The sequence below is a fragment of the Streptomyces sp. NPDC002403 genome (assembly GCF_053593015.1).
Window position 1 is genome coordinate 56,969 of the sequence record NZ_JBSFBQ010000018.1, and the last position, 56,548, is coordinate 113,516.

Genomic DNA, 56,548 nt, shown 5'->3' on the forward strand with positions numbered 1-56,548 from the left:
GGCCCTGGGTGACGCGGAGGGCAGCCCCTTCGCCGCCCCGGTCGCCCTCAACGTGGTGCCCTGGGCCGGGACCGAGGCCGGGGACGGCTGGTCGTCGGAGGAGCTGGCGATCCGCGAGGAGTGCCGCAAGGTCCTGGACCTGCCGGGCCTGCGGGTCGCGGCGACCTGCGTGTACGTACCCGTCGTCGCGACGCACTCGATGTCCGTGCACGCCCGGTTCGAGAACGAGATCGCGGTCGACCGGGCCCACGAGATCCTGGCGACGGCTCCGGGCGTGGTGCTGTACGACAGCCCGGCGGCCGGGGACTTCCCGACACCGTCCGACGTCGTCGGCACCGATCCGACCTGGGTCGGGCGAGTGCGCAGGTCACTGGACGATCCGCGGGCTCTGGAGCTGTTCGTCTGCGGCGACAACCTCCGCAAGGGCGCGGCGTTGAACGTGGCGCAGATCGCCGAGTCGGTGGCCGCGGAGTTTCCCCGGTCCTGATCGAACCTGTTTTGTACTGTCTGTGAATGCTCTGTGAGTAAGTTGAAGGTCTCAACCTCTTGAGCTGGGGTGTCGCGGTATCCGACGATGACTTTCGGCCTGCTGCAACCACTGGCCCGGGAGTGTGCGTCTATGCCGTCACCTCTGGCGCGGCGGGGCGCACAATCGGGGCATTTGGGGAAGAGCAGGTACGTATGAGGGCATGTCGCACAGCGGCGAACGCGGTGCCGCGCGCGTACAACCCTGACGGGGGGAAACGTGTCCAACTGGCGTGGCAGAGGTTCTCGATATCACAGTGGTGGGCCCCTTGCGCGGCGCTTCGGTGCGTCCGCTCCGACGGCCCCGCGCACCCGGCGGTATGCCGGTGATTGCGCCCATGCCCGCTGCGCGCCCCGCACGGCTGCCCTCGCAGCGCGAGGGCGCTGAGGAGAGCGTGGCTGCCGGAACCACCGTCGACCATCTCACCGAGACCTACCGGGCCCACTACCGTTCGCTGCTCGGTCTCGCGGCGCTGCTCCTGGACGACACGGCCTCCTGTGAGGACGTGGTGCAGGAGGCGTTCATCCGGGTGCACTCGGCCCGCAACCGGGTACGGGACCCGGAGAAGACACTCGCGTATCTGCGCCAGACCGTCGTCAACCTCTCGCGCTCCGCGCTGCGCCGCCGCATCCTCGGACTGAAGCTGCTCTCCAAGCCCATGCCGGACATGGCGAGCGCGGAGGAGGGTGCCTACGACCAGCTGGAGCGGGACGCGCTGATCAAGGCGATGCGGGGGCTGCAACGGCGCCAGCGGGAGGTACTGGTGCTGCGCTACTTCGCGGACATGACGGAGGTTCAGGTGGCCGAGACGCTGGGGATATCCCTGGGTTCGGTCAAGGCCTACGGCTCCCGCGGGATCGCGGCGCTGCGCGTCGTGATGGAGGCTCAGGCATGAGCCGGCGCGACCGCGACTACGAGAACGGCCCCGATGAACGCGGGCAGGGCCCCGGCGAGCGTGAGCACGGCTCCGATGAACGTGAGCACGGCTCTGAACGTGAGCAGCGACGTGAGCGTCGGATTGACCGGACTGGAAACGGAATTGTGAACCACGGGCCGGAGAACGCCTCGCGGGCGAACGCGGACGCGGAGGCCGCCGGCGCCGACGGGGCCGGGGCCGCTGGGGCCGCTGAATCCGCCGGGGCGGCCGAGACCGCCGAACTCGGCAGTCCGAGCAGTCTCTTCGGCCCGGATCCGGGCCCGCACGGCGGACCGGGAGCCGGTGACGGTGCGGACCTCGACGAGGTCGCGCTGCGCCGCATGCTGCGCGGTGCCGTCCAGCACATCGAGCCCGGCGACGGCACGCTCGACCATCTGCAGCGCGCGGTTCCCGTCCGGCGCGCCAAGCGGCGGCAGGCCGTCGTCGGCCTGGCGGCCGCGGCGCTGCTCATCGGCACCGCGGTGCCCGCCTTCGTCCATGTCGCGAACTCCGACGGTTCGAACGCCGCCAACCCCGCGATAGCCGGGCACGGCGAGCAGGCGCAGGGCGGCAACGGCACGGACAGCGGCGCGCAGGCCGGCGGCAGGAACAGCGGCGGCAACGCCGACGGGCAGACCGATGGCGACCGGAACCGGCCCACGAGCACGAGCAGCCCCTTCGACAGCCGTGGCCAGGGCGGGGACGGACAGCTGTCGGGCGGGGGCGGCGGTCCGACCGACCCCGCGATGGCCTCCATGCCGAGCTGCGACCCGCAGCAGCTAAGTGTCGCCTCGGCCGAGACCGGAGCGGCCGGTGCCGACGGCACGGTCTACGGAACCTTCCGGATCGCCAATGTCTCCGGCACGGAGTGCTCGGTGAGCAGCAGCGGCAGTGTGGGCTTCCAGGCGATAGGCGCGGCCGACCCGGCCAGGATCGCGGTTGTCCAGCACACCGCGGGTGACGCGGCGGCCGGGCTGCCCGACCCTTCGCAGGAGCAGAGGACGGTGCTGCTGAAGCCGTCGATGGCGTACGAGGTGAAGTTCGCCTGGGTGCCGAAGGACACCTGTCCGAGCGTCGGAGGTTCCCCGAGCCCGTCACCGACCGACGACGCGGGCGGTGCGAGCGGTGCCACGACCGCCGGTACCGGTTCGGGAAGCGGCGACGGGGCGACGGGGGCGGACGCGCAGTTCGGCAGCGAGGACGGCGGCGGGACGCAGGACGGCAGCGTCGCCGTGACGCACACGCCGGAGGCCGGGGCACCGGTCGCGGAGGCGAAGATCGCCAACGCCTGCTCGGGCACGATCTACCGGACCGGGGTGCTCGCTCCCGCGACGTGACGCCGTACGACGTGCGACGCGAGGGGCCCGCCGGATCGACGATCGATCGGCGGGCCCCTCGCGTGTGTCCGTGCCTGTGTCCGTGCTGTACCTGCGTCCGGGGCCGTGTGTCTCAGACGGCTCCGGAGCCCACGGCGTCCTTGCCGGCCCCGGCCCCGGAACCGGCTTCCGCTTCCTTTTCCGTTTCCTCTTCCTCGACCAGGCCCAGTTGCAGGTCGCGCGCCGCCTCGGCCTCGCGGCGGACCAGCCGGAACCACATGAAGAGCACGAACCCGGCGAAGACGAACCACTCGCCGGTGTAGCCGAGGTTCTGGAATGCCTTCAGGTCGAGCCCGGTGCCCTGTGCCTGGGCAGCCGGGACAGGACGCAGCGCGCCGGCAGCCTTGTCCCCGGCACCGGCGCCCGCGTCCTGGAGCGTGACCCATGCGTCGTAGACGTCGTACGGGACGAGGTTGATCAGGGACGCGGCGCTGATCATGCCCAGCTGGCCGTCGGGGAGCCCGCCCGTCGTGTCGACGCCCGTGGTGCCGGCGTTCTCGGACGCCTGGAGGTCGCCCGTCACCGTGACCTCGCCGGTCGGTGCGGGGGGCACGTCGGTGCTGCCGGGCTTGCCGGGCAGCCAGCCACGCACCACCGGAAGCGCCTTGCCGCTGTCCGTACGGAGCATGTTCAGGACGTAGAAGCCGCTCCTGTCGTCCAGCTTCCGTCCGGGCACCAGGAACTGGTCGGCGTACCGGCCGGTGGCGGTGGCGGGGCGGCCGGAGGTCACCGTGTCGACGGGCAGCAGCTCGTCGATCGGCTTGGCGGGCCTGGAACCCGGGGCGGGCTGCTTCTCGGCGGCGTCGTGCGTCTGCACGCGGTCCTCGAAGCGGCCGAGCTGCCAGGTGCCCATGAACACGCAGAACGGGATGGCCAGCACGACGAAGAGGTTGATCCCCCACCATCGCGGGGTCAGCAGGAACCGGTACACCCCTCCACGGTACGGTCCCCGCTCCGGCCGGCCGGAGCGGGGTGCCGACTGACGGCCGCGTCCCCGGCCCTGTGCCGCCGGGGACGGACGGCCCGCCCATCCGTTCGCTACGCGCCGGTCGTGCCCGGCTCCGGGGACAGGTGGCGCCGGGCGAAGTCCAGCTCCAGGCGGACCTGCTTGATCCGTTCCTCCACGACGAGCGAACCGTGTCCCGCGTCGTACCGGTACACCTCGTGCACCGCGTTCCGCTCCTTCAGCCGGTCGACGTAGTTCTCCACCTGGCGGATCGGGCAGCGCGGGTCGTTGACGCCCGCCGAGATGTAGACCGGCGCCCGGACCACGTCGACGTACGTCAGCGGGGACGACGCCTCGAAGCGCTCGGGAACCTCCTCCGGCGTGCCGCCCAGCAGCGTGCGGTCCATCGCCTTCAGGTCCTCCATCTCGTCGTGGTACGCCGTGACGTAGTCGGCGACCGGGACCGCCGCCAGGCCGAGGGCCCAGACGTCCGGCTGCGTACCGAGGCCGAGCAGGGTCAGATAGCCGCCCCAGGAACCGCCGGCCAGGACCAGCCGCTCCGGGTCCGCGAGGCCGGACTTCACCGCCCACTCCCGCACCGCGGCGATGTCCTCCAGCTCGATCAGGCCGACCCGTTGCTTCAGCGCGTCCGTCCAGGCGCGGCCGTATCCGGTGGAGCCGCGGTAGTTGACCCGGACGACCGCGTAGCCGTGGTCCACCCAGGCGGCGGGGCCGGAGGCGAAGGAGTCGCTGTCGTGCCAGGTCGGGCCGCCGTGGATCTCGAAGACCGTCGGGAACGGGCCCTCGGCCGGGGCGGCGGGCCGCTGCACCAGCGCATGGACACGGCCCCCGGGCCCGTCCACCCACACGTCCTCCACCGGCACGGACGCCGGGGCCTTCGCACCGGGCGGATCGAGCACCACCGCACCCGAGGTGGACCGGATGACGGGCGGCTGCGCCGCCGAGGACCACAGGTACTCCACCGTGCCGTCCGGCCGGGCCGTGGCACCCGACACCGAACCCGCGGGCGTCTCCACCCGGACAGGGGCGCCGCCCGCCCCCGGCTCGTACCGCCACAGGTCGCTGCGGGCCTCGAAGGCGTGCACGACCAGCAGCGCGGAGGCGTCCGGATGCCACTCGGCGACCACATCGCCGGGCAGACCGATCGCGAGGTCCGTCTCCTCGCCCGTCGTCGGATCCCAGATCATCGGCTCCCAGCGGCCGCGCCGCTGGTGCCCGACCAGGAGCCTCGTGTCCCCGGCGACGGGGGCGAAGCCCAGCACCGTCAGACCCAGCTCCTTCGTACCGCCCTCGGTGTCGTCCAGCTCGGCGACCGTCGTCCCGTCCGGGCGCACCACGCGCAGCGCGGAGTGCATCGCGTCGCCGTGCTCGGTGTGCTCCAGGGCGATCAGCGTCCCGTCATGGCTGAGGTCGCCGACGCCCGCCGACTCGCGGTGGCGGTAGATCTCCACGGGCTCCGCCCCGGGCCGTACGACATGGATCGTCGTCCCGTCCTCGTCGGTCGAGCGGCCGACCACCGCCGTGCCGTCCCGCCCGATCGCGAGCCCGGCCGGGTACGCGGGGCCGAGACCGGGCGTCGCCGGTTCGTCCACCGCGGTGCCCGGCTCCGCGTCCCCGCCGGCGGGGAACGGCCGGCGCATCCACACCCCGAACTCGTCGCCATCGGTGTCGTCGAACCACCAGACCGACTTCCCGTCGGGTGTCAGCGCCCCGTCCGTCGTGCCGTTCGGCCGGTCGGTCACCTGGCGCTGCTCCCCGGTGGCGCGGTCCCACGCGTACAGCTCGTACGTCCCCGTCGCGTTGGAGACGAACAGCGCGCGGTCGGGGGCGTCCTCCGCCCAGTCGGGCAACGACACCCGTGGCGCCCGGAAGCGCTGCTCCCACTCCGGCACGGAGGCGGGGGCCTGGTGGGAAGGGGTGGGCGTCGAGCCGGTGATCTCAGTCATGCCCCCCATTCTGCGTCGGAACGCCGACAATTCGTTCGCTTCGTCCGCAGCCTGTGGATAACCTCCCGGCATGCATCCACCGACCCCTGCCGACCGGCCCGCCGACTGGCACGAGGCAAACCGCGCGCACTGGGACGAGCGGGTCCCCATCCATGCCACGAGCGACTTCTACGACCTCGAATCCTTCCGCGCCGGCAAGGACGCCCTGCGCGACTTCGAGCTCGCCGAGGTCGGGGACGTCACGGGAAAGTCGCTGCTGCATCTGCAGTGCCACATAGGGGTCGACACCCTCTCCTGGGCCCGGCACGGCGCCGCGCAGGTCGTCGGTCTGGACTTCTCCGAACCGGCCGTCGAGACCGCGCGCGCCCTGGCCCGCGAGCTCGGGTTCGGCCAGGACCGGGCGGCGTTCGTCGCGGCCGACGTCCACGATGCCGCGGAGGCCGTCCCCGACTCGTCGTACGACATCGTCTACACCGGCATCGGCGCGCTGAACTGGCTGCCCGACACCCGCCGCTGGGCCGAGACCGCCGCATCGCTGGTGGCGCCCGGTGGCTTCCTCTACCTCGCGGAGTTCCACCCGATCACGGACTGCCTCGACGACTCCACCGGGACGAGGGTCGAGCACGACTACTTCAGCCGCGACGCCTGGGTGGACGAGACGCCCGGCACGTACGCGGACTTCGACGCGCCCACCGTCCACAACCGCAGCGTCGAATGGCAGCACCCGATCGGCGAGGTGGTGTCGGCGCTGGCCGCGGCCGGGCTGCGGATCGAGTTCCTGCACGAGCACGACATCTCGCTCTTCGCGCGCTTCTCGGATCTGGAACGGCAGGGCGACGGTTCCTACCGCTTCCCCGCCGGCCGGCCGCGCATCCCGCTGATGTACTCCATCAAGGCGTCGAGGGCGGCCGATTCCTGAACAAGGGCCGACTGTCAGTGGCGGGGTCCAGACTCGGAGCATGACGACGACTGCCGATCTGCGCGCCGTGGTGGAGACGTACTGGAGCGCGGCCGACGCCCGCGACTGGGACGCCTTCGCCGCGACGCTGACCGACGAGGTGTTGTACGACCTGCCGCAGACCCGCGAGCGCATCCGCGGCAAGGAGCGCTATCTGCGGTTCAACCGGGAGTACCCGGGGGACTGGTGCGTCCGCGTCGAGCGGGTGGTGGCCGACGGCCAGGGGCGGCAGGCCGCTGTCCGTACGCTCTTCACGGCCGGTGCCGAGGAGCTGCCCGCCGTTCATTTCTTCGTGTTCGACGCGACGGGGCGGATCAGCGGGATCACCGACTTCTGGCCCGAGCCGTACGGGCCCCCGGCGGGCCGGGAGCATCTCGCCGAGCGGTACTGACGTCCGACGCCCCTGCGATCTCCCGTCGACGCCGGCGCCGGCGCCGACGCGAGGTCCATGCCGATGCCACGCCGACGTCGATCCCGACACCGGTGCCCACGCCGATGCCGAAGTCGCCGTCAGTCGGCGGACGGGCCCGGCTTTCTGGGGCCCGAGCGGTCCCAGCCGGGGGAGCGGACATCGACCGTCAGCGTGTTCATCACGACTTCCTCGCCGCATGTGCGGCAGATCCACGCCGCATCGAGATCGTGCGCGTGCGCGGGTGCCTGGCCATGTGACCGGCCGGGTGTCCGGCCGTCCGCGTCCGAGGGCGGCTCATGGATCATGACCACCGGCCGGTCCTCCAGCACCCACCGGTCGCCCCAGTCCAGCAGCGCCCGGATGACCGGTGCGAGATCGCGTCCGGAATCGGTCAGGTGGTACTCGTAACGCGGCGGGCGTTCGTTGTAGGGCCGCCGCTCCACCACCCCCGCCTGCTCCAGTGAACGCAGCCGCGCCGCGAGACGGTCGCGGGGCGCGCCGGTGTTACGGGCGATCGCCTCGAAGCGGTGGTTGCCGAAGAAGATCTCGCGCACCGCGAGCAGCGCCCACTTCTCGCCCACCACGTGCAGTGCCGCAGCGGCCGAGCAGGGGCGGCCCGGCAGTGTGACCGTCGGGGCGGCAGGGGCATGGGGTTCCTGTGCAGCACTCATCACCACAAGGTTGCCATCTCAAACTCACTGGCGCTACCTTGCCGCCATGACAGTTGGAAAATCAAACTCACTGGCTTCGGCGGCCGGCCGGGAGACGGCCCGCCCCTCGCCCCCCGCTCCCTCCTCGCGAGCCACCGTCTGGATCGTCTCGGCCGGTGTCTTCGTCGTGAATCTCGACCTGTTCATCGTCAATGTCGCGGTCCCCGCACTCGGCGACGCCTTCGACGGCAGCTCCCTCGCCACGTTGTCCTGGGTGCTCAACGCGTACGCGATCGTCTTCGCCGCCCTGCTCGTCGTCGCGGGCCGGCTCGCCGACCGGTACGGTCACCGCCGCGGCTTCCTCCTCGGCCTCGCGGTCTTCACCGTCGCCTCCGCGCTCTGCGCGTTCGCCCCGGGAGTCGGCTGGCTGGTGGCCGCCCGCGCGCTGCAGGCGGCCGGGGCCGCCGCGCTCATGCCGACGTCGCTGGCCCTGCTGCTCGTCGACACCCCCGCGGAACGCCGTCCCCGGGCCATCCGGAGCTGGGCGGCGATCGGCGGCATCGCGGCCGGTCTGGGCCCGGTGGTCGGCGGTGTGCTCGTGGAGGCGGACTGGCGCTGGGTCTTTCTCATCAATGTGCCGGTCGGCGTGATCGGGCTGCTCGCGGGCGTACGGCTGCTGCCCGAGGCCCGCCCGCACCGCGAGGGCCCGTTCCCGGACCTCGTCGGGGCGGTGCTGCTCACCCTCGCGATCGGCGCCCTGGCGTTCGCCCTGGTCAAGGCCGATGACTGGGGCTGGAGTTCGCCCCGGGTCCTCGTTCCGCTGCTCGCGACGGTCATCCTCGCCGCGGGTTTCTGGGTGCGCTCCGCCCGTCATCCGGCCCCGGTCGTCGAACTGCCGATGCTGCGTTCCCGGGTCTTCGCGACGGCCACCCTCGGGGCTCTGCTCTTCACCGTCGCGTTCGCGGCGATGCTGCTGACGGCGGTGCTCTGGTGCCAGCAGGTGTGGGGGTACTCGGCGATCCGCACCGGACTGGCCATCGCGCCCGGGCCGTTGGTCGTGCCCGTGCTCGCCGTCCTCTCGGGGCCGGTCGTCCGCAGGCTCGGAGCGGGCCGCACCGCGGCGCTCGGCTGCCTGTTCTTCGCCTCGGGGCTGATCTGGTGGGCCCTGGCCCTCGATACGGCCCCGCATTACGCGAGCAGCTTCCTCCCCGGCATGGTGGTCACCGGCACAGGCGTCGGCCTCGCCCTCCCCACCCTGGTCGGTGTGGCCGCCGCGGCGCTCCCGCCCACCCGGTTCGCCACCGGATCGGCCGTCACCTCGATGGCCCGCCAGACGGGTTCGGTGCTGGGTGTGGCGCTGATGGTCACGCTGCTCGGAGCGCCGGCCGGGCCGGGCGAGGTGCTCGACGCGTTCCGCCACGGCTGGTGGGCGGCGGCGGCCACCGCCGTACTCGGCGCGGTCACCGCCCTGACGCTGCACCGGCCGGGCGCCGCGGCGGCCGCTCCCGCCGCCCGGCCGTGACAGCAGTGCGGCGGACCCCCGGGAGAACCCCCGGCGGCCCGCCGCGCCGCTGCACCTCCGTCGTCCGCGTCCTACGCGGCCGAGCGGAAGGCCGGAAGGTAACCACCGGACTGACCGGCGGCCTTGGGGTGGTACGAGTTGTAGACCGGGATCGACACGCTGTGGAGCCAGGCGTCACCGGAGCACAGCTCGTGCCCGGTGAACTCGTCGACCACGCTGGAGAACGTGAACCCGGCGTCGGCCGCCTGCTTGGCGATCACCCCGTTCAGCACGTCGGACGCGTTGTTTATGGCCGACCGCTCCTTCTCCGAGAGCCCGGCGATGCAGCTGCCGCTCAGCTGGTAGAAGCGCGGGTAGCCCAGCACCACCACATGGGCCTGCGGGGCCCGCGACCGGATGGAGCCGTAGAGCGAACTCAGCTTGGACGGAAGCGCGTTCTGGACCTGTGAGACGGCCGAGCCGACGCTGCTGAGACAGGCGGCCTCGCCGGAGAGCACGCAGTCCTGCATGACGTCGGCGAACCCGACGTCGTTGCCGCCCGCGGTGACGCTGACCAGGCCGGTGGACGAGTTCAACGCCCCCAGCTGGGTCCCGGCCACCGAAGTGGTCGTGGCACCGGAACAGGCCACGAAGGCGAAGGAGGAAGGCGAGTTGGCGGCTGCCCAGAGGTAGGGATAGGCGTTGGTGCTGCGGCGGCAGTCGCCGCTGTCGGACAGATAGCTCCCCGCACCGACGCCGGAGGAGTACGAGTCGCCGAGAGCGACGTACCCACCGGCGGCGGCCGTGGAGTTTGCCGAGGCCGGCTGGGCAACGCCCAGCGCGGCCACGGCGGCGAGGACCAGAGTGGATGCGGACGCCCAGAATCTCCGTACTGACATGGCTGTCAGCCCTCCGAAGTGTGGGGGGTGGGTGGGGGGTTGATTGAGCGCCACGTTTCTAGCAGCTATTGGTACCGGCCGGTAATAGCTGCGGAAGAACTGGTCTGATATGCCCGAATGATCGTTCGGGCGCCGTAGCTCCGCGCGTAGACAAACCTCCGGGAGCGCCCCGAATGGGTGGTGTACCGGCGGGAGTTCGTACGTCGGCCCGCGTCCGCCAGACGGGCACGCGGGCCTACGGGATCCGGCGGGCGGATCGGCTCGGCACCCCACCCCGGCATCCCGCCTCAGCGCCCCGCCCCGACCACCCCGGCACCCCACCCGGACCCCCTCGACGCCCCCTCGGCACCCCCCTCAGCGGGTATCCGCAGCACAAAAAAACCGCCCTCTGCGGCGGCTGGCCCCGAGACGGGGTGCCGCCGCAGAGGGCGGTTGTCCGGTTCTAAGAGGATCAGTTGTGGCCGAACCTCCGCTGCTTCCGGTGGGAGACCTGTTCTGAGATGGCGTGCACCGTCTCCTGGGCGGCCGTTGGCCGCGTCTGCTCCTTCGCTTCCGGAGCAGCGCTGCGTTCGTGGCCGCCGGTGCGGGCACCGCGGTTCTGCCGACTCTGCTTCTTGCCCACGATCGTGCCTCCTGTTGCGGATCTCGGACGATGGGCCATCACCAGACTCGCATGTAGGTGCGAAAGGTGCATTCCGGGTGGCGGGTGCCCGGTGCGACTCCCTCCGGGTTCCGGATGCGGCGGCGGGTCACTCGTGCCGGAGGCCGGCCGGCGCCGCCCGATGTGCCGAGCTCGGGGTGGCCGCCGTCGTGCCCGCCCTGTTGCTCGCCGCGGAGCGCACGGCCCCCGGCGGGCAGGACCTGCGGTGCCGCCGGATCGCGTCATGAGCACGGGAAATCCCCGTTCCGCAATTGCGGAACGGGGATTTCCCGACGTATATTGGGTGGTTCTGTGTGCCACGAAAAAAGGCCCCTCAACGGGACCCGACAAGAATCACCATATCCGGCAGGGAGCGATTTTGTCAACTCGCGAAAACGTCGAATTGCAGAAGGAGCAGGAATTCATCGACCGGCTCTACGACCGCGTCGACACGCTGCGCGGGGTCACCGCGCAGCACGTCGAGGAGGCGCTGACCCCAGTCGGGAACGGGTTGCAGGCCCGCCTCGAACGCGATGTGCTCGTCGCCGAACGTTCCGGCCTGCTGGCGGCCCTGAACGCCGTGGACGGCTCACTGTGCTTCGGCCGAATCGATCTCCACGACGGTGCGGCGCACCATATCGGCCGTATCGGAATTCGCGAGGACGACACCGAACACACCCCCCTTCTGATCGACTGGCGGGCACCGGTCGCCCGGCCCTTCTATCTCGCCACCGGACATATGCCCATGGGCCTGCGCAGGCGCAGGCACATCACCACCGACGGCCGCACGGTCACCGAGCTGCACGACGAGATCCTCGATCTCGGGGATCGTGAACGCAGCGGTTTCGAGGACCCGAGCGGCGACGCCGTGCTGCTCGCCGCGCTCGACTCCGCCCGTACCGGCCGCATGGGTGACATCGTGCGGACCATCCAGGCGGAGCAGGACCGCATCATCCGTGCCCCGCACCGCGGCGTCCTGGTCGTCGAGGGCGGGCCCGGCACGGGCAAGACGGCGGTCGCCCTGCACCGTGCGGCCTTCCTGCTGTACGAGCACCGTGAGCTGCTGGCCAAGCGCGCGGTCCTGGTCGTGGGCCCCAATCCGGCCTTCCTCCGCTACATCGGCGAGGTGCTGCCCGCTCTCGGCGAGACCGGGGTGCTGCTCGCCACGCAGGCCGAGCTCTTCCCCGGTGTCCACGCCCGCGGCACCGACACCCCCCGCGCGGCAGCCGTCAAGGGCGGTGCGGCAATGGCCGAGGCGCTCGCCCTCGCCGTACGCGACCGGCAGGGGCTGCCCGAGCCCGGCGTGCCGGTGGTCATCCCGCACGACGACGGGGATCTCGTCCTGGACCGGGAGATCGCCCACGAGGCCCGCCGGGCGGCCCGCGAGACCCGTCTGCCGCACAACCTCGCCCGCCCGTACTTCGCGTTCCACGTCATCGACGCCCTCACCGCCCAGCTCACCGAACGCATCGGCGCCGATCCGTACGGCGGCCCCAACTTCCTCGGCCCGGACGACATCGCCCAGCTCGGCAAGGGCGTCGCCGCGAGCGAGGAGGTGCACGCGGCCGTCGGGGCGCTGTGGCCGGCCCTCACCCCGGAGGACTTCCTCGCCGACTATCTGGCCGAGCCGGTGCACGTGCCGGAGGAGGACGCCGAGGCCATCCGGCGCGCTCCCGGGGACCGGGAGTGGACCCCGGCCGATGTGCCGCTCCTCGACGAGGCGGCCGAACTGCTCGGCTCGGACGACAGCGCCGAGCGGGCCGCCGCCGAGGCCGAGCGCCTGCAGAGGGTCGCCTTCGCGCAGGGAGTGCTGGATCTGTCCCGGGGTTCGGAGACATACGAGTTCGAGGACGAGGAGTCCGAGGTCCTGGCCGCCCACGATGTCATCGACGCCGAACGGATGGCGGAGCGGCACGAGGAGGCCGACCACCGGAGCGCGGCGGAGCGGGCCGCCGCCGACCGGACGTGGGCGTTCGGGCACATCATCGTCGACGAGGCACAGGAACTGTCGCCGATGGCCTGGCGGTTGCTGATGCGCCGGTCACCGACGCGCTCGATGACCCTGGTCGGCGATCCGGCGCAGACCTCCGAGGAAGCGGGCGTCGGCTCGTGGGAAGGGATCCTGGAGCCGTACGTCGGCGACCGCTTCGAGCACGTCAGGCTGGGGGTCAACTACCGTACGCCCGCGGAGATCATGGAGCTGGCAGCCGGCGTCGTACGGGCCGAGGACCCGTCGTTCGAACCGCCCGGGTCCGTACGGTCCACCGGCCGGACGCCGTGGACGCGGGACGCCGGGGCGGATCTGGCGGGCGCGGTGGCGAGGGCCGTCGCGGAGATGACGCCCGAGGAGGGGCGCCTCGCGGTGATCGCGCCGCGCGCCCTGCACGAGGAGATCGCGTCCGCGCTCGACGGAGTCACGGCCGGCGCCGAACCCGACCTCACCCGTTCCGTGGTGCTGCTCGGCCCGCGTGAGGCCAAGGGGCTCGAATTCGACCATGTCCTGGTCGTGGAGCCGGGCCGGTTCGGGACCAGCGACCTGTACGTGGCGCTCACCCGGGCGACGCAGCGCCTGGGCATCGTCCACAGGGAAGAACTGCCCGAGTCACTGCGCTGACCCCGCAGGGCGGGCCGCGGCCGAGGGACGCGGCCCGCCCCGCAGGTCACGGGCGTTCGCGGCGCCGGTCCCCGGCGGACCTGCCGCGATCGGCACGAGCAGGGGCCGAGGGCCGCCGACGCGCGGCCTTGAGCGGCTGCCGTCGCGGCCGGCCTCCCCGGCCCGGGAGGGCCCGGTCCCGGTCAGCCGGCGAATCCCGGCACCACCAGACCCGACTCGTACGCGATCACCACCGCGTGGGTCCGGTTCTGCGCACCGAGCTTGGTCAGCACGTTCCCGACATGGGTCTTGACGGTCTCCGGGCTCACCGTGAGTGCCCGGGCGATCTCCGGGTTGGACCGGCCGGTGGCCATCAGCCGCAGCACCGCCTCCTCGCGCCCCGTCAGCGCCGCCCTCGGCAACGCCTCGGCGGAGTTCTGCGGGCGGGCGGTGACCATCTGGCGCAGGGCCGCCGGGAAGAGGATCGCCTCGCCCGCCGCCACCACCCGTACCGCCTCCGCGATCCGCCGGACCGGGAGCCGCTTGAGCACGAATCCGCTGGCCCCCGCGCTGAGCGCGGCGGTGATGTGGTCGTCGTTCTCGAAGGTGGTGATCACCACGACCTTCGGCGGGTCGGGCGATTCGGCGAGGAGCGTCCGGGTGGCCTCGATGCCGTTGCGGCGCGGCATGCGCACATCCATCAGGACCACGTCCGGCCGCAAGCGCCGGGCCTGCTCGACCACCTCGACCCCGTCGCAGGCCTCCCCGACCACCGTGATCTGCGGCTGTGCCGCGAGGAGTGTGCGCAGACCGCTGCGAGTCACCTCGTCGTCGTCCGCGATCAGGAGGGTGACAGCGGTGGTGGCGGGGCCGGGCGTCGTGGCGGCAGCCGTGTCGGGGCCCGTCATGCCGACACCCGTATCGGCAGGCGGACCGCCAGGCGCCAGTGCCCCGCCCCGTCGGGGCCCGCCTCGAACTCGCCGTGCAGCAGCCGCACGCGCTCGGCGAGGCCGGGCAGGCCGTGTCCGGACGTCGGGAAGGCACCCCGGCCCGTACCCGCGCCCGTACTCGTCCCCGGCCCGGTCCGGTTGACCACACGGAGCTCCAGTTCGTCCCGCGCGGTCACCACCCCGACCTGGATCGGGCCGCCCGTTCCGTGCCGCAGGGCGTTCGTCAGCCCCTCCTGCAGGATCCGGTAGGCCGCCCGGGAGAGCGTCCCCTGCACCTGCGCCGGATCACCCGTCAGCTCCGGCTCGACCGTCGCGCCCGCGTGCCGCAACCGGTCGATCAGCTCGGGCAGATCGGCCAGGGTCCGGGTCGGCGCCGTCTCCGCCTTCTCCTCGCGCAGCACGCCCAGCACGTAGTCCAGGTCCTCCAGCGCGGCCCGGGTCGAATCCTCGATGCTGCGCAGGGCGGCCCGCGCCGCCACCGGGTCGGCGGCGAGCACCTCACCCGCCACCGCCGCCTGGATCGTGGCCGCGGTCAGCGTGTGCCCGATCGAGTCGTGCAACTCGTGGGCCAGCCGGTTGCGTTCGGCCAGCTGCCGCTCCCGCTCGGCCGCCAGCGCCAGCCGCTCGGCCGACGACGGCCCCAACAGCCGTGGCGCCAGCCACCGCAGCGCGTTCGACACCGCGACGCACACAGCCGCCGCCAGCAGTACGCAGCCGAGCGCCACCGCCCAGCTGCCCCAGCCACCCGTCACCCGCACCGACTTGCCGAACAGGCTCAGTCCCGCCTCGGCGTCGAGCCAGTTCCCCGGCAGTGTCAGTCCCGCGAGGACCAGCACCCCGCTCACCAGCGCCCCCGCCCACCCCAGTGCCATGTGCAGCAGCAGCCAGAGAGGAGTCCGCCAACGGCCGGAGCCGGACGGGTCCGCGCCCCCGCGTACGGGCACCGGATCCGGAAGCCGCACCTTCAGCAGGCGGCGGGCGGACCCGGTCAGCACCCGCCGCGTGGTGCGGGCGAGGCCGGCCGCGGCGACCAGTGCCGCCCAGACCAGCAGGGTCAGAGCGGCCTGCACCCCGTACGGCGCCGAGCTCCACGCCAGCGCCGGAAGCGCGGCCAGAGGCAGCAGCGGAGCGCTCGCCATCGCGCCGAGAAAGGCGAACAGCACGCCCGAATAAGTGGAGCCGCGCAGGAACGGCCGTATTCCCCTGGTCATAGTCGGCCAGTATGGCCGCTCGGCTCACGGCCTTCCTCCCTCGTTCGGGGGAGGACCTTTTCCCGCCTTCTCGCGATGTGCGGCCATGCCTCCGGAATCAATGATCGTGTCCTGCCCAGTCGAAACGGGAGGAACGACGGATGAACACGCAAGGAATGGCGGCGCCGACGCCGCATCACATGGCGCCGTCCGGAAAACCCGGCCACGGCACGCGGCCCCCGGCCGGCGAGGCGGGCAGGGGCGGCACGGCCACGGCAGCCATGGTGCTGGGTGTCATCGGCCTGTTCACCTCGGTCTTCTTCGTGGGTGGACTGCTCGGCGTCATCGGCACGGTCCTGGGCATCGCCGGCCTGAGGACGGCCGGGCGGACCGGCGTCGGCCGGGGCCGGGCCATCACCGGAGTGGTGACGTCGGTCCTCGCGATCGCACTGTCCATTCTGTTCGCCCTCTTCATGGCCTGGTACGCGAACAAGACGCAGGAGTGCTACCGGCCCGACAGCTTCCAGGAATACACGCGGTGCGTCAGCCGGAACCTCACCGGAAACTGACCGGCGACTTGCTTCCCGGTCGGTACGGCGTACGACAAATGCTGTTCGGCAGCCGCGATTTCGCCCCCGACCGCTCTTCTCTCTTCACCCATCACCCGACAAGGACGAGCATCACGGTGCGAAAAACACGCATAGCCTCTCTTCTGGCCGTTGGCGCCGCGTCGACTCTGATGACGACGCTGACACCCGCCACGACCCTTGCCGCATCGCGGCCCCCCGCGGCCCAGGACCCCGTCCGGCAGTACACGCAGCAGATGCTCCACTGGCAGCGCTGCGACGCGAAGACGCCCGCCGCCTTTCAGTGCGCGACTCTCGAGGTGCCACTGGATTACGGCGATCCCGGTGGCAGAAGGCTCGACATCGCGGTGAACCGGCTGAAGGCAAGCAGTACGAAGGAACGCCGCGGCGTGCTGCTGTTCAACCCCGGCGGCCCCGGCGCGTCGGGCCTGAGCATGCCGGCCGACATGGAGGCGTACCTCCCCCAGGAGGTGAAGCGGCGGTACGACCTGATCGGGTTCGACCCGAGAGGCATCGGGCAGAGCTCCCCCCTCGGCTGCGGCCTGACCCCCGACGAGCTGAACCCCGACCGCCCCTACCACGCCGAGACCTTCGCGAAGGACGTGCGATGGGCCCGCACGGTGGCCGACAAGTGCCAGGCCAAGGAGGGTGACAAGCTGCGGCACATCACCACCCGCAACACCGCGCGCGACATGGACGTCATCCGTGCCGCCCTGGGGGAGAAGAAGATCTCCTACTTCGGGGGCTCGTACGGCACCTATCTCGGCGCCGTCTACATGCAGATGTTCCCCCGGCGATCCGACCGCTTCGTGCTGGACAGCGCGACCGACCCCGCGCGGTTCGGGCGGGGCACCTTCCAGCAGATGGCGGAGGGAACCGAGCCCGCTTTCGTGAGGTGGAGCCGGTGGACCGCCCGGCGGCACGCGCCGTACCGACTGGGCAGGACCCCGGCGGAGGTCCGCAAGACCTTCTGGGACATCGTCGCCCGGGCCGACCGCAAGCCCATCGACACCGACGAGGGGCCCCTCACCGGTGACGACATCCGCGCCATGCGCCACATGTTCTTCCGGGCGCAGAAGGCCGCCGACTGGATCACCGGCCTGAAGAAGGCCGCCGAGGAGGCCGGTCCCGCCACGCCGGCGCCCGACCCCGAGCTCCCGCCGGAGAACCAGATCGCGAGCCTCTGGGCGGTCATGTGCGGCGACACCGCCCGCTCGTGGCCGCGCGACCCCGAGCAGTACCGGCGCGACGCCGTCCGCGACAAGGCCCGGTATCCGCTGTACGGCGATTTCGCGTCCACCATCAAGCCGTGCGCCTTCTGGAAGCCGGGCACCGAGGCCCCGACCGAGGTGGACAACGAGGTCGAGGCACTGATCCTGCAGAACGAGTGGGACTCCCAGACCCCCCTGGCGGCCGCCGAGGGCATGCACCGGGCCCTGCACGGCTCCCGGATGATCACGGTCGCGGGAGGAGAGGGGCACGGCGTCTACGGCAACGAGTCCTGCGCGGACGGGCCCGCCACGGTCTACCTGACCACGGGCAGGCTCCCGTCCGAGGACCTGACCTGCCATGCGCCGGCCGGGTGATGAACAGCCGCCTCCCCGGATGCCGCAGGGCATCTCTTACGATCCCCTGACGCGCCGCACCGGAACCGGCCGTGCGATGCGCCCGCGGCCTAGCGTGGGAGCCATGCGCGTACTGGTTACCGGTGGAGCCGGATTCATCGGGTCGGAGATCGTCCGTACCCTCACGTCGGCGGGGCATCAGGCAGTCGTGTTCGACGCACTGCTGCCTTCGGTGCACGGTGCGGCAGCGGACCCCGCGGACGGTGATGCCGAGCGGATCGTCGCGGACGTCCGCGATCGGGAGGCGGTGGACAGGGCGCTACGGGGCATCGACGCGGTGTGCCATCAGGCAGCGATGGTCGGCCTGGGAAACGACTTCGCGGACGCGCCCGAGTACGTCGGGTGCAACGATCTCGGGACGGCGGTGCTGCTGGCGGCGATGGCCGGGGCGGGCGTGCGAAGCCTGGTCCTGGCCGGTTCGATGGTGGTCTACGGCGAGGGGCGTTACGACTGTCCCCGCCACGGCACGGTCCGGCCGGGACCGAGGGCGGTGGCCGACCTGGACGCGGGCCGGTTCGAGCCGCACTGCCCGTCCTGTGGTGCGGAGTTGGCGCCCGGCCTGGTCACCGAGGAAGCGCCCACGGACCCGCGCAATGTGTACGCGGCCACCAAGCTCGCCCAGGAACATCTCACCGCGGCCTGGGCGCGCGCGACGGGCGGGTCCGCGGTGTCGCTGCGTTACCACAACGTGTACGGACCGGGGATGCCGCGCGACACACCGTACGCTGGTGTCGCCTCCTTCTTCCGGTCGGCCCTGGCCCGCGGGGAGGCCCCCCAGGTCTTCGAGGACGGCTGCCAGCGGAGGGATTTCGTCCATGTGCGGGATGTGGCCGCCGCGAACGCGTTGGCGCTGGAAGCCGTCGAAGGACACGGGCCGGGCGGTTTCGTCGTCTACAACACCGGGAGCGGTGATCCCCGCACCATCGGCGAGATGGCCTCGGCACTGGCCCAGGCCCATGGCGGGCCTGCTCCGGAGGTCACCGGCGCATACCGGCTCGGTGATGTACGCCATGTCACCGCGGACTCGCGGCGGCTGAGGGACGAGCTGGGCTGGAAACCGCGGGAAGGGTTCGCCAAGGGAATGGCGGAGTTCGCGACGGCCCCGTTGCGGGGCGGGGACCCGGACGCCGGACGGGCCTGAACGCTTCGCACCGATGGGGTCCCGCCCGGATGCCGAAGGGGACGGATCATGCGCATGGCAGGGGGAGCGTGATCTCGAAGCAGCAGCCGCCGGCCACGTTGCGAACGCCCGCGTGACCCCGGTGCGCCTCGACGATGCCGCGCACGATGGCGAGCCCGAGGCCCGCACCGGCCGGGGGTGTCCGGGCATGGCTGCCGCGCCAACCGGTGTCGAAGACCCTGGGCAGGTCCTCCTCGGGGATCCCGCCGCAGCCGTCGGTCACCGAGAGGACCACGGTGTCGTCACCGCGTCGCGCCGTCACCGCGACCGTCCCGTCGGCGGGGGTGCGGCGGATCGCGTTGATCAGGAGGTTGTCCAGGACCCGGCTCATCTCCTTGCTGTCGACCTCCACCGGAACGGCGTCGATGCGGTTCCCGACCAGCCGTACACCGTGCTCGACGGCCAGCGGATCAGCGCCCGCGAGGGCGTCACCGACCAGGTCGTGGACCGAGGTGCGGGTGGGCGACAGGGTGAGCGACCCGGCATGGATCCTGGAGAGCTCGAAGAGATCGCCGACCATGTCGTTCATGCGCTCCACCTCTGCGCGGATCTGCCGCAGGTACCGCCGGGAGTCGGTGGCCATGCCGTCCTCCAGCGCCTCGGACATGGCCCGCAACCCGGCGAGCGGCGTCCGCAGGTCGTGCGAGATCCAGGCAACGAGCTCACGCCGTGATGCCTCCAGTGCGCGCTCCCGGTCGCGGGAACTGTCGAGCTTGGCACTGGTGGCAGCCAACTCCCTGGCCAGGGAGGCGAGTTCGGCAGTCGCCTGCTCCGTGGGAGGGGCGAACGTCCCGCCGTCACCGAACGAGCGGGCCGCGAGCGTCAGGTCGCGGCTCCTGGCGGCGACCCAGCGGCCCAGCAGCACCGCGGTGGCGAGGGACACCGCGGCGGCCATGGCGACCACAGTGGTGACAACGGTCAGATCGTGCGGCGACAGGAACATCGCCCAGGCGACCGCGAGCGTCCCGGCGAGCATCGCGGTCACGGCGACAGCGGCGACGACGGAGACCGACACCACGAGCGAGCGATGCCGGAAGAACCGCAGGGCGAGCGCGCCGAGCAGTCCGGCCACCGCGGCACCCAGGAACGCGAAGAGCGCGATGAGGAGGATGTCGGTCATGACGGGCCCGCACCGGGATGTGGGTCCGGTGCCGGGTCCAGGCGGTAGCCCACACCCCACACCGTCTGGATCAGCCGTGGACGGGCCGGGTCCGTCTCGACCTTCCCGCGCAGCCGCCGCACGTGGACCGTCACCGTCGACAGGTCGCCGAAGTCCCAGCCCCAGACCTCCCGCATCAGTTCCTCCCGGGTGAAGACCTGGGAAGGGTGACGCAGAAAGAAGGAGAGCAGGTCGAACTCCCGCAGGGTGAGGGCCAGTTCGCGGCCCTCGCGGGTGGCGCGGCGGGCCACGGGGTCGAGGTGGAGTCCGGCACCCCGCAACGGGGCCGGGGGCGAGGCGGCGGTGGGCGCCGCGGCGCGGGCCCGGCGCAGCACCGAGTCGACGCGCAGCACCAGTTCGCGCGGGCTGAACGGCTTGGTGACGTAGTCGTCCGCGCCCGTCTCCAGGCCGAGGACGCGGTCGTCCTCGTCCCCGCGCGCCGTGAGCATGATGACCGGCACGTAACCGTGGGCCCGCATCCGGCGGCAGACCTCGAATCCGTCCATGCCGGGCAGCATCAGATCGAGGACGACCAGGTCCGGCCTGCGGCCGGTGAAGCACCCCAGGGCCGTCGGGCCGTCGTCCGCCCGCTCGACGTCGTACCCCGCCCGGACCAGGTAGCTGACGACGACCTCGGCGACCGTCGGATCGTCGTCGACGACCAGGACGTGACCGCGCCCGGTTCCGGGGCAGGGGCGATCGCCTGGGCCTGAACCGGCCGGGATGTTCTCCATCCCGCCACCCTGGCACGCAGGTGCGGCACGCACGGGCCCGGTCCGCTGCCATCGGGCCGACGTCCATTTTTCGTAAGAAAATGGAGCCCGGAATGTCGGATTCTGCTCCGTAGGGTGAGCGGCGTGACCGATTCCCCCCTGGCGGGCCCGCCGTCCGCCCAAGTCCCTGCCCCGCATGCCGATGTCGTCCTGCCCTGCCTGGACGAGGCCGCGGCGCTGCCCCGGGTGCTGGACGCCGTCCCGGACGGCTGGCGCGCGATCGTCGTCGACAACGGCTCCACCGACGGGTCGGCCGAACTGGCCCGCTCGCTCGGTGCCACGGTCGTGCACGAGCCGCGACGCGGCTTCGGCGCCGCCTGCCATGCCGGACTGCTCGCCGCCGAGGCGGAGTTCGTCTGCTTCTGCGACTGCGACGGCTCCCTCGACCCCGGCCTGCTCCCCGCCTTCGTACGCCGGATCGCCGACGGCGAGACCGACCTGCTCCTCGGCCGCCGCTGCCCCGAGGGCCGCGGTGCCTGGCCGCTGCACGCCCGCGTCGGCAATGTCGCGCTGGCCCGGATGCTGCGCCGCCGCACCGGTCTGCGGCTGCACGACCTCGGCCCGATGCGGGCCGGGCGCCGGGCGGATCTGCTGGCGCTCGGTCTCACCGACCGGCGCAGCGGCTACCCGCTGCAGATGGTGGTCCGCGCGGCGGACGCCGGGCTGCGGGTCGCGGAGACCGACGTCCCGTATCTCCCCCGCAGCGGGAAGTCGAAGGTCACCGGCACCTGGCGGGGCACCTGGCAGGCGGTGCGCGACATGCGCGCGGTGCTGCTTCAGCCACCGGCCGGGACGGCTGCGGGGACCGTGCGTCCGGGGGTGCCCCGGTGAGCGCCCCGGCCGGGCCCGGTGCGGCCGAGGACCTGTCGGGCCCCACGACCGTGCTGGTCATCGCCAAGGAACCGCTGCAGGGCCGGGTCAAGACCCGGCTCACCCCGCCGTTCACGCCCGCCCAGGCCGCCCGGCTCGCCGAGGCGGCGCTCGGTGACACCTTGCGGACCGTGTGCACCCTGCCCGCCCGGCGCCGTGCCGTCGTCCTCGAAGGACAGCCCGGACCGTGGCTGCCGCCCGGCATCGAGGTGCTGCCGCAAGGCACCGGCAGCCTCGACGAACGGCTTGCCGACGCCTTCGCCCGCTGTACCGGCCCGACTCTCCTCATCGGCATGGACACCCCCCAGATCACCGCCGCCCATCTGGCCGCCGCCCTCGGCCCCGCCGCCTGGGACGGCTGCGACGCCTGGTTCGGACCGGCCGACGACGGCGGCTTCTGGGCGCTCGGACTGGCGGTCCCCGCACCGGAACTCCTGCTCGGCGTTCCCATGTCCGTACCCGAGACCGGAGCGGTCCAGCGACGACGCCTGGTCGACGCCGGGCTGACCGTGCGCGACCTGCCGCGGTTGCGTGATGTGGACACCGCACAGGACGCCGTAGCTGTCGCCGCCGCGGCGCCGCACGGCCGGTTCGCCGCGACGCTCGCCCTGCTGACCCCGGCGCAGACCCGGTGAACCCGGCCCCTCACCGCAGCGGGCCGGGCACGGCACCCCCGCCCGCCGACCGAGGCCCCACGCCCTGGGGCACCGATCCGTACGCCCATGCGCTGCGCAACGGTCATGGACCGCTCTTCCTCCGCCGTACCGACGGCTGGCTGCTGCCGCTGGACGTCGAACGCTGGTGCGCGAACGCCGACGCCGCCGACCTGTCGGCACTGGGCCGCTGCGAAGGCCCCGTTCTGGACATCGGCTGCGGGCCCGGCCGGCTGGTCGCCGAACTCGCCGTCCGCGGCCATCGCGCGCTCGGCATCGACATCAGCGAGACCGCCGTCGCCCACGCCCTCCGGCTCGGGGGAGCGGCGCTGCACCGCTCCGTCTTCGACCCGCTGCCGGGCGAGGGCCGCTGGGGCACCGTCCTGCTCCTCGACGGCAACATCGGCATCGGCGGGAACCCCCCTCGCCTCCTGCGCCGCACGGCCGACCTGCTCGCCCCGGGCGGTCTGCTCATCGCCGAGACGACACCGCAGGACATCGACGAGAGGGTCCGGGTCCGGCTGGACGACGGACGCGGCACGGCGGCCACCGGGACCGGTGCCGACGGCCCCTTTCCCTGGGCCCGGCTCGGCACACCGGCCCTGCTGCGATACGCGCGGGCGTACAGCTGGCAGCCCGTCGATCAGTGGGAGGCGGGCGGCCGCCCCTTCGTTTCCCTGCGCCGCAGCCGGGCGGTACGGACGACGAGCAGCAGCGCCGAGCCCGCGAACAGCAACCCCGTGATCAGCAGCCAGTTCCCCAGGAACACATCGAGGGACAGCCCGCTGTAGGGCTCGTACCGCACCGCGCGCCGGGTGATCAGCGGCCACCACATCAGCAGCAGCAGACCGGAGAGGAAGGCCGGTACGCGGAGGTGATTGACCAGCCGGGTACGGGGTCCGAGCGCCCGGCGCAGGGCCAGGTCCGCCGACGCGTACAGCGGCAGCAGCACGAGATCGTGCAGGAGCGCGGAGCCGACGAACCACACCACGATCGCGAACGTGTCGCCCGCCAGCAGCCGTACGCCCGCATAGCCCGCGAGGGCGAAGGTCGCGGCCAGCAGGAGGAGATGCAGCGGCCCCTCCCCGTACCAGCGCCTGAGAACCACTCGCGGATCCACCCGTTTCCCCGCCTTCCCGTTCACAGTGCCCCGAACGTCAGCCGGGCCACCCATTTGGTGTTGAGCACACCGGGGGCCGCCGGGACGATGATCCGTGCCGGATAGCCGTGATCGAGCGAGAGGGTCTCGCCGTTGACCTGCAGGGCCAGCAGCGCGCGCGGGTCGCGTACCTGGTTGTCGCGGAGCGCTGCCTCCCGGAACGCCCCGCTGTGCTGGACGGACTCCACCAGCACCCCCGGCGGCCGGTCCGGATACCCCACGAGGGCCGCGAGATCCCTCAGACGCACTCCGCGCCACCACTGGTCCGACGTCGACCAGCCCTCCACGCACGCGATCGGCAGCGCCGCACTGTACTGGTCCATGGCCAGCAGCTGTTTCCTGCTGAGCCGGATCCTCCCGGCGGGTCCGCTGACGGTCAGCCGCCAGTCCCGCCCCGTATCGGCCGCCGTCACTCCGGCGACCGCGGCCGTCTTGTTGATCTGGAAGCCGTTCGGACCCTGGCCCGGTTCGGCGGCGCCGCGCGGGGTGAGGAGGGAGATCTGCCGCAGCGGCCCGTCGAAACTCCGGCCCGCCGACGTGATCAGCAGCAGCAGCGACCCACCACCCGTCATGGCGAGTGCTCCGCGCCGGGAGATGGTCGGCACAGCGGGGTCGGGTGCGGCCAGTTCATCCGCCTCGCCCGGCGCGGAGCCCTCCAGCCGGCCGCCCCGCAGCACCCGGACGGCCCGCGGCAGCTTCAGCCCGGTATGGGCGAGGAACGCGGCGAAGAACACCCACGCCCCGTAGAAGTGCAGCGGGTAGAACGACCCCGGGAACACGTACTCCAGCTGGATGTTGAGCAGTCCGGTGATGAACTCGAACAGCGCCCCGCCGACGAGCAGCAGCAGCGACACCCGCTCCAGCGCATGCCCCACCGACCGGACCGGCGGCAGCACGAAGAGCTTCGGGATCACCGACCAGAGCTTCGCCAGCAGTACGGGGACGAGGACGATGCCCACCGTGACGTGCAGCCCCTGCGTCAGCCGGTACAGCCAGTGCGGGCCGGTCGGCCAGGCGAAGAGATAGAACCCCAGCAGACCCTTGTCCGGCGTCTTGTCGTTGACCGGGGCGAGGTCCGGGTTGTACGCGGCGTACGACAGCAGACCGGTCACGAACAGCAGGGTGAGCCCGGCGAGCAGGACCAGCCCGAGCACCGCCGTGAACCGGACGCCGCGCACCGGGCTGCGCCAGAACCCGGGCGCGGAGGGAAGCCGCCCGGCGAAGGCCGGGACACGACCCGATGCCGATCCCGGAGGCGCGGAGGGGGAGCCTTTTCCGAAACGTCTGTCACCCATGTCCCGAAGCTATGTCCGGGACGCCCGGCCACAGGGTGTACGACTCCTGACGAAACTCTGACGTCACACCCCGGAGCAGGCAGCCGGAGCAAGATCTGACGGTTCGGTGACACGATCCCGTGGCATCACGCACAACCGCCCCGCTGTGCATAGCGTGCCTTCGTGAAGACCGAGGACCGCACGGAACACCCCACCATGGACGAAACAGGTCACCGAACCGGCCGCCGCGCCGACTTGATCGCCGCGGCGGCGGGCGTTCTCCTCGTCACCGCCGCCGTGCTCGTCGGCCGGTCGATCCAGGACGCCGACGGAAGCCTCCAGGTCCACTGGCCTCCCCTGCTGGCGTCCTGGTACCCGCACGCCGGCCCCGGCACCCCGGCGGCCGTCGCCGTGGCTGTGGCCGTCGTCGCGTACGGCCCGCCGCTGGCCGACCGTATCCGCTGGCGGGTGCTGCTCCCGGCCGCCTGGGCGGCGTCGCTCGCCTGGGTCTTCTCGCTGGCGCTGATCGACGGCTGGGGCCGGGGCATCGCCGGACGTCTCACCACCAGGCACGAATATCTCCATGCCATCGACCGCTTCAAGGACATCGGTGCGGCCCTGCGCGGCTTCGACGACCACATCCTGCTCGGCTCCCCGGACAACTGGCCCACCCATGTCGCCGGTCATCCGCCGGGCGCCACGCTCATCTTCGTCCTGCTCGACCGCATCGGGCTGGGCGGCGGATCCTGGGCCGGGAGCTGGTGCATCGTCGCCGGCGCCTCCGCCGTCCCGGCCGTCCTGATCGCACTCCGGGTCCTGACCGACGAACGCCTCGCCCGCCGCGCAGCCCCGTTCCTGGTCCTCGCACCGGTCGCGGTGTGGATCGGCGCCTCGGCGGATGCCTGCTTCGCCGCCGTCGCCGCCTGGTCCGTGGCACTCCTCGCCCTGGCCGCGACCCGTCGGGTCCGCCTGCCCATGGCCGCCGCATTCGCCTCGGGCCTGCTGTTCGGGCTGACCTGCTACCTCAGTTACGGTCTGACGCTGATGGCGATCCCGCTCCTGGCCGTCCTCGCCCTCACCCGTACCGCCCGCCCCGTCCCCCTCCTCCTCGCCGGAGCGCTGGTCGTCCCGGTCCTCTTCACCCTGGCGGGCTACGACTGGTGGGAGGGCTACCGGCTGCTGGTCGAGCGCTACTACCAAGGGGCCGGCGGAATCCGCCCGTACTCCTACTGGGTCTGGGCGAATCTCGCCTGCACCACGATCGCCGCGGGTCTCGCCACGGTCGCCGGACTCCGCCGAGCCGCGGTCGGCACCCCCGGAGCCGTAAGAGCCCTGCGCACCGGCACCACCCATGCGTCCCAGCGGCTGATCCTGCTCACTCTGATGACACTCCTGGCGCTCCTGGCCGCCGACCTGTCCGGGATGAGCAAGGCGGAGACGGAACGCATCTGGCAGCCCTTCATCCTCTGGCTGCTGCCCACCGCCGCCCTTCTGCCCACCGGCACCCGGCGCGGCTGGCTGACCGCACAGGCTGTCGTCGCCCTGCTCGTCAACCACCTGCTGCTGACCGGGTGGTGACGAGCGGGACCGCTGCGGGGCAGGACGGATCCATATCGACGTCCCGGATCGCCGACAAGCACCGACGGGTGCGGGTGGGTGAGGCGGATGGCGTCGCCGCCGATGCGCGACGGTCACCATGTCCCTGTGCGGTGATCACGTGATGGAGCAGCCGACCGGGACCTTCTCCCGGATTCTCCCGCACGATCTCCGGAGTTTGATCCTCCATCCGTGCGACTGACTCGCGGTCGCCGGGTGGTCCGTAGTCCAGCTCCAGCCGCCGGGGACCTTTCTCGCAGCCGGTCTGACGGTCAGTCGATCGGATCATATGCGGTATGCGTCCAACGGCTCGTCATCGCAGTTTGGTTGCGGAGTGCCGCCCACCCTCTCCACAATGAGCTACATAGAGTGACGGGTAGTCACATAGCGTGTGTGGCTGCGGTGCGCTGTCGGCTCCCACGGTATGTCCGCTCGCGGCCGCCCTTCCTGACGAAGCGAGGCATTCGTGATCCCATATGCGGGCAAGGAACGCGGGCCGCAGGGCGGCCCGGTACCGGACCGGGGCAGGCTTGGGCCACGCCTGGGCATCTTGCGGCTGGTCATCGGGGCCCTGACCATGCTGGCCATGCTGGCGGGACTGTCCCTGCCGGTCCTGGCTGCGGCCCCGGCGCAGGCGGCCGCCCCCACGCCGAACGCCTACGTCACCAATTTCAATTCGGACACGGTGTCGGTGATCGACACGGCCACGAATACGGTCACCGGCACCATCACCGTCGGCGCTGCCCCGTTCACTGTGGCCATCACCCCCGACGGCGCCCACGCCTACGTCACCAATTTCGGTTCGACGACGGTGTCGGTGATCGACACGGCCACGAACACGGTCACCGCCACCATCACCGTCGGCACCAGCCCGGTCGGTGTGGCCATCACCCCCGACGGCAACCATGCCTACGTCGCCAATTTCGGGTCCAACACGGTGTCGGTGATCGACACCGCGACGAACACGGTCACCGACACCATTGCCGTCGGCGCCGGCCCGGTCGGTGTGGCCTTCACTCCCGACGGCAACCACGCCTACGTCACCAATGAGAACGCGAACACGGTGTCGGTGATCGACACGGCCACGAACACGGTCACCGCCACCATTCCCGTCGGCACCACCCCGGCCTTTGTGGCCATCACCCCCGACGGCACCCACGCCTACGTCGCCAATGAGAACTCCAACGACGTGTCGGTGATCGACATCGCGACGAACACGGTCACCGCCACCATTCCCGTCGGCAACAACGCGGTCGGTGTGGCCATCACTCCCGACGGCAACCACGCCTACGTCACGAATCAGAACTCGGACACGGTGTCGGTGATCGACACGGCCACGAACACGGTGACCGCCACCATCCCCGTCGGCACCACCCCGGTCGGTGTGGCCTTCACCCCGGATGGCGCCCACGCCTACGTCGCCAATCGGAACTCGGACACGGTGTCGGTGATCGACACGGCCACGAACACGGTCACCACCACCATCCCCGTCAGCAATGGCCCCATCGGTGTGGCCATCGGCACGCCGCCGTTCCCCTCCCTGACCGTCACCAAGACGCACCACGGCGCGTTCGTTCGGGGCAAGAGGAACACTTACGGGATCACGGTCACCAACCACGGCACCGGCCCGACCGACGGCACCGCCGTCACCGTGACCGACACCCTGCCGGCGGGGCTGACCCCCGTTTCGCTCCGCGGTACCGGATGGGCCTGCACCCGCGCCACACTGACCTGCACCCGCAGCGACACCCTTGCCCCCGGCGGCAGCTACCCGACGATCACGCTCACGGTCGAGGTGTCCTGCAGGGCGCCGAAGCAGGTCACCAACACCGCCACGGTCGGCGGAGGCGGCAGCACCCCCGCCACCGCCACCGACCCCACCGTCATCAAGCGCGGCGGACACTGCGAAAAGCACCACTACGGCAAGCACCACCACGGCAAGCACCACAAGAAGCACAGGCCCGGCAAGCACGACGCCAGACACGGCGCCCCCAGCAAGCAGTAGCCACACCACGGCTGACGACCCGCCACGGACAGCACGCACGACAGGAACACCAGGCGGAAGAAAGGGGGCCGCGCCATCTCCGCATGGCGCGGCCCCCAGCCACGTACAAGTCCTCACAGCCGTACGCCCCAGGCCCCTGGCTCCGGGTTGTTCGGCCATAGCCCAGTGACCCCAGGGCCCAAGGCTGCTCGGCTCTGCCTGGGGCGACGGCGGACGGGATGGCAGCCACCCACCCCAATCCCACTCGACCGGCACCCGCGCGCCGACCTCGCGGATCCCCTCAGCGCACTGGACTACGCGCCGGACGGGCGGCGCCTGCGGCCCGAGGCGCAGGGCAAGACCAGGACCGAGGTGCGCGGCAGGATCCGAGAGTTGAAGAAGGAGGTCGAAGCCGGGGTACGGACGCCCGCGAACTGCACGGTCGCCAACGCGGCCGGCGACTGGCTTGAGCGGGGTCCGAAAGGGCGAGACGAACAGACCGTGGGCAAGAACCGCACGCTCGCGACCAAGCACCTGATCCCGTACATCGGTCGGGCAAAGCTGAAGGACCTCAGCGCCGACGACGTGGACGACCGGCTGACGGCCCGGTCCGAGGCGCTGGCCACCAGGACTCTCCGGTACGTCCTTGCCGTCTTGCGCCGGTCGATCGAGCACGCGCAGCGACGGGTCAAGGCTGTGCGTAACGTTGCCGCCCTCGGCGCCGTGCCGGAAGGCCGGCCTTGAGCCGGAGTGGACGCCCCGGGAGCTCCGGCACCGCTTCGTATCACTGCTCTCGGATCACGGCATCCCACTGGAACGCATCGCCATGCTGGTGGGGCATAGCAGCCAGGCAACGCCGGAGGCGGTTTATCGCAAGCAGCTCCGCCCCGTGATCACGCAGGGAGCGGAGGCAATGGATGAGATCTTCGAGTACGAGCCCGCCCGTACCGCCGGCGAGGCTTGACCAAAAGCCTTTGGCCCCCGTTTGGCCTCCTGGGCATGACAGAGGCCCATTCGCAATCAAGCGAATGGGCCTCTGACCAGCGTCGGGGTGGCGGGATTTGAACCCACGACCTCTTCGTCCCGAACGAAGCGCGCTGCCAAGCTGCGCTACACCCCGATCGCCGCCGATGTCCTGGCGACATCGATTACTTTAGCCCACCCGCGCCCGCAGACGAAATCCGGTTTCTGTTCCGCCGGCCGGGGAAGGGGCCGGGCGCTCAGTCCCGGGCCGTCAGGGTCAGCAGGGTCGCCTCCGGGGGGCAGGCGAAGCGGACCGGGGTGTAGCGGTTGGTGCCGCAGCCGGCCGAGACGTGGAGGTAGGCGCGGCGGTCGTCGACGGAGTGGGTGGAGAGGCCCTTGACCCGGTCCGTGTCCAGGTCGCAGTTGGTGACCAGGGCTCCGTAGAAGGGGATGCAGAGCTGGCCGCCGTGGGTGTGACCGGCCAGGATCAGGGGGTAGCCGTCCCTGGTGAAGGCGTCCAGGGAGCGCAGGTAGGGGGCGTGGACCACGCCGATGGAGAGGTCGGCACCCGTTTCGGGGCCGCCCGCCACCTCCGCGTAGCGGTCGCGCTTGATGTGCGGGTCGTCCAGGCCGGTGAAGGCGATCTCCAGGCCGTCCGTCTTGAGGCGGCCGCGGGTGTTGGACAGGCCCAGCCAGCCCGCCTCGTCGAAGGCGTCGCGCATCGGTTCCCACGGGTTGTGGACGACGCCGACCGCGGGCGCGTTCCCGTTGAGGCCGTGCTTGCCCCGGGCCTTCTCGAAGAGGTAGCGGGCGGGGTTGCGGAGCTTGGGGCCGTAGTAGTCGTTGGAGCCGAAGACGTACACCCCCGGGAACTCCATCAGCGGACCGAGCGCGTCGAGCAGCTCGGGCACGGCCTCGGGGTCGGAGAGGTTGTCGCCGGTGTTCACGACGAAGTCCGGGCGCAGACCGGCCAGCGACTGGAGCCAGGCGCGCTTCTTGCGCTGGCCGCTCACCATGTGGATGTCGGAGACCTGGAGCACGCGCAACGGGCGTGCCCCGTGCGGGAGTACGGGAATGGTGACCCGTCGCAGCCGGAACGAGCGGGCCTCGAATCCGGCGGCGTAGGCGAGACCGGCCGCGCCGATCGCCGCGCCGACTGCCGTGACTTTCAGGGGTACTCCGTAGCGTGCGCGCATGCGCCCATCGTCGCAGACACTGTGCGGCCGACAGAAAACCGGCGGGCGCCGGTCGCCCCGTACCTGCCACAATCAGCACATGACCACGCTCAAGTCCAAGCTCAAGGAAGACCTCACCACGGCCATGAAGGCGCGTGACGAGCTGATCTCGTCCACGCTGCGGCTGACTCTCACCGCCATCACGAAGGAGGAGGTCAGCGGCACGACGGCCCGCGAGCTCTCCGACGACGAGGTGCAGAAGGTGATCGCCAAGGAGGCGAAGAAGCGCCGCGAGGCGGCCGAAGCCTTCGCGCAGGGCGGCCGGACCGAGCAGGCCGAGCGTGAGAAGGCGGAGGGCGAGGTCCTCGACGCGTACCTGCCGAAGCAGCTGAGCGACGACGAGCTGGGCGTGATCGTGGCGTCCGCCGTCGAGGAGGCCAGGGCCGCCGGGGCCGAGGGGCCGCGCGCGATGGGCGCCGTCATGAAGATCGTGAACCCGAAGGTGGCGGGGCGCGCGGACGGCGGCCGGGTGGCCGCCTCGGTGAAGAAGCTCCTCGCGGGCTGAGCCCGCGCGACGTGCGCGGGGTGTCCGCGCAGGGACATGAAAAAGGTGGGGTGCCCGGATCGGGATCGATCCGGGCACCCCACCTTCGTGTCGGGGGACGAGCCGTGCGGCTCAGGGGCCCTGCGTGCCGCCGTTGGTCTGACCGCGGTGGCCGCCGCCGTTGTTCCCGCCGGTCAGGTTCGGCGGGATGGTGATGCCCGGGAACGGGTTCTTGTCGGTGGGCTTCTTGCCCCCGGCGCCGGGCCGTCCCTCGTCACGGCCCCGGCCCCTGTCGCGGCCCCGCTCGTCGTTCCTCGGCGGGTCCGGGATGTCGACCGTGTTGAAGGGGGGAGCGGCCACACCGTTGAGGGCGCCCGTCATCGCGTCACGCCAGATGGGTCCGGGGACCTGCCCGCCGTACACCTTGTCCTGGTACACGCCACCGATCGTGATGTGCTCCATCTCGACGCTCTGGGACGGGCTGCCGACCCAGACCGCGCCGGACATGTTCGGCGTGTACCCGACGAACCAGGCGTTCTTGCGGGCGTCGGTCGTACCGGTCTTGCCCGCGTTGTCGCGGCTCTGGAGACCTGCCTCCTGACCGGTACCGGAGTCGACCACGCCGCGCAGCAGCGTGTTGATGGTGTCGGCCGTCGTCGGCGACATCGCCTGCGAGCAGGAGGTCTTGGGCACCGGGAGCGAGCTGCCGTCGGCCTTGTTGACCGACTCTATGGCGATCGGCGTGCAGTACGTGCCGCGGTTGGCGAAGGCGGCGTACGCGCTGGCCATCGTCAGCGGCGACAGACCGTTGGAGCCGAGGGTCAGGGTCGACGGGTTCTGCGGGAGCTTGGTGCCGTCGCCCTGCACCACGCCGAGCTTGTCGGTCATCTGCGAGACCGGGCACATGCCGATGTCCTGGAGCATCTGGACGAAGTAGGTGTTGACCGACTTCTCCATCGCCTCCTTCAGCGCGTACGGGCCCTTCTCGGTCTCGCTCTCGTTCTCCAGGTGATACTTCGGCACCCCGTCGTTGACCCACGGCTTCCCGCAGGACCGCACCGTGTCCGGGTAGTCCATCTCGTACGGGGACGGATAGACCTGGGTGGCCGGCTTGCCGCCCTCTATGGCCGCGGCGGCGAGGAAGGGCTTGAACGTCGAACCGGTCGGGAAGCCGTAGTTGGAGCCGCCCATGGCCTTGTTGACCGAGTAGTTGTACTGGGTCTCGTTGTTCCCGAAGCCGTACGGCTTGGACTGGCCCATGCCCATGATCCTGCCGGTGCCCGGCTGGACCAGCGTCACGGCCGTCGCGACCTTGTCCGCCTTGTAGACGTGGCTCTTGATCGAGGCCTGCACCGACTGCTGGGACTGCGGGTCGAGCGTCGTCCTGATGGTCAGGCCGCCCCGGTTCCAGATCTTGGCCCGGTCCTCCTTGGTCTTACCGAAGACCGGGTCGGTGAGGAAGACATGGCGTACGTAGTCGCAGAAGAAGCCGGCGCCGCTGACGGCGGTGATGCAGCCGTTCTGCGGCTTCTTGACCTTCAGCTTGATCGGGTTCGCCTTCGCCTTGTCGGCCTCGGCCTGCGTGATGTCCCCGACGTCCGCCATGCGCTGGAGCACCATGTTGCGGCGCTTGGTGGCCTCGGCCGTGTCGTTGACCGGGTCGTAGCGGCTGGGCGACTGCACGACGCCGGCCAGCAGCGCGGACTCCTCCAGCGTCAGGTCCTTCGCCGACTTGGAGAAGTAGCGCTGGGAGGCGGCCTCGATGCCATAGGCCTGCTGTCCGAAGAAGGTGATGTTGAGGTAGTTCTCCAGGATCTTCTTCTTGCCGAGCTCTTCCTCGACCTGGATCGCGTACTTCAGCTCCTGGACCTTGCGGCCCATGGTCTGCTGGGTGGCCTGCGCGACCTTGTCCGGGTCGTCGCCCGCCTCCTCGACGAAGACGTTCTTCACGTACTGCTGGGTGAGGGTCGAGGCGCCCTCGGCGGTTCCGCCCGTCTGCACATTGCGGTTCAGCGCGCGCAGGATGCCCTTGAGGTCGACGGCCCCGTGCTCGTAGAAGCGGGCGTCCTCGATCGCGACGATCGCCTGCTGCATGTACGGCGAGATGTTCTTCAGCGGGACCACCGTGCGGTCGCGCGAGTACACCGAGGCGATCATTCCGCCCTTGCTGTCCAGGATCGTGGTGCGCTGGCTCAGCGGCGGGGTCTTGAGGTTGGCGGGGATCTCGTCGAATCCCTCGACCGTTCCCTTGGTGGCGAGCCCCAGTGCTCCGGCGGCCGGCAGCGCGATGCCCGCGAGCACGACTCCGGAGAGTGCGGCGACACCGAGGAACTTGGCGGCCTGCTGGGTCGTCGAGAGACCCCCGCCCGAGCGCTTCTTTGGCATGGGGGCAGCCTACGTTCTCATTCGCCGGACACACGTATATGCCTTGGCCTAAGCTGCTCTCAACTGTCACAGCTGTCCGGTTCCGTATCAACCCCCGTGCACATCCCGGCCACGACCTCAGGCGCTCCCGAATTCGCCTCGTGTGTCATCGAACGTCCGTTGTGATCCAGGTGAACTGTCCCGATTCTGGCGGGATAGTCGCGTATGCCCTCGCCTCACTCCCCTGGGTGATCTGCCGCATACGCATAGTCCGTTCGGGCCATTCAAGATTGGGCCCGAAGGGGGTGTTGTGCTGCTCCTACCTTCCGTAACGTCCTCAACTGGCAGCGGTGAATATGCCGCTACCGCCGTGGGGGAGCCTCGATTCGGGAGAGGACGGCGCCGTGATGGGCTGGGTAACCGACTGGAGTGCGCAGGCAGCCTGCCGCACTACCGATCCGGATGAACTGTTCGTACAAGGGGCAGCGCAGAACAGGGCCAAGGCGGTGTGCACCGGATGCCCGGTGCGGACCGAGTGCCTGGCCGATGCGCTGGACAATCGCGTCGAGTTCGGCGTGTGGGGCGGAATGACCGAGCGGGAGCGCCGCGCACTGCTGCGCAGGCGGCCCACCGTCACGTCCTGGCGCCGGCTGCTGGAGACCGCGCGCAGCGAGTACGAGCAGTCGACGGGCATCCTGCCCGTGACGATCGGACTGGACGACGACGAACTGCACGAGAGGTACGCCGCGGTGGGTTAGGGCTGACGAGCGGTTACGCAGCTCCGGCCGGGACGGAACCGGTCGCGAGCCGTTCTCCTACGGCCCGAAGTCCTTCGAGGTCGTGTACGTCACCGGGCAGCGCGGCCACTTCGGTCACGGCGACCTCGGGGTGCAGCGCGGTGAAGCGGTCACGTGTGCGCTGTTCGCGCGCGACCACCTGCATCCGTTCGGCGTGCAGCCGCAACAGACCTGCGGTCAGCTCTTCGACGGAGGGGGTTCCGGAGGTCTCGGGAACGTGTCCCGGCGTCGGCTCGCGGTCTTCGGCGTCCTCGTGCTCGGAGTTGTGGGGCGTGGCGTCGGGGGTGGTGTCCGGTGCGGCACCGGGCGCGGGAGCGGCCGCGGGGGAGTCGGCCGACCGGTCGGCCGGGTCACGAAGTCCAGCCTTCCCGGCCGTCTGATCCACAATGCCGACCCCGTCAAGATTTTCTGCGGCGGCCAGGGCCTGCTCGGCGGAGAGCCGGGCGGCATCGCTGCCGTGGACCCGGTTCAGCACCAGCCCGGCCAGCGGCATTTCCTCCGCGGCCAGCCGTTCCACGAAGTACGCCGCCTCGCGCAGCGCGTCCCGCTCCGGTGTCGCGACCACGAGGAACGCCGTACCGGGCGCCTGGAGCAATCTGTACGTGGCGTCGGCCCGGGTACGGAATCCGCCGAACATGGTGTCCATCGCCGCGACGAAGGTCTGTACGTCGCGCAGGAACTGACCGCCGAGCAGCTTTCCCAGGGTGCCGGTCATCATCGACATCCCGACGTTCAGGAACTTCATCCCCGCCCGGCCGCCCATCTTCGCCGGAGCCATCAGCAGCTTGATGAACTTCCCGTCCAGGAACGAACCGAGCCGCTTCGGCGCGTCCAGGAAGTCCAGCGCGGAGCGCGACGGAGGGGTGTCCACGATGATCAGGTCCCACTCGTTGCGCGCTCTCAGCTGCCCGAGCTTCTCCATCGCCATGTACTCCTGCGTGCCCGCGAAACCGGCCGACAGGGACTGGTAGAAGGGGTTCTCCAGGATCGCGCGGGCGCGATCGCCGTCCGCGTGCGCCTCGACGATCTCGTCGAAGGTCCGCTTCATGTCGAGCATCATGGCGTGCAGTTCCCCGGCGCCGTCGCCCTCGATGCCCGGCACCCTGCGCGGGATGTTGTCCAGCGAGTCGATGCCCATGGACTGGGCGAGTCTGCGGGCCGGGTCGATGGTGAGCACGACGACCTTGCGGCCGCGCTCGGCCGCCCGTACACCCAGAGCCGCCGCGGTCGTGGTCTTGCCGACGCCGCCCGAACCGCAGCACACGACGATCCGGATGTCGGGATCGTCGAGCAGGGCATCGGCGTCCAGCGCGGGCGCGTAAACGGGTGCGGAGGCGGAATCGGAGGGTCCGGCCGGGTCCGTCTCCGTGGTCCTGGCCGCGTCCGTGCGCTGTGTCATGTACCCACCCCTTGTCCCGCCCCTTCTCCCACGCCCTGCTTGCGGAGCTCGGTCGCCAGGTCGTAGAGACCGGCCGGGTCCATCCCCTCGCCGATCAAAGGGAGTTCGTACCCCGGAAGCTCCAGGTCCGCGAGGACGGCGCGCTGTTCGCGCTCCAGCTCGACCCGCTGGGCATGCTCGGCCGCCTGCTCGACCAGGGGACGCACGAGCCCCGCGGACCCCGTCACCCCCGCCTTCGTCAGTGCCTTGGCGATCTCCTTGCGGCGGCCTCCCGCGGCGGTGCGCAGAGTGTCCTCGTCCAGCAGATGGGGCCGCACCATGTTCACGATGACCCGGCCCACCGGCAGTTCGGCGGCGCGCAGCTCGGCGATGCCGTCCGCGGTCTCCTGGACCGGCATCTCCTCCAGCAGCGTCACCAGATGGACGGCGGTCTCCGGGGACTTCAGCACCCGCATCACGGCCTGGGCCTGATTGTGTATGGGGCCGATCCTGGCCAGCCCCGCCACCTCGTCGTTCACATTGAGGAAGCGGGTGACGCGCCCGGTGGGCGGGGCATCCATGATCACGTAGTCGTAGACGTACCGGTTCTGCTTGTCCTTGCGGCGTACGGCTTCGCAGGCCTTGCCGGTCAGCAGTACGTCCCGCACGCCGGGCGCGATCGTGGTGGCGAAGTCGATCGCGCCGAGCTTCTTGAGCGCCCGGCCCGCGCTGCCCAGCTTGTAGAACATCTGGAGGTAGTCGAGAAGGGCGCGCTCGGCGTCGATCGCGAGGGCGTACACCTCGCCGCCGCCCGGTGCGACGGCGATCTTGCGCTCCTCGTACGGGAGGGACTCCGTCTCGAAGAGCTGGGCGATGCCCTGCCTGCCCTCGACCTCCACGAGAAGGGTGCGCTTGCCCTCGGTCGCGAGGGCAAGCGCGAGGGCGGCGGCGACCGTGGTCTTACCGGTACCGCCCTTGCCGCTGACGACCTGGAACCTGCTCACGTATTCGAGCCTAACCAGTCGCGCCGCAGGCTACGCACGAGGCCGTGCGTGCCAGGTATTACAGTCGGGCCATGACCAAGTGGGAATACGCGACCGTGCCCCTTCTCGTGCACGCGACCAAGCAGATTCTGGACACCTGGGGCGAGGACGGCTGGGAGCTGGTCCAGGTCGTTCCCGGCCCGAACAACCCCGAGCAGCTCGTGGCCTACCTGAAGCGGGAGAAGGCGTAGTGGCGGGCGCCGTCGAGGCGAAGCTCGCCGAGCTCGGGCTGACGCTGCCGGACGTCGTACCGCCGCTGGCCTCCTACCAGCCGGCCGTGCAGTCGGGGGTGTACGTCTACACCTCCGGCCAGCTGCCGATGGTGGACGGCAAGCTCGCGGTCACCGGCAAGGTCGGTGCCGAGGTCACGCCCGACGAGGCCAAGGAACTGGCGAGGACCTGCGCGCTCAACGCGCTGGCCGCCGTGAAGTCCGTCGCGGGCGACCTGGACCGGATCGCGCGGGTGGTCAAGGTCGTGGGCTTCGTCGCCTCGGCATCCGACTTCACCGGGCAGCCCGCCGTGATCAACGGGGCCAGCGAGCTGCTGGGCGCGGTGCTCGGTGACAAGGGCGTGCACGCGCGCAGCGCGGTGGGCGTCGCGGTGCTGCCGCTGGACGCACCGGTGGAGGTCGAGGTCCAGGTCGAGCTGGCCGGGGCCTAGAGGTTCGGGTTCTCCACTGCTTATTCCGATCCCGTCCGGTCGTCACGACCGGGCGGGATCTTCTGTGTACGGGCGCATATGCGACATCTGCGCACTGATGTGCCGGTTGGACCCGGTATGCCTCCCGGTGCGCTTTCCCAAGCACCTCTCGAACATCGGCGCGGTTCCGGATAGCCTCCGGCCATGTCCAATGGTCAGTGGTACCCACCGGAATGGCCCGACCGGATCCGGGCACTCGCCGCAGGTGAGCTGACGGCCGCGACCCCGAAGCGGGCCGCCACGGTGATGCTGCTCCGGGACACCGCCGCTGACACCGGGGGCGGTCCCGCCGTCCACATGCTGCGCCGCCGCGCCTCCATGGCTTTTGCCGGCGGGGCGTACGCCTATCCGGGTGGCGGGGTCGACCCGCGCGACGACGACCGGCTCGTCGGCTGGGCCGGGCCCGCGCTGGAGATCTGGGCCGAACGGCTCGGCGTCGGGACTCCGGCCGAGGCCCAGGCCATCGTCTGCGCGGCGGTCCGTGAGACGTACGAGGAGGCGGGCGTCCTCCTCGCGGGCCCGGGCCCGGGCACGGTGGTCGGCGACATCACCGGCGCCGACTGGGAGGCGGACCGGGAGGCGCTGGTCGCCCGGGAGCTGTCCTTCGCCGAGTTCCTTGACCGGCGCGGGCTGGTGCTGCGCTCGGATCTGCTGGGCGCCTGGGCGCGCTGGATCACTCCCGAGTTCGAGCCCCGCCGCTACGACACCTGGTTCTTCGTCGCCGCGCTCCCCGAGGGCCAGCGCACCCGCAACGCCTCCACGGAGGCCGACCGCACGGTGTGGATCCGGCCCGGCGAGGCGGCCGACGGATACGACAGGGGCGAGCTGCTGATGATGCCGCCGACCGTGTCGACGCTGCGGGCGCTGAGGCCGTACGGGACGGCCGCCGATGCCCTGAAGGCGGCGGATTCCCAGGACCTCGCCCCCGTACTGGCACAGGCGCGGCTGGAGGGTGACGAGCTGGTGCTGAGCTGGCCGGGGCACGACGAGTTCACCAAGCACATCCCGAGCGGCGGCGCGGGCGGCGATGCCGTATGACCGGGGCCGCAGCCCTTCCGGGACAGCCGCGCGGCGGGGTCCTGTCCGGACCCGCCACCAGCCGTGCCGTCAACGTACTCGCCCCCAACGCCTCGCCGATGACGCTGGACGGCACGAACACCTGGATCGTGGCCGAGCCCGACTCCGATCTCGCGGTGGTCATCGACCCGGGCCCGCTGGACGACACGCATCTGCGGGCCGTCATCGAGACCGCCGAGCGGGCCGGCCGACGGATCGCGCTCACCCTGCTCACCCACGGGCACCCCGACCACGCGGAGGGCGCGGCGCGGTTCGCCGAGCTGACCCGTACGAAGGTGCGTGCCCTGGATCCGGCGCTGCGGCTGGGCGACGAGGGGCTGACCACGGGCGATGTGATCACCACCGGTGGCCTGGAGCTGCGGGTCGTACCGACCCCCGGGCACACCGCGGACTCGCTCTCCTTCCATCTGCCCGCCGACGGGGCGGTGCTGACGGGAGACACGATCCTCGGGCGCGGCACCACCGTCGTCGCGCATCCGGACGGGCGGCTCGGCGACTACCTCGACTCGCTGCGCAGGCTGCGCTCGCTGACCGTCGACGACGGCGTGCACACGGTGCTGCCGGGGCACGGTCCGGTGCTGGACGACGCGCAGGGCGCGGTCGAGTTCTACCTCGCGCACCGCGCGCACCGGCTGGCCCAGGTGGAGACGGCCGTCGAGGCGGGACACCGTTCGGCGTCGGAGGTGGTGGCGCAGGTGTACGCGGACGTGGACCGGTCCCTGTGGCCCGCCGCGGAACTCTCGGTGCTGGCCCAGCTGGAATACCTGGGCGAGCACGGGCTGATCTGATCCGCGGCACAAGCACGGGAAGCCCCGCCGGGCGGCGGGGCTCCACGTCGTGTGGGGGAGGTGTCCGGGCTAGCGGGACCGCTTCGCCAGGCGCTCCACGTCCAGCAGGATCACGGCGCGCGCCTCCAGGCGCAGCCAGCCGCGGCCGGCGAAGTCGGCGAGTGCCTTGTTGACCGTCTCGCGGGAGGCGCCGACCAGCTGGGCCAGCTCTTCCTGGGTCAGGTCGTGGACGACGTGGATGCCTTCCTCCGACTGGACGCCGAAGCGGCGCGACAGGTCGAGGAGGGCGCGGGCGACACGGCCCGGCACGTCGGAGAAGACCAGGTCGGACATCTGGTCGTTGGTCTTGCGCAGGCGGCGGGCGACGGCGCGCAGCAGGGCCGTGGCCACCTCGGGGCGGGCGTTCAGCCAGGGCTGGAGGTCGCCGTGGCCCAGGCCGAGGAGCTTGACCTCGGTCAGCGCGGTCGCGGTGGCGGTGCGGGGGCCCGGGTCGAAGAGCGACAGCTCGCCGATCAGCTCGCCGGGGCCGAGGACGGCCAGCATGTTCTCGCGTCCGTCGGGGGAGGTGCGGTGGAGCTTCACCTTGCCCTCGGTGACCACGTAGAGGCGGTCGCCCGGGTCGCCCTCGTGGAAGAGCGCGTCGCCGCGTGCGAGGGTCACCTCACTCATCGAGGCGCGGAGCTCCGCGGCCTGCTCATCATCGAGCGCCGCGAAAAGCGGGGCGCGCCGCAGAACGTCGTCCACGAGTTCTCTCCTTGTCGGCCTGTTCAGGGAACCGTGGTCCCCATCATGCCGGACGGTAAAACAGTGCGATCAATCACAAACCAGTTTGACGCACGGGCGTGCCGATCCGAGCGGCAGGGGGCCGATTGGGGGCGGATACACGGTGACAGGCGCGGATGTCGGTGTGTGGCTCTAGGCTGGCCGGGTGTCCAAATCGCCGGTGAGAGTGCAGGCCAAGGGGGCTGATGGGGTGTCGGAAGGCCGTGATTCCGCTGTGGGCGAACAGGGTGCGATTCGCCCGGAAAAAGCGACAAAACGCCCCGCGAGGGAGGCGGTGAAACGCCCCGGGAAGGCGAAGGCGAAGCCGGTGAACGCGGCGGGAGCAGGAGCGGGGCGGAAGCCGGAATCACGTCTGGCGATGGTGCGCCGAGCCCGCAGGATCAACCGCGAGCTCGCCGAGCTCTACCCGTACGCCCACCCCGAGCTGGACTTCAGGAACCCCTTCGAGCTCCTGGTCGCCACGGTCCTCTCCGCCCAGACCACCGATCTGAGGGTCAATCAGACCACTCCCGCGCTCTTCGCCGCCTACCCCACCCCCGAGGACATGGCGGCGGCCGTCCCGGAGGAGATGGAGGAGCTCATCCGGCCGACCGGATTCTTCCGGGCCAAGACCAAGTCGCTGATAGGCCTCTCCGCGGCGCTCAGGGACAATTTCGGCGGCGAGGTGCCGGGGCGGCTGGCCGATCTCGTCACGCTTCCGGGGGTCGGCCGCAAGACCGCCAATGTCGTGCTGGGCAATGCGTTCGGCGTCCCCGGGATCACCGTCGACACCCATTTCGGCCGCCTGGTCCGGCGCTGGCGGTGGACGGAACAGGAGGATCCGGAGAAGGTCGAGGCCGAGATCGCCGCGATCTTCCCCAAGAGCGAGTGGACGATGCTCTCGCACCGGGTCGTCTTCCACGGCCGCCGGATCTGCCATGCCCGCAAGCCCGCCTGCGGCGCCTGCCCGATCGCGCCGCTCTGTCCCGCGTACGGCGAGGGCGAGACGGACCCGGAGAAGGCCAGGAAGCTGCTGAAGTACGAGATGGGCGGCCGGCCGGGGCAGCGGCTGAGCCCGCCGGCGGACTACCCCGGCAGGCCCGCGCCGCCCCTCGGGGCCGGCTGAGCCCCGGCACCGCTCCGGGGCCGACGCACGCCGCCGGTTCCGGAGCGGCCGGAACGAAATGCGTGACGACAGGCGTTGTGAGACGAGGGGTGCCTATGAAGACGCACGAACAGAGCACGGAACGCGGACAGAGCACGGAGCGCGGGCACGGCACGGAAGCGGCGGCCGCGCCCGCGGCGGACAGATACGCGGCGGCCGCGCCCGCGGCGGGAAACCGGGTGGCGACCGGGCCCGCGGCAGGCGGCCCGGCAGTGGTCAGTCCCGCTGCGGCGGTCGCGGCGGCCGCAGCGGCGGCAGGCGCCCGTGAGGACGCCGCGATCAGCGTCACGGACGAGGGCCTGCCCTCCTGGCTCGACCCCGTGGCCCGCGCCGCGCGGACGATCGAGCCCGACCAGCTCAGCCGCTTTCTGCCGCCGGAGAGCGGCGCCGGGCGGCAGTCCGCGGTGCTCGTACTCTTCGGCGAGGGCGAGCGCGGCCCCGAGCTGCTGCTGATGGAGCGATCCGGAAGCCTGCGCTCCCACGCCGGGCAGCCGTCCTTCCCCGGCGGCTCCCTGGACCCGGAGGACGGCGACCAGGCGACGACGGGGCCGCTCAGGGCCGCCCTGCGGGAGGCCAGGGAGGAGACCGGCCTCGATCCGCGCGGGGTCCAGATCTTCGGCGTGCTGCCCCGGCTCTACATCCCCGTGAGCGGCTTCGTGGTGACGCCGGTCCTGGGCTGGTGGCGTTCGCCGAGTCCGGTCGGTGTCGTCGATCCGGGTGAGACGGCCCGGGTCTTCACCGTTCCCGTGGCGGATCTCACGGATCCGGCCAACCGCGCGACCACGGTCCATCCGAGCGGCCACCGAGGCCCGGCATTTCTGGTCGAATCAGCCTTGGTGTGGGGCTTCACGGCCGGAGTGATCGACCGCATTCTGCACTACGCGGGCTGGGAGCGCCCCTGGGACACCGCCAAGCAGGTGCCGCTCGACTGGCGCGCATGACAGGCTGAGACCCCTGCTGCGCTGTCCGGCCCCGCCCGGACCCAGCCGGAGGGAAACGGGCCCGGTGACGAATCTGTGAGGCTATAGACGGTGAACGTGCTGGACATCCTGCTGCTGGCCGGCGCCGTGTGGTTCGCGGTCATCGGCTACCGACAGGGGTTCGTCGTCGGCATCCTGTCGGTGATCGGGTTCCTGGGCGGCGGTCTCGTCGCCGTCTACCTGCTGCCGGTCCTGTGGGACCAGCTGACGAACGGCTCCGAGGTCTCGTCGACGGCCGCCGTCGTCGCCGTCGTCATCGTGATCGTCTGCGCCTCGGTGGGCCAGGCGTTCACCACCCACCTCGGCAACAAGCTCCGCCGGTACATCACGTGGTCGCCCGCGCGCGCCCTCGATGCCACCGGCGGCGCCCTGGTCAACGTCGTCGCGATGCTGCTGGTCGCCTGGCTGATCGGCTCCGCGCTGGCCGGCACCTCGCTGCCGACGCTGGGCAAGGAGGTCCGCAGCTCGTCGGTCCTGCTCGGCATCTCCCGGGTGATGCCCACGCAGGCCTCCACCTGGTTCACGGACTTCTCCTCGGTCCTCGCGCAGAACGGCTTCCCGCAGGTCTTCAGCCCGTTCGCCAACGAGCCGATCACCGAGGTCCAGGCCCCGGATCCGGCGCTGGTGGGCAGCCCCGTCGCGGCCCGCGCCAGGAAGTCCATCGTCAAGGTCGTCGGTACGGCCCCGAGCTGCGGCAAGGTCCTCGAAGGCACCGGCTTCGTCTTCTCCGACCGCCGGGTGATGACCAACGCACACGTCGTCGGCGGAGTCGACGAGCCGACCGTCCAGATCGGCGGCCAGGGCCGGCTGTACGACGCGAAGGTCGTCCTGTACGACTGGCAGCGCGACATCGCCGTGCTCGACGTACCGGACCTCGACGCGAAGCCGCTGGAGTTCGCCGACACCGACCATGACGCCCGGACGGGGGACAGCGCCATCGTCGCGGGCTTCCCGGAGAACGGCTCGTACGACGTACGGGCCGCGCGTGTCCGGGGCCGTATCGGCGCCAAGGGCCCGGACATCTACCGCCGGGGCACCGTCCGCCGCGATGTGTACTCGCTCTTCGCGACGGTCCGTCAGGGCAACTCCGGCGGCCCGCTGCTGACCCCCGCCGGCCAGGTGTACGGCGTCGTCTTCGCCAAGTCGCTCGACGACCCCGAGACCGGCTACGCGCTGACGGCCGACGAGATCCGCCAGGACATCAGGCGCGGTCGCTCCGCCGACCAGCAGGTCGACAGCCAGGCATGCGCGCTCTGAGCGCCTGTCCCTGGGCAGCCGGTCCCTGAGCGGTCACTGCCTGAGCAGCCAGTACCTGAGCGGCCCGTACCTGAGCAGGCCTGCGCGCGAGTGACCCGTGTGCGGCAGGGTGCGGGCGCAGCACGGCGTGCCGAGGCCCGGGAGAGCCGTGGTGAAGTCCCGCCCGGCCGGTGAGCGTTCACCGGCCGACCGGGGCGGAGATCATCCGCGTGGATGGCGCAGCCGCGCCGAGACCCAGCGGGCCCGACGGCGCAGAATGCGCGGAATGCCGAGCTGGGGATCATGCAGAACATGCATATCGAGCACCCGGCCCTGGGGGCCGCCCCCCTCATGAGCGCTCGGACCCGCCGTGGCGGTCGAGCGGCGATTGCGTGCTGTGTCACCGAAGTCGTGCGTCCAGCCCATACCGGGACGTCTGCCCGGGCCTCATGGTCGGTAACCGCCCATCCGTCAGCCAATTGGCCTATGCGCCGGGCAATTGGCTGTTCGTCGGACAACTGTGCCCTTACGGCTACCGATCGGGCTCGGAATCCTTGAGCCAGCTGATGAGTTCGGCAGAGAAACCGGCCGGGTCCTCCTCGTGCGGGAAGTGCCCCAGACCGTCGAAAAGTCGCCAGCGGTACGGCGCTTCGACGTACTCGCCGGAGCCCGCCGCGCTCCGTGTGCGGATCGCCGGATCGAGTGAACCGTGCAGATGCAGCGTCGGTACCCGCACCGGCAGTTTCATCCGCCGGTTGAACTGGATCCCGTCCGGACGGGCGAGGGAACGCACCATCCAGCGGTACGGCTCGATGGAGCAGTGCGCCGTCGACGGGATGCACATCGCGCGCCGGTAGACGTCCACCGTCGCGTCGTCGGGGAAGTCCGGGGTCCGGGGACCGGCCCATTCGCGGATCAGCCGTCCGACCAAGGCCGCGTCGTCCGCGACGAGCTGACGCTCCGGTACCCACGGGCGCTGGAAACCCCAGATGTACGAGCCGGCCCGGGACTGCGCGAAGTCGGAGAGCATCGAGGAGCGCCAGCGGCGCGGATGCGGCATCGAGGAGACCACGAGGCGGCGCACCAGCTTCGGCCGCATCACCGCGGCCGTCCAGGCGAGGTAGCCGCCCATGTCGTGGCCGACCAGGGCGGCGTCCGGTTCACCGAGCGAGCGGATCACGCCGGTGATGTCGAGCGCCAGGTTGGCGGGGTCGTAACCCCGGGGCGTACGGTCGCTGCCGCCGACCCCGCGCAGATCCATCGCGACGGCCCGGAAACCGGCGTCGGCCAGCGCGGTGAGCTGGTGGCGCCAGGTCCACCAGAACTGCGGGAAGCCGTGCAGCAACAGCACCAGCGGCCCCTCGCCGAGCTCGGCGATGTGGAAGCGGGCGCCGTTGGCCGCCACGTCCCGGTGGGTCCACGGCCCCTCGATCCGTACGGGTCCGCCGGAGCCACCCGGGACGGCTGGGCCCGGTGAGGCAGGGCCCGGGGCCGCTGGGCCGTCCGAGCCTCTCCGGCCGCCCTTGCCCGCGGGGCCTGCCCCACCTGCCGGGCCCGCGGGGTCGACCGGGCCTGCCGGATCTGCGGGGCCCGCAGGATCTGCCGGACCTTCTGGGTCGAATGCGCTGGAATCGGGGACCGTCATGTGGACGAGCGTGCCACAGAGGAGGCCTTGTCCTGGACCGGAGCCTTCTCCATGGCCGTGCCCGCCAGCGTGCTGCCCGAGACGGCCGGACGGCTCGTTCCCGCCGTGACGGCGGGCCGCGGATGAGGCTTGACGCCCTGCAGCACGGCCGCCGTCTGCTTGGCCGAGGCGATGGACTTCTCCGGCGGCTTCAGCTTCTTGAACTTGAGCCAGCCGATCAGCCCCAGCAGGGCGGCCAGGAAGAAGAACCCACCGGCCACGATCAGGAACGACCACGGCAGGCCCGGGCCCAGGTTGTGGATCCCGTAGGCGGCCGCGAAGCTCAGCATCGGCATCATGAACAGAAGCAGCACGGCCGCGCCGATCATCGCCACGCTGCCGATCGCCCCGCGCTTGACGTCCTGCCGTACCTCGGCCTTGGCCAGGGCGATCTCGTCGTGCACCAGTGCGGACATCTCGGCTGTCGCCGCGGCGACCAACTGCCCGAGACTGCGGTCGGCGCTGCCCGCGTTGTTGCCGGGGTCGCTCATCCCTGACTCCCTCTCCTGTTCTGCTGCTCAACACATCTGGTGTCAGATCATGCCGGACTGTCCGGCTCGTTGCTCGCTGCCCCCGCCAGTCGGGCAAGACGGCGGTGCTCGGCCGCCTTCTTCTCGTGGATCGCGGCCATCCGCAGGTGGTACTCCGGATCGTCCTGCTCGTAGACGTCGGGCACCCCGTCCTCGTCCTCGTCGAGCTCCTCCGCCTCGTACAGCGCCCGGTATCTGCGTACCCGGATTTTGAGCAGTACGGAGGCGACCGCGGTGGCCGTCAGGGAACCGATCAGCACGGCGGCCTTGATCTCGTTGATCATGTCCTCGTCGCCGGCGAAGGCGAGCTCGCCGATGAGCAGCGAGACGGTGAAGCCGATCCCGGCGAGCGTGGCGACCGCGAAGACATCCGCCCAGGCCAGGTCCTTGTTCAGCTCCGCCTTGGTGAAGCGGGTGGCCAGCCACGTACCGCCGAAGATGCCCACGGTCTTGCCGACGACCAGGCCCAGGACGACACCGAGTGTCTCGGGCCGGGTGAAGACGTCCGCCAGGGCGCCGCCGGAGAGGGAGACACCGGCCGAGAAGAGGGCGAACAGCGGCACGGCGACACCGGCCGACAGCGGGCGGATCAGGTGCTCGATGTGCTCGCCGGGCGAGTGGGTCTCGCCCTCCCGGCGGGTGCAGCGGAGCATCAGGCCCATGGCGACACCGGCGATCGTGGCGTGGATGCCGCTGTTGTACATCAGGCCCCAGATGACCAGGGCGAGCGGTACGTAGATGTACCAACCGCGCACGTTCCTGCGCAGCAGCAGCCAGAAGACGGCCAGCCCGATGAAGGCGCCGATCAGCGCCATGAAGTCGATCCGCTCGGTGAAGAAGACCGCGATGATCAGGATCGCGAAGAGGTCGTCGACGACGGCGAGGGTCAGCAGGAAGGCGCGCAGCGCGTTCGGCAGCGAGGTGCCGATGACCGCGAGTACGGCGAGCGCGAAGGCGATGTCGGTGGCGGTGGGGACGGCCCAGCCGCCCGTCGAACCTCCGCCGACCACGTTCACCAGTGTGTAGACGACGGCCGGGACCACCATCCCGCACAGCGCGGCGACGACCGGGAGGGCGGCCGCCTTGGGATCGCGCAGTTCGCCCGCGACCAGCTCCCGCTTGAGTTCGACGCCCGCGACGAAGAAGAAGATCGCGAGCAGCCCGTCCGCCGCCCAGTGCGCCACCGAGAGGTTGAGGCCCAGCGACTCCGGCCCGAAGTGGAAGTCGCCGACGGCCCGGTAACCGGAATAGAAGGTATTCGCCCACACCAGTGCGGCTATCGCGGCGACCAGCAGGATGACGCCGCCGACGGTCTCGGTGCGCAGGGCGTCGGCGAGGTAGTTCCGCTCGGGGAGGGAGAGCCTCCCGAGAAAGGTGCGGCGGGAGGGAGAAGGAGGTGCGGGGGTGGGGGTGGGCGCGGCCACGGGTGGAGACCTCCGGGTCGGTACGGCAGCGATGGCATGGCTGATGCACTTGCCGACCAGACTTCCCGGCACCCCTGTGGAATTTTCTTATTGCCTTATTGACGCAGTTGCCACTGTACCCGGGGCGTGCGGGGCTGTATCCGGTGATCTTCACCTTAAATGCCCGAGGGGTATCCGGCGCGTTGCCGGATACCCCTCGGGGACCTACTGCCGCTTGCTGCGGCGGGTGCGCGGAGGCTGTGGTCAGTCCTCGGAGGGGGACGACGGCAGCTGGGTCTGGATCAGGTCCATCACCGAGGAGTCACTCAGCGTGGTGACGTCTCCCACCTCGCGGTTCTCGGCGACATCGCGCAGCAGACGGCGCATGATCTTGCCGGAGCGGGTCTTCGGCAGCTCGGCCACCGGCAGGACCCGCTTCGGCTTGGCGATCGGACCGAGCGTGGCACCGACGTGGTTGCGCAGCTCGGCGACGAGCTCGTCGGAGGCGTCGGCCGTGCCGCGCAGAATCACGAAGGCGACGATGGACTGGCCGGTCGTCTCGTCGGCGGCACCGACCACGGCCGCCTCGGCGACCGCGGGGTGCGAGACGAGCGCCGACTCGACCTCGGTGGTCGAGATGTTGTGCCCGGACACGAGCATCACGTCGTCGACCCGGCCGAGCAGCCAGATGTCGCCGTCCTCGTCCTTCTTGGCTCCGTCGCCCGCGAAGTACTTGCCCTCGAAGCGCGACCAGTAGGTGTCGATGAAGCGCTGGTCGTCGCCCCAGATGGTGCGGAGCATCGACGGCCACGGCTCGGTGAGGACGAGGTAGCCGCCCCCGCCGTTCGGAACCTCGTTGGCCTCGTCGTCGACGACCGTGGCCGAGATGCCGGGCAGGGCGCGCTGGGCGCTGCCCGGCTTGGTCTCCGTCACGCCCGGCAGCGGCGCGATCATCATGGCGCCGGTCTCGGTCTGCCACCAGGTGTCCACGATCGGGCACTTGTCGGCGCCGATGTGCTTGCGGTACCACATCCACGCCTCGGGGTTGATCGGCTCACCGACCGAACCGAGGATCCGGAGACTGCTCAGGTCGAACTTGGCGGGGATGTCGTCACCCCACTTCATGAACGTACGGATCGCGGTCGGCGCGGTGTAGAGGATCGTGACGCCGTACTTCTGCACGATCTCCCAGAAACGCCCCTGGTGCGGGGAGTCGGGCGTGCCCTCGTACATGACCTGCGTCGCGCCGTTGGCCAGCGGGCCGTAGACGATGTACGAGTGGCCGGTCACCCAGCCGATGTCGGCGGTGCACCAGAAGACATCGGTCTCCGGCTTGAGGTCGAAGACCGCGTTGTGGGTGTAGGCCGCCTGCGTCAGGTAGCCGCCGGAGGTGTGCAGGATGCCCTTCGGCTTACCCGTCGTGCCGGAGGTGTAGAGGATGAAGAGCGGCTGCTCCGCCTCGAAGGCCTCGGGGGTGTGCTCGGCGGACTGGCGGCCGGTGATCTCGTGCCACCAGACGTCGCGGCCCTCGGTCCACGCGGTGTCCTGGCCGGTGCGCCGCACCACGAGGACGTGCTCGACGCCGTCGATACGGGAGACGGCATCGTCCACGGCGGGCTTGAGCGCGGACGGCTTGCCGCGGCGGTAACCACCGTCGGCGGTGATGACGACCTTGGCGTCCGCGTCCTGGATGCGGGCGGCGATGGCGTCGGCGGAGAAGCCGCCGAAGACGACCGAGTGGGCGGCGCCGATGCGGGCGCAGGCCAGCATCGCGATGGCCGCTTCGGGGATCATCGGCAGATAGACGGCGACCCGGTCGCCCTTGCCGACACCGAGCTCGATGAGCGCGTTGGCGGCCCGGGAGACCTCGTCCTTGAGCTGTGCGTAGGTGATGGCGCGGCTGTCGCCGGGCTCGCCCTCGAAGTGAATGGCGACCCGGTCGCCGTTGCCGGCCTCGACGTGACGGTCCACGCAGTTGTACGCGACGTTGAGCCTGCCGTCCGCGAACCACTTCGCGAAGGGCGGGTTGCTCCAGTCGAGCGTCTCGGTCGGCTCCGTGGCCCAGGTCAGGCGACGGGCCTGCTCGGCCCAGAAGCCCAGCCGGTCCGCATCGGCCTGCTCGTACGCCTCCGCTTTGACGTTGGCATTGGCGGCCAGATCGGCAGGCGGTGCGAACCGCCGCTCCTCCTTGAGCAGATTGGCCAGGCTTTCGTTGCTCACGACATCTCCCATTCCCAGGGTGTCCGTTGTGTCCCGGGGCATAGCTCATCAGGCCAAAGGCCGGGTGACAAGTGTCTGCCCGGAATTGGTTTAGACCTGTGTCTCGTGTATGGAGACACGGTCCCGCATCCGCATGCGGTGCGACGGGCGCGGTGCGACGGGCGCGGCGCGGTGCGACATGGTGCGCCGCAGTGCGGAGGCAGGACCACAAGGTCTCACGGACCCGGGGCAAAGGTGGTTCAGACGCCGCTCCGCTCCAACTCGCCCGGACCGGAGGGCTCGCCGGGGCCCACCCGGTCGAAGACCTCGTCGAGCTCCAGCCCGCTGCTCGCCCCCTCGGTCAGCAGATACGCCTGCGCCTCGCCCACGTGGAAGTACATGCCGTGAAGGCGGAGCGTGCCTTCGGCGAGCCGCCGTGCCACGGATTCGTGTGCCCGAAGATGGTCCAGTTGCTGGACCACATTGGTGAGGCAGAGCTGCTCCAGCGCATCGGTCGGCAGCCGCCCGGAGATCCGGGCCCAGGCGTGGTGCCGGGACGCCATCCGCTCCAGGCTCGGCAGCCCATGTCTCAGCCACCGCCACAGGGAGGTGGGCGGAGCGCCCGGGTCCGGTCCGGTGCCGAGCAGCGCCTGCATCGCTCCGCAGCCGGAGTGTCCGCAGACGGTGATGGACTCCACCTTCAGTACGTCCACCGCGTACTCGATCGCCGCGCCCACCGAGTCGTCGCCCGACTCGGCGTTCGGCAAGGGCACCAGATTGCCGATGTTGCGCACGGTGAACAGGTCGCCCGGGCCGCTCGCCGTGATCATGCTGGTGACCAGGCGGGAGTCCGCGCAGGTGATGAAGAGCTGGGAGGGGCGTTGCCCCTCGGCGGCCAGCCGGGCCAGTTCGTCGCGCACCAGCGGAGCGGTGTTGCGCTGGAACGAACTGAGGCCGCTGATCAGCCGGTTGCCGCCGGGCCGGTCGCGGGTCGGGGAGTGCGGGCCGGCCGCCCGGCCGGGGGAGCGGTGGACAGCGGGGTCCGGGCCCGGGGCGGGGGTGGAGGCTTTGTGGGGGGTGTCGTGGGATGCATCGATCCGGTCGGAGCCGGGGTGGGTTCCGGCGGAGCGGCTGATGAAGTGACCGGCCTCGGGCGTGCTGACGGGCTCGTCGTGGCAGTGGTGGTTGCGCCAGGGTGTCCAGGGGCGGCAACAGGAGTGCGCCGCCGAGGCGGGCTCGGCGATCCGGCCGCCGGACCTGCCGGTGAACACGGCCCTGCCGCCATGCGCGGTGTGGGCGGTGCTCCAGTCCTGAATCGCCTCGTACGCCGCATGGTCCATGAAGAAGCCGTCCAGTTCGACGACGACATCGCTGTCCTGGGGCAGCTGTCCGAGCGTGCGGCTGAGCCGGGGCACCGCGAGGAACGTCAACTGGCCCCGTACGACGACCAACTGCTGTCCGCCATGATCGGTGACCGTGATCCGGGTGCGGGCCAGCCGGTGCAGGGCGACCGCCACCGCCACCGCGATGCCGATCACCACGCCCTTCAGTACGCCGAAGAGGATCACGCCGGTGATCGTCGCCCCGTACACCAGGACTTCGCGGTGCTTGTGGACGTTGCGGATGTGGGCGAAGCTCACCATCTTGATGCCGACCATCATCACCAGCGCGGCGAGCGCGGCCAGCGGGATCCACTCCAGCACCGTGACCAGCAGCCCGGTGGCGAGCAGCACCCAGACGCCGTGCAGCACGGTGGAGGCGCGCCCGGTCGCCCCTGCGCGTACGTTCGCCGAACTGCGCACCGCGCCGCCGGACACGGCCAGCCCGCCCACCAGCCCGGACAGGGTATTGGCGATGCCCTGGGCCCGCAGCTCACGATCGAGATCGGAGCGTCTGGCGGGCGGCGTGGGCTTGGCGGCCGAGCCGGCCGAGCCCGGTGGGTCGGACGGCGTGGCCGGTGCCGATGCCCGGGCCGGGTGCGAAGGCGCGGCCGAGCGTGAAGCCGCGGCCGGGTGCGAAGGTGTGGCCGACAGTTTGTCCACGGCCACCGCGGCGAGCAACGACTCCAGGCTGGCCACCAGCATCACCGTGAACACGGCGGTGGCCAGGGCCAGTACGGGGCCGTGCGGCATCTCCGGCAGGGCGTGCGAGCGCCAGGACGGCAGATCGACCCGGGCGATCCCGGGAGCGGCGGTCGCAGCCACCGCCGTAGCGGTCACCACCGCGGCGAGGGCGGCCGGAATCCGTCGTGCACCACTGCCGATCCGGCCCGGAATCCGCGGCCACAGGACCAGGACCGCGATGGTCAGCACACCGATGAGCGGGGCGGCCGGACTCACCTGGTCCAACTGGTCGGGAAGTGCGAGGGCGTTGGCTACGGCGGAACTCTGCGGTGAACCGCCGAGCACGATGTGCAGCTGGGCGAGCGCGATGGCCACGCCGATGCCGGCGAGGGTGCCGTGGACGATGGCGGGGCTGACGGCGAGGGCGCTGCGCGCCGCCCGCAGCGAGCCCAGAAGAATCTGCAGAAGCCCGGCGCCGATGGTGATCGCGCAGGTGGTGCGCCAGCCGTAGACCTGGATCAGCTCGGCCGTGACCACGGTCAGGCCGGCGGACGGGCCGCTGACCTGGAGGGGCGTGCCACCGAGCAGTCCGGCGACGATGCCTCCGATCGCGGCGGAGATGAGGCCGGCTTGGAGCGGGGCGTCCATGGCGACGGCGAGGCCGAGCGACATGGGGACGGCGAGCAGGAAGACCGTGATCGACGCGGACAGATCGGCGCCCGCGATGCGGAATCGTCCGCCGCGCTGTGGCGGCGGGCTGTGTGGTCGCTTGACTCCCGAGGCACGCGGCGGGCGCGAACTACGGGATGTGCGGTTGTGACGAGTGGGGACGCAAGCAGACATGTTCCCGTCTCCTCCGGGGCAGCGCGGTCGCGGAATGTGGGGACGCGGCCGTGGGTCACGGCGTGCAGCGGCGGGATTTCTCAACTCTCAGTAAACAGATCGTAATGGAGAGTAAAGATTCGTGTCCATGATTGAGGTCAAATGACTCGCTTGGTCACTCATCCAAGTGAATAAGCATCTTTTCGTTCGGCCTGTCGTGCTGATCCGACGGAGCCGTGTGCGAGCTTGACCGCGCCGTGTCGGCACTTCGACGCAAATTACCGGCAAGGAAGAGGTGGGCGGATGATGGCCGCCACGACGAGAGCCGCCGAGAAGAGAGCCGTTGCGAGAAGAGCCACCCCGAAGAGGGCCGCCGCCGGGCGGCTCGCCCTGGGCGCCGTGGCCGTCGCGCTGACCGCGGGAGTGGCGGGTTGTTCCTCCGGTTCCGGCGCCGGCCGCGGATCCGCCGGGCCGGAAGCGGCGAAACCGGCCGCCGGAGCGGAGAAGCCGGCCACCGGACCCAAGAGGAAAGCCCCAGGGGCCGCGCCCGAGAGTGTCTTCCGGCTCATCGGCGACGGCTCGACCGCGTTCACCGGCAGCCAGCCGAACCAGCCCGTGGCCGAGCGCCTGGCCCCTGGTCGGAAGCCGCCGCAGTTCGTGGTGTTCTCGTGGGACGGCGCGGGCGAGGACAGTCAGAAGCTGTTCTCGCACTTCCGCGAGGTCGGCAGGAAGTACCACGCGAACATGACGTACTTCCTCAGTGGCGTGTACATGTTGCCGGAGGGCAAGGCGAAGCTCTACGACCCGCCGAAGCACAACGCCGGCAGCTCGGACATCGGCTTCAACGACACCGAGGGAATCCGGAACACCATCACCCAGGTGCGCGGGGCCTGGGAGGACGGTGACGAGATCGGCACCCACTTCAACGGCCACTTCTGCGGTCCCGAGGGCGGCGGCACCTGGTCCGTCGAGCAGTGGAAGAGCGAGATCGGTCAGGCCAAGTCCTTCGTGAAGAACTGGAAGACCAACGACCCCGGCCTCGAAGGGGAGAAGCCGCTTCCCTTCGACTACGACAAGGAGCTCATCGGCGGCCGCACCCCCTGCCTGGAGGGGCGGAAGAACATGGTCGCCGCAGCACGGACGATGGGCTTCCGCTACGACTCCAGTGGGGTCAACGATCAGGTCTGGCCGAAGAAGAAGGACGGCCTCTGGGACCTTTCGATGCAGCTCGTTCCCGTGCCGGGCCGTGACTTCGAGACCCTGTCGATGGACTACAACTTCATGTTCAACCAGTCCGGAACGACGCAGGGCGACCCGGACCAGCACGAGTACTGGGGCAATCAGATGCGCGACGGCCTGCTCCAGGCCTTCGACCGCTCGTACGAAGGAAACCGTGCCCCGCTGATCATCGGCAATCACTTCGAGTCCTGGAACGGCGGCACCTACATGCGCGCCGTCGAGGAGACCATCGCGAAGGTCTGCACGAAGGAGAACGTGCGCTGCGTGTCCTTCCGGCAGCTCGCCGACTGGCTTGACGCGCAGGATCCGGTGACGCTGGCGAAGCTCGGCACGCTCAAGGTCGGCCGGGCGCCCGCGAAGGGATGGACCGCGTTCCTCGGCGGAACGGGGGCCTCCGGGACCGACCGGGCAGCGGAGACCGACAAGCGTGACCGGGGAACCGCCGGGCACGACCGCTGAGCTGCGCGGCCTTCGGCCGCGTCCGGCGTGTCATGCGCAGGACGGGCCAGGCAGCAGGGCCGCGCGTCGGGCGCCGGACGGGCCGGAGAGCCGATCCCGTGCGGCGCCCGGGGACGCAACGGCTGCCGCGAAAGGCGCGAACCCTGCCGACGGGTGTCGGCGGCTCAGGCGGGCTGAGCGGCGCCGTCCTGCGCGTACCGCTCGTCGAGGACGAAGGCGGGGTCGACCTGGGCAGCCAGATCGGCCCCCGTCTTCTCGTTGCCCCAGCTCTCCGCATTCTTCAGATGGAAGTGCACCATCTGCCGTGTGTAGCGCGCCCAGTCCCGCTGTTCGTAGGAGTCCTCCGCGGCGTTCTGCAGCGCCTGCAGAGCCATCCGGTTGTCCGCCTCCAGCAGCTCGAAGCGAGCGGGGCGGCCCTTCTCCATCGCTCGAACCCAGTCGGAGTGCCCGACGGTGACCAGCAGGTCGTCGCCCACTTCGGCGCGCAGGAACTCCAGGTCGTCCTCGCCCTGCACCTTGTTGCCGATGACCTTCAGCGCGACCCCGAAGTCCCGCGCGTACTCCTTGTACTGGCGATAGACCGAGACGCCCTTGCGGGTCGGCTCCGCGACCAGGAACGTCATGTCGAAGCGGGTGAACATCCCCGAGGCGAAGGAGTCCGAACCCGCCGTCATGTCGACGACGACATAGTCGTCGGGGCCGTCGACGAGATGGTTGAGGCAGAGCTCGACCGCGCCGACCTTGGAGTGGTAGCAGGCCACACCCAGATCCGACTCGGTGAACGGTCCGGTGGCCATCAACCGGATGTCCCCGTCGTCGAGCCGGACCGTACGGGCGCACGCGTCGTAGATCGGGTTGTCCTCGCGGACCCGCAGCAGCCGGGAGCCCTCGCCGGGCGGAGTCGTCTTGATCATCGTCTCGCCGGAGGCGATACGGGGATTGCTGCCGCGCAGATACTCCTTGATCAGAGGCAGGTGCGCTCCCATGGCGGGCAGCGCGGCGGCCTCCTGGTCGTCGAGGCCGAGCGCGGCCCCGAGATGCTGGTTGATGTCGGCGTCCACCGCGACGACATGGGCTTCATTGGCGGCGAGGTGGCGGATGAAGAGCGAGGACAGCGTCGTCTTGCCGCTGCCGCCCTTCCCCACGAAAGCGATCTTCATGTTCACCTAGGGTAGCGGTGCGATCGCGGTCCGCTGTCGCACTTCGTGAAGAAGGCCACTCCCGGGCGGCATCGGCGCAGCGGGCGCGTAGCCTCGTTACCTATGAGTACGACTGCCTCTGATCCGCTTGCCGCCCTCGGCACCCTGCCGGGCGTCGCCGATGCGGTGGACTCCGTGCGCAAGGCCGTCGACCGGGTCTACGGTCACCGTGTCATGCGGCGCCGCAGCAATGAGGTCACCGCGGAAGCGGCACTGCGCGGCGCCCGCGGCTCGGCGGCGCTGTCCGGCGCCGACTGGAACCTGGAGGAGGTGCGCCGGCGCACCGACTTCAGCGGTGACGACGAGGCGCAGGTTGTCGGGGCTGCCCTGCGGCTGACCGCCGAAGCGGGCCAACTGCTTTCCATCTGGCGGCAGTCACCGCTGCGGGTGCTGGCGCGGCTGCATCTGGTCGCTGCCGGTGGGGCGGCACCCGACGACGCCGTGGGCCGGCCGAGGCTGGCGGGCGAGTCCGTGGACGAACCGCTGGTCGAGGCGCCGCTGCCGGACGCGGACGAGGTGGCCGGGCGGCTGGAGGGACTCTCCGGGCTGATTCTCACGGGCAGTTCGGCACCCGCGCTGGTGACGGCGGCGGTCGTGCACGGCGAACTGCTGGCCCTGCGCCCCTTCGGCTCGTACAACGGCCTTGTGGCGCGGACCGCCGAGAGGATCGTACTGATCGGGAGCGGGCTCGACCCCAAATCGATCTGCCCCGCCGAGGTCGGCCACGCCGAACAGGGGCGGGCGGCGTACATCGCGGCGTTCGAGGGTTATCTGTCGGGTACGCCGGAGGGGATGGCGGCCTGGATCGCGCACTGCGGACTCTCCGTGGAGCTGGGTGTCAGGGAGTCGACGGCGGTGTGCGAGGCGCTGCAGCGCGGAGCCGCGTAACGGGAGAACGGCCGCGCCGCGTGTCCGTCGCGGCCGGTCCCGGGATGTGCGTCGGGGTGTGTCCCGAGATGTGGGTCGAGCTAAATCCACCGAGGTAACTTCATCGCGGTAACTTCGCCGAATTGTCTTCGCCGCACCGACTTCACTGCCCGGTAAAAGGGTTGCGGCGGTACCGTCCTCGGTACCGCCGCTGGCACGTCTACCCAGTTACCATGCGTCCTCGATATATGCCCATCAGGTCGGGTTGCTTTGCCCGTTTCCCTGGTGCGGCTGGCCCGTAATCGACGGGTCGACGTCGCGTGGGTGCTCGGTTTTCATGCTCGGTCCGTGGGGCCGTCTCTGCGTTACGGGTAATCCTCTCGGATGTCCTTGGTCTCGCGGGCCGTTGACTCATTTGTACTCCAGGGCCGGGATGAGCGGTAGTGCTGGCCCCACTTCTTTACTTTTAGGTTCAATTACGGGCGAGTTGGATAATTCGGTGCAGGTCGTATCGGTGTTACGCCGAACCTCCGTCCGGGGTGTGTGTCAGACGGAGGTCGTGGCAGCGCGGCGGCGGGAGGTGTACCAGACCAGCCCCGCCGTGACGGCGGCCGCGCCCACGGCTGCGGCGGCGACCAACGCCGGACGCGGCGGCAGCGAGAACGCGGGCAGTCGCTGCTTGAGCCGGACCGGCCGGTTGAAGACGAGAATCGGCCACTCGCGGAGG

The 56,548-nt window shown here is 70.9% G+C and carries 51 protein-coding genes and 1 tRNA gene (2 of these 52 cut by a window edge); 28 read left to right on the forward strand and 24 right to left on the reverse strand.

Annotated features, from left to right (window positions below; translation table 11 throughout):
• From ACWCPY_RS21070 to ACWCPY_RS21080, 3 genes are all read left to right on the forward strand, one after another.
• Positions 1 to 487: the 3' portion of an aspartate-semialdehyde dehydrogenase gene (locus ACWCPY_RS21070; protein ID WP_451267061.1), read on the forward strand. The gene continues 578 nt to the left of window position 1, outside the view; the window shows 487 of its 1,065 coding nt (coding positions 579-1,065); its start codon lies off the left edge, out of view; it ends in the stop codon at positions 485 to 487.
• A gap of 358 nt (positions 488 to 845) precedes the next feature.
• Positions 846 to 1,421 (forward strand): SigE family RNA polymerase sigma factor, encoded by a 576-nt coding sequence (locus tag ACWCPY_RS21075; protein ID WP_072487891.1) that lies wholly within the window; start codon positions 846 to 848, stop codon positions 1,419 to 1,421.
• 146 nt (positions 1,422 to 1,567) lie between these two features.
• Complete coding sequence (locus tag ACWCPY_RS21080) at positions 1,568 to 2,779, forward strand: hypothetical protein (protein ID WP_451267063.1); 1,212 nt, start codon at positions 1,568 to 1,570, stop codon at positions 2,777 to 2,779.
• A 112-nt stretch (positions 2,780 to 2,891) separates the two neighbouring features.
• Here the strand turns inward: ACWCPY_RS21080 and ACWCPY_RS21085 are convergent, their stop codons facing one another.
• Positions 2,892 to 3,749 (reverse strand): SURF1 family protein, encoded by an 858-nt coding sequence (locus tag ACWCPY_RS21085; protein WP_451267065.1) that lies wholly within the window; start codon positions 3,747 to 3,749, stop codon positions 2,892 to 2,894.
• Between the two features lie 107 nt (positions 3,750 to 3,856).
• Positions 3,857 to 5,731 carry a S9 family peptidase gene (locus ACWCPY_RS21090; RefSeq protein WP_451267067.1) on the reverse strand — a complete coding sequence of 625 codons (1,875 nt, stop codon included), beginning with the start codon at positions 5,729 to 5,731 and terminating at the stop codon, positions 3,857 to 3,859.
• 70 nt (positions 5,732 to 5,801) lie between these two features.
• On the opposite strand from ACWCPY_RS21090, the gene ACWCPY_RS21095 reads away from it, so the two are divergent.
• Positions 5,802 to 6,650, forward strand: coding sequence for a class I SAM-dependent methyltransferase (locus ACWCPY_RS21095; RefSeq protein ID WP_451267069.1), 849 nt, complete (start codon positions 5,802 to 5,804; stop codon positions 6,648 to 6,650).
• A gap of 40 nt (positions 6,651 to 6,690) precedes the next feature.
• The gene (locus ACWCPY_RS21100) at positions 6,691 to 7,080 is read left to right on the forward strand and encodes a nuclear transport factor 2 family protein (RefSeq protein ID WP_451267070.1); all 390 of its coding nucleotides are present in this window, start codon (positions 6,691 to 6,693) and stop codon (positions 7,078 to 7,080) included.
• Between the two features lie 119 nt (positions 7,081 to 7,199).
• On the opposite strand, the gene ACWCPY_RS21105 is transcribed toward ACWCPY_RS21100, so the two are convergent.
• Positions 7,200 to 7,772 carry a winged helix-turn-helix transcriptional regulator gene (locus ACWCPY_RS21105; RefSeq protein ID WP_451267072.1) on the reverse strand — a complete coding sequence of 191 codons (573 nt, stop codon included), beginning with the start codon at positions 7,770 to 7,772 and terminating at the stop codon, positions 7,200 to 7,202.
• Between the two features lie 46 nt (positions 7,773 to 7,818).
• On the opposite strand from ACWCPY_RS21105, the gene ACWCPY_RS21110 reads away from it, so the two are divergent.
• Positions 7,819 to 9,273: an MFS transporter gene (locus ACWCPY_RS21110; protein WP_451267074.1), complete on the forward strand. Its 1,455-nt coding sequence runs from the start codon at positions 7,819 to 7,821 to the stop codon at positions 9,271 to 9,273.
• A 71-nt stretch (positions 9,274 to 9,344) separates the two neighbouring features.
• Here the strand turns inward: ACWCPY_RS21110 and ACWCPY_RS21115 are convergent, their stop codons facing one another.
• Entirely contained in the window at positions 9,345 to 10,151 is an 807-nt protein-coding gene (locus tag ACWCPY_RS21115) for an SGNH/GDSL hydrolase family protein (RefSeq protein WP_451267076.1), read from the reverse strand.
• A gap of 451 nt (positions 10,152 to 10,602) precedes the next feature.
• Positions 10,603 to 10,773 (reverse strand): hypothetical protein, encoded by a 171-nt coding sequence (locus ACWCPY_RS21120; RefSeq protein WP_329820318.1) that lies wholly within the window; start codon positions 10,771 to 10,773, stop codon positions 10,603 to 10,605.
• Between the two features lie 421 nt (positions 10,774 to 11,194).
• On the opposite strand from ACWCPY_RS21120, the gene ACWCPY_RS21125 reads away from it, so the two are divergent.
• Positions 11,195 to 13,405, forward strand: coding sequence for a HelD family protein (locus ACWCPY_RS21125; RefSeq protein WP_451267186.1), 2,211 nt, complete (start codon positions 11,195 to 11,197; stop codon positions 13,403 to 13,405).
• Positions 13,406 to 13,587: 182 nt separating this feature from the next.
• Here the strand turns inward: ACWCPY_RS21125 and ACWCPY_RS21130 are convergent, their stop codons facing one another.
• Positions 13,588 to 14,292 carry a response regulator gene (locus tag ACWCPY_RS21130; protein ID WP_451267078.1) on the reverse strand — a complete coding sequence of 235 codons (705 nt, stop codon included), beginning with the start codon at positions 14,290 to 14,292 and terminating at the stop codon, positions 13,588 to 13,590.
• Positions 14,289 to 15,545, reverse strand: coding sequence for a sensor histidine kinase (locus ACWCPY_RS21135; protein WP_451267080.1), 1,257 nt, complete (start codon positions 15,543 to 15,545; stop codon positions 14,289 to 14,291). The genes ACWCPY_RS21130 and ACWCPY_RS21135 overlap by 4 nt, the downstream gene beginning before the upstream one ends.
• A gap of 140 nt (positions 15,546 to 15,685) precedes the next feature.
• On the opposite strand from ACWCPY_RS21135, the gene ACWCPY_RS21140 reads away from it, so the two are divergent.
• From ACWCPY_RS21140 to ACWCPY_RS21150, 3 genes are all read left to right on the forward strand, one after another.
• Positions 15,686 to 16,093 (forward strand): DUF4190 domain-containing protein, encoded by a 408-nt coding sequence (locus ACWCPY_RS21140; protein WP_451267082.1) that lies wholly within the window; start codon positions 15,686 to 15,688, stop codon positions 16,091 to 16,093.
• Positions 16,094 to 16,263: 170 nt separating this feature from the next.
• A complete protein-coding gene (locus ACWCPY_RS21145) occupies positions 16,264 to 17,697 on the forward strand; it encodes an alpha/beta hydrolase (protein WP_451267084.1) in 1,434 nt (477 codons plus the stop codon).
• Between the two features lie 103 nt (positions 17,698 to 17,800).
• Positions 17,801 to 18,877, forward strand: a complete 1,077-nt coding sequence (locus ACWCPY_RS21150) for an NAD-dependent epimerase/dehydratase family protein (RefSeq protein ID WP_451267086.1) — start codon at positions 17,801 to 17,803, stop codon at positions 18,875 to 18,877.
• A 46-nt stretch (positions 18,878 to 18,923) separates the two neighbouring features.
• Here the strand turns inward: ACWCPY_RS21150 and ACWCPY_RS21155 are convergent, their stop codons facing one another.
• On the reverse strand, positions 18,924 to 20,036 hold the full coding sequence (locus ACWCPY_RS21155; protein ID WP_451267088.1) for a sensor histidine kinase: 1,113 nt from the start codon (positions 20,034 to 20,036) through the stop codon (positions 18,924 to 18,926).
• Entirely contained in the window at positions 20,033 to 20,809 is a 777-nt protein-coding gene (locus tag ACWCPY_RS21160) for a response regulator transcription factor (RefSeq protein WP_451267090.1), read from the reverse strand. The genes ACWCPY_RS21155 and ACWCPY_RS21160 overlap by 4 nt, the downstream gene beginning before the upstream one ends.
• 123 nt (positions 20,810 to 20,932) lie before the next feature.
• Here ACWCPY_RS21160 and ACWCPY_RS21165 point away from each other — a divergent pair, with 123 nt between their 5' ends.
• From ACWCPY_RS21165 to ACWCPY_RS21175, 3 genes are read left to right on the forward strand one after another with little or no spacing between them, the layout of a single operon-like run.
• Complete coding sequence (locus tag ACWCPY_RS21165; protein WP_451267092.1) at positions 20,933 to 21,679, forward strand: glycosyltransferase family 2 protein; 747 nt, start codon at positions 20,933 to 20,935, stop codon at positions 21,677 to 21,679.
• A complete protein-coding gene (locus ACWCPY_RS21170; RefSeq protein ID WP_451267094.1) occupies positions 21,676 to 22,353 on the forward strand; it encodes a TIGR04282 family arsenosugar biosynthesis glycosyltransferase in 678 nt (225 codons plus the stop codon). The genes ACWCPY_RS21165 and ACWCPY_RS21170 overlap by 4 nt, the downstream gene beginning before the upstream one ends.
• The gene (locus ACWCPY_RS21175) at positions 22,350 to 23,162 is read left to right on the forward strand and encodes a class I SAM-dependent methyltransferase (protein ID WP_451267096.1); all 813 of its coding nucleotides are present in this window, start codon (positions 22,350 to 22,352) and stop codon (positions 23,160 to 23,162) included. The genes ACWCPY_RS21170 and ACWCPY_RS21175 overlap by 4 nt, the downstream gene beginning before the upstream one ends.
• 349 nt (positions 23,163 to 23,511) lie before the next feature.
• Here the strand turns inward: ACWCPY_RS21175 and ACWCPY_RS21180 are convergent, their stop codons facing one another.
• The gene (locus tag ACWCPY_RS21180; protein ID WP_451267098.1) at positions 23,512 to 24,825 is read right to left on the reverse strand and encodes a molybdopterin-dependent oxidoreductase; all 1,314 of its coding nucleotides are present in this window, start codon (positions 24,823 to 24,825) and stop codon (positions 23,512 to 23,514) included.
• A gap of 162 nt (positions 24,826 to 24,987) precedes the next feature.
• On the opposite strand from ACWCPY_RS21180, the gene ACWCPY_RS21185 reads away from it, so the two are divergent.
• The 4 genes from ACWCPY_RS21185 (at position 24,988) to ACWCPY_RS21200 (ending at position 29,348) form a co-directional block, all read left to right on the forward strand.
• A complete protein-coding gene (locus ACWCPY_RS21185) occupies positions 24,988 to 26,382 on the forward strand; it encodes a hypothetical protein (RefSeq protein ID WP_451267100.1) in 1,395 nt (464 codons plus the stop codon).
• Positions 26,383 to 26,866: 484 nt separating this feature from the next.
• The gene (locus tag ACWCPY_RS21190; RefSeq protein ID WP_451267102.1) at positions 26,867 to 28,405 is read left to right on the forward strand and encodes a YVTN family beta-propeller repeat protein; all 1,539 of its coding nucleotides are present in this window, start codon (positions 26,867 to 26,869) and stop codon (positions 28,403 to 28,405) included.
• Between the two features lie 372 nt (positions 28,406 to 28,777).
• Positions 28,778 to 29,128, forward strand: a complete 351-nt coding sequence (locus ACWCPY_RS21195) for a hypothetical protein (RefSeq protein WP_451267104.1) — start codon at positions 28,778 to 28,780, stop codon at positions 29,126 to 29,128.
• Positions 29,091 to 29,348, forward strand: coding sequence for a tyrosine-type recombinase/integrase (locus tag ACWCPY_RS21200; protein ID WP_451267106.1), 258 nt, complete (start codon positions 29,091 to 29,093; stop codon positions 29,346 to 29,348). The genes ACWCPY_RS21195 and ACWCPY_RS21200 overlap by 38 nt, the downstream gene beginning before the upstream one ends.
• Before the next feature lie 82 nt (positions 29,349 to 29,430).
• Here ACWCPY_RS21200 and ACWCPY_RS21205 read toward each other — a convergent pair.
• A tRNA-Pro gene (locus ACWCPY_RS21205) sits at positions 29,431 to 29,504 on the reverse strand.
• A 100-nt stretch (positions 29,505 to 29,604) separates the two neighbouring features.
• On the reverse strand, positions 29,605 to 30,543 hold the full coding sequence (locus tag ACWCPY_RS21210; RefSeq protein ID WP_451267108.1) for a metallophosphoesterase: 939 nt from the start codon (positions 30,541 to 30,543) through the stop codon (positions 29,605 to 29,607).
• A 79-nt stretch (positions 30,544 to 30,622) separates the two neighbouring features.
• Between ACWCPY_RS21210 and ACWCPY_RS21215 the strand changes: the two genes are divergently transcribed.
• Complete coding sequence (locus ACWCPY_RS21215; RefSeq protein WP_362451232.1) at positions 30,623 to 31,087, forward strand: GatB/YqeY domain-containing protein; 465 nt, start codon at positions 30,623 to 30,625, stop codon at positions 31,085 to 31,087.
• Positions 31,088 to 31,198: 111 nt separating this feature from the next.
• Here the strand turns inward: ACWCPY_RS21215 and ACWCPY_RS21220 are convergent, their stop codons facing one another.
• A complete protein-coding gene (locus tag ACWCPY_RS21220) occupies positions 31,199 to 33,451 on the reverse strand; it encodes a transglycosylase domain-containing protein (RefSeq protein ID WP_451267110.1) in 2,253 nt (750 codons plus the stop codon).
• 386 nt (positions 33,452 to 33,837) lie between these two features.
• Between ACWCPY_RS21220 and ACWCPY_RS21225 the strand changes: the two genes are divergently transcribed.
• Positions 33,838 to 34,188, forward strand: coding sequence for a WhiB family transcriptional regulator (locus tag ACWCPY_RS21225; RefSeq protein WP_326770080.1), 351 nt, complete (start codon positions 33,838 to 33,840; stop codon positions 34,186 to 34,188).
• A gap of 13 nt (positions 34,189 to 34,201) precedes the next feature.
• Here ACWCPY_RS21225 and ACWCPY_RS21230 read toward each other — a convergent pair whose 3' ends face one another.
• Both ACWCPY_RS21230 and ACWCPY_RS21235 read right to left on the reverse strand, forming a co-directional pair.
• Positions 34,202 to 35,626 (reverse strand): ArsA family ATPase, encoded by a 1,425-nt coding sequence (locus ACWCPY_RS21230; RefSeq protein WP_451267112.1) that lies wholly within the window; start codon positions 35,624 to 35,626, stop codon positions 34,202 to 34,204.
• Entirely contained in the window at positions 35,623 to 36,609 is a 987-nt protein-coding gene (locus tag ACWCPY_RS21235) for an ArsA family ATPase (protein ID WP_451267114.1), read from the reverse strand. Before ACWCPY_RS21235 ends, ACWCPY_RS21230 begins: the two co-directional genes overlap by 4 nt.
• A gap of 71 nt (positions 36,610 to 36,680) precedes the next feature.
• Here ACWCPY_RS21235 and ACWCPY_RS21240 point away from each other — a divergent pair, with 71 nt between their 5' ends.
• The 4 genes from ACWCPY_RS21240 to ACWCPY_RS21255 all read left to right on the forward strand — a co-directional run bounded on the left by ACWCPY_RS21240 (position 36,681) and on the right by ACWCPY_RS21255 (position 39,213).
• On the forward strand, positions 36,681 to 36,839 hold the full coding sequence (locus ACWCPY_RS21240; protein ID WP_003967454.1) for a DUF4177 domain-containing protein: 159 nt from the start codon (positions 36,681 to 36,683) through the stop codon (positions 36,837 to 36,839).
• The gene (locus tag ACWCPY_RS21245; RefSeq protein WP_362451222.1) at positions 36,839 to 37,309 is read left to right on the forward strand and encodes a RidA family protein; all 471 of its coding nucleotides are present in this window, start codon (positions 36,839 to 36,841) and stop codon (positions 37,307 to 37,309) included. The genes ACWCPY_RS21240 and ACWCPY_RS21245 overlap by 1 nt, the downstream gene beginning before the upstream one ends.
• A 183-nt stretch (positions 37,310 to 37,492) precedes the next feature.
• Positions 37,493 to 38,386 (forward strand): NUDIX hydrolase, encoded by an 894-nt coding sequence (locus tag ACWCPY_RS21250; protein WP_451267116.1) that lies wholly within the window; start codon positions 37,493 to 37,495, stop codon positions 38,384 to 38,386.
• A complete protein-coding gene (locus ACWCPY_RS21255; RefSeq protein ID WP_451267118.1) occupies positions 38,383 to 39,213 on the forward strand; it encodes an MBL fold metallo-hydrolase in 831 nt (276 codons plus the stop codon). Before ACWCPY_RS21250 ends, ACWCPY_RS21255 begins: the two co-directional genes overlap by 4 nt.
• Before the next feature lie 69 nt (positions 39,214 to 39,282).
• Here ACWCPY_RS21255 and ACWCPY_RS21260 read toward each other — a convergent pair whose 3' ends face one another.
• A complete protein-coding gene (locus ACWCPY_RS21260) occupies positions 39,283 to 39,957 on the reverse strand; it encodes a Crp/Fnr family transcriptional regulator (RefSeq protein WP_014046869.1) in 675 nt (224 codons plus the stop codon).
• Positions 39,958 to 40,270: 313 nt separating this feature from the next.
• Between ACWCPY_RS21260 and nth the strand changes: the two genes are divergently transcribed.
• The 3 genes from nth to ACWCPY_RS21275 all read left to right on the forward strand — a co-directional run bounded on the left by nth (position 40,271) and on the right by ACWCPY_RS21275 (position 43,377).
• The gene (gene nth, locus ACWCPY_RS21265) at positions 40,271 to 41,101 is read left to right on the forward strand and encodes an endonuclease III (RefSeq protein ID WP_451267120.1); all 831 of its coding nucleotides are present in this window, start codon (positions 40,271 to 40,273) and stop codon (positions 41,099 to 41,101) included.
• Between the two features lie 95 nt (positions 41,102 to 41,196).
• A complete protein-coding gene (locus tag ACWCPY_RS21270) occupies positions 41,197 to 42,081 on the forward strand; it encodes an NUDIX hydrolase (protein ID WP_451267122.1) in 885 nt (294 codons plus the stop codon).
• A gap of 90 nt (positions 42,082 to 42,171) precedes the next feature.
• Positions 42,172 to 43,377 (forward strand): MarP family serine protease, encoded by a 1,206-nt coding sequence (locus ACWCPY_RS21275; RefSeq protein ID WP_451267124.1) that lies wholly within the window; start codon positions 42,172 to 42,174, stop codon positions 43,375 to 43,377.
• A gap of 201 nt (positions 43,378 to 43,578) precedes the next feature.
• On the opposite strand, the gene ACWCPY_RS21280 is transcribed toward ACWCPY_RS21275, so the two are convergent.
• The 6 genes from ACWCPY_RS21280 to ACWCPY_RS21305 all read right to left on the reverse strand — a co-directional run bounded on the left by ACWCPY_RS21280 (position 43,579) and on the right by ACWCPY_RS21305 (position 52,078).
• Positions 43,579 to 43,782: a hypothetical protein gene (locus ACWCPY_RS21280; RefSeq protein ID WP_451267126.1), complete on the reverse strand. Its 204-nt coding sequence runs from the start codon at positions 43,780 to 43,782 to the stop codon at positions 43,579 to 43,581.
• Positions 43,783 to 43,888: 106 nt separating this feature from the next.
• Positions 43,889 to 45,001: an alpha/beta fold hydrolase gene (locus ACWCPY_RS21285; RefSeq protein ID WP_451267128.1), complete on the reverse strand. Its 1,113-nt coding sequence runs from the start codon at positions 44,999 to 45,001 to the stop codon at positions 43,889 to 43,891.
• Entirely contained in the window at positions 44,998 to 45,531 is a 534-nt protein-coding gene (locus ACWCPY_RS21290; protein WP_451267130.1) for a phage holin family protein, read from the reverse strand. The genes ACWCPY_RS21285 and ACWCPY_RS21290 overlap by 4 nt, the downstream gene beginning before the upstream one ends.
• Positions 45,532 to 45,578: 47 nt before the next feature.
• Complete coding sequence (gene nhaA, locus ACWCPY_RS21295; protein WP_451267132.1) at positions 45,579 to 46,994, reverse strand: Na+/H+ antiporter NhaA; 1,416 nt, start codon at positions 46,992 to 46,994, stop codon at positions 45,579 to 45,581.
• 243 nt (positions 46,995 to 47,237) lie between these two features.
• Positions 47,238 to 49,235, reverse strand: a complete 1,998-nt coding sequence (gene acs, locus ACWCPY_RS21300) for an acetate--CoA ligase (protein WP_451267134.1) — start codon at positions 49,233 to 49,235, stop codon at positions 47,238 to 47,240.
• A 197-nt stretch (positions 49,236 to 49,432) separates the two neighbouring features.
• Entirely contained in the window at positions 49,433 to 52,078 is a 2,646-nt protein-coding gene (locus ACWCPY_RS21305) for a SulP family inorganic anion transporter (RefSeq protein WP_451267136.1), read from the reverse strand.
• A gap of 285 nt (positions 52,079 to 52,363) precedes the next feature.
• Here ACWCPY_RS21305 and ACWCPY_RS21310 point away from each other — a divergent pair, with 285 nt between their 5' ends.
• Positions 52,364 to 53,755: a hypothetical protein gene (locus ACWCPY_RS21310; RefSeq protein ID WP_451267138.1), complete on the forward strand. Its 1,392-nt coding sequence runs from the start codon at positions 52,364 to 52,366 to the stop codon at positions 53,753 to 53,755.
• Between the two features lie 164 nt (positions 53,756 to 53,919).
• Here the strand turns inward: ACWCPY_RS21310 and ACWCPY_RS21315 are convergent, their stop codons facing one another.
• Positions 53,920 to 54,915: an ATP-binding protein gene (locus ACWCPY_RS21315; protein ID WP_451267140.1), complete on the reverse strand. Its 996-nt coding sequence runs from the start codon at positions 54,913 to 54,915 to the stop codon at positions 53,920 to 53,922.
• Between the two features lie 102 nt (positions 54,916 to 55,017).
• Here ACWCPY_RS21315 and ACWCPY_RS21320 point away from each other — a divergent pair, with 102 nt between their 5' ends.
• Positions 55,018 to 55,842 carry an oxidoreductase gene (locus tag ACWCPY_RS21320; RefSeq protein ID WP_451267142.1) on the forward strand — a complete coding sequence of 275 codons (825 nt, stop codon included), beginning with the start codon at positions 55,018 to 55,020 and terminating at the stop codon, positions 55,840 to 55,842.
• 525 nt (positions 55,843 to 56,367) lie between these two features.
• Here ACWCPY_RS21320 and ACWCPY_RS21325 read toward each other — a convergent pair.
• Positions 56,368 to 56,548 carry the 3' end of an HAD family hydrolase gene (locus ACWCPY_RS21325; protein WP_451267144.1) on the reverse strand. 659 nt of this gene lie beyond the right edge of the window, so 181 of the gene's 840 nt are visible here — the last part of the coding sequence; its start codon lies off the right edge, out of view — the gene reads right to left on this strand; its stop codon occupies positions 56,368 to 56,370.

Coding starts and splice junctions, on each gene's coding strand:
- ACWCPY_RS21220 (WP_451267110.1), bottom strand. CDS start 33,451: ATGCCAAAGAAGCGCTCGGGCGGGGGTCTCTCGACGACCCAGCAGGCC.
- acs (WP_451267134.1), bottom strand. CDS start 49,235: ATGCCCCGGGACACAACGGACACCCTGGGAATGGGAGATGTCGTGAGC.
- ACWCPY_RS21150 (WP_451267086.1), top strand. CDS start 17,801: ATGCGCGTACTGGTTACCGGTGGAGCCGGATTCATCGGGTCGGAGATC.
- ACWCPY_RS21305 (WP_451267136.1), bottom strand. CDS start 52,078: ATGTCTGCTTGCGTCCCCACTCGTCACAACCGCACATCCCGTAGTTCG.
- ACWCPY_RS21100 (WP_451267070.1), top strand. CDS start 6,691: ATGACGACGACTGCCGATCTGCGCGCCGTGGTGGAGACGTACTGGAGC.
- ACWCPY_RS21135 (WP_451267080.1), bottom strand. CDS start 15,545: ATGACCAGGGGAATACGGCCGTTCCTGCGCGGCTCCACTTATTCGGGC.
- ACWCPY_RS21285 (WP_451267128.1), bottom strand. CDS start 45,001: ATGACGGTCCCCGATTCCAGCGCATTCGACCCAGAAGGTCCGGCAGAT.
- ACWCPY_RS21210 (WP_451267108.1), bottom strand. CDS start 30,543: ATGCGCGCACGCTACGGAGTACCCCTGAAAGTCACGGCAGTCGGCGCG.
- ACWCPY_RS21130 (WP_451267078.1), bottom strand. CDS start 14,292: ATGACGGGCCCCGACACGGCTGCCGCCACGACGCCCGGCCCCGCCACC.
- ACWCPY_RS21105 (WP_451267072.1), bottom strand. CDS start 7,772: ATGAGTGCTGCACAGGAACCCCATGCCCCTGCCGCCCCGACGGTCACA.
- ACWCPY_RS21290 (WP_451267130.1), bottom strand. CDS start 45,531: ATGAGCGACCCCGGCAACAACGCGGGCAGCGCCGACCGCAGTCTCGGG.
- ACWCPY_RS21180 (WP_451267098.1), bottom strand. CDS start 24,825: ATGGGTGACAGACGTTTCGGAAAAGGCTCCCCCTCCGCGCCTCCGGGA.
- ACWCPY_RS21160 (WP_451267090.1), bottom strand. CDS start 20,809: ATGGAGAACATCCCGGCCGGTTCAGGCCCAGGCGATCGCCCCTGCCCC.
- ACWCPY_RS21145 (WP_451267084.1), top strand. CDS start 16,264: ATGACGACGCTGACACCCGCCACGACCCTTGCCGCATCGCGGCCCCCC.
- ACWCPY_RS21270 (WP_451267122.1), top strand. CDS start 41,197: ATGAAGACGCACGAACAGAGCACGGAACGCGGACAGAGCACGGAGCGC.
- ACWCPY_RS21215 (WP_362451232.1), top strand. CDS start 30,623: ATGACCACGCTCAAGTCCAAGCTCAAGGAAGACCTCACCACGGCCATG.
- ACWCPY_RS21115 (WP_451267076.1), bottom strand. CDS start 10,151: ATGTCAGTACGGAGATTCTGGGCGTCCGCATCCACTCTGGTCCTCGCC.
- ACWCPY_RS21155 (WP_451267088.1), bottom strand. CDS start 20,036: ATGACCGACATCCTCCTCATCGCGCTCTTCGCGTTCCTGGGTGCCGCG.
- ACWCPY_RS21095 (WP_451267069.1), top strand. CDS start 5,802: ATGCATCCACCGACCCCTGCCGACCGGCCCGCCGACTGGCACGAGGCA.
- ACWCPY_RS21280 (WP_451267126.1), bottom strand. CDS start 43,782: ATGGGCTGGACGCACGACTTCGGTGACACAGCACGCAATCGCCGCTCG.
- ACWCPY_RS21320 (WP_451267142.1), top strand. CDS start 55,018: ATGAGTACGACTGCCTCTGATCCGCTTGCCGCCCTCGGCACCCTGCCG.
- ACWCPY_RS21140 (WP_451267082.1), top strand. CDS start 15,686: ATGAACACGCAAGGAATGGCGGCGCCGACGCCGCATCACATGGCGCCG.
- ACWCPY_RS21240 (WP_003967454.1), top strand. CDS start 36,681: ATGACCAAGTGGGAATACGCGACCGTGCCCCTTCTCGTGCACGCGACC.
- ACWCPY_RS21110 (WP_451267074.1), top strand. CDS start 7,819: ATGACAGTTGGAAAATCAAACTCACTGGCTTCGGCGGCCGGCCGGGAG.
- ACWCPY_RS21075 (WP_072487891.1), top strand. CDS start 846: ATGCCGGTGATTGCGCCCATGCCCGCTGCGCGCCCCGCACGGCTGCCC.
- ACWCPY_RS21090 (WP_451267067.1), bottom strand. CDS start 5,731: ATGACTGAGATCACCGGCTCGACGCCCACCCCTTCCCACCAGGCCCCC.
- ACWCPY_RS21255 (WP_451267118.1), top strand. CDS start 38,383: ATGACCGGGGCCGCAGCCCTTCCGGGACAGCCGCGCGGCGGGGTCCTG.
- ACWCPY_RS21230 (WP_451267112.1), bottom strand. CDS start 35,626: ATGACACAGCGCACGGACGCGGCCAGGACCACGGAGACGGACCCGGCC.
- ACWCPY_RS21315 (WP_451267140.1), bottom strand. CDS start 54,915: ATGAAGATCGCTTTCGTGGGGAAGGGCGGCAGCGGCAAGACGACGCTG.
- ACWCPY_RS21225 (WP_326770080.1), top strand. CDS start 33,838: ATGGGCTGGGTAACCGACTGGAGTGCGCAGGCAGCCTGCCGCACTACC.
- ACWCPY_RS21250 (WP_451267116.1), top strand. CDS start 37,493: ATGTCCAATGGTCAGTGGTACCCACCGGAATGGCCCGACCGGATCCGG.
- ACWCPY_RS21310 (WP_451267138.1), top strand. CDS start 52,364: ATGGCCGCCACGACGAGAGCCGCCGAGAAGAGAGCCGTTGCGAGAAGA.